This is a genomic window from Vibrio hippocampi, from assembly GCF_921292975.1.
Taxonomy (GTDB): Bacteria; Pseudomonadota; Gammaproteobacteria; order Enterobacterales; family Vibrionaceae; genus Vibrio; species Vibrio hippocampi.
The window spans coordinates 173,015-230,685 of record NZ_CAKLCM010000003.1 but is presented as its reverse complement, the minus strand read 5'-3'; the positions used below and the strand labels follow the sequence as shown (position 1 = coordinate 230,685).

At 41.9% G+C, this 57,671-nt stretch carries 36 protein-coding genes and 3 pseudogenes (2 of these 39 running past the window's edge); 19 read left to right on the top strand and 20 right to left on the bottom strand.

Features of this window, described 5'->3' with window-relative positions; translation table 11 throughout:
* Positions 1-891 carry the 5' portion of a GH1 family beta-glucosidase gene (locus L9Q39_RS14080; RefSeq protein ID WP_237485743.1) on the bottom strand. It extends 465 nt beyond the left edge of the window, so 891 of the gene's 1,356 nt are visible here — the first part of the coding sequence; its start codon is at positions 889-891; its stop codon lies beyond the left edge, outside the window.
* Positions 892-1,485: 594 nt separating this feature from the next.
* On the opposite strand from L9Q39_RS14080, the gene L9Q39_RS14075 reads away from it, so the two are divergent.
* The 3 genes from L9Q39_RS14075 (at position 1,486) to L9Q39_RS14065 (ending at position 6,843) form a co-directional block, all read left to right on the top strand.
* Positions 1,486-3,465 carry a methyl-accepting chemotaxis protein gene (locus L9Q39_RS14075; RefSeq protein WP_237485742.1) on the top strand — a complete coding sequence of 660 codons (1,980 nt, stop codon included), beginning with the start codon at positions 1,486-1,488 and terminating at the stop codon, positions 3,463-3,465.
* 231 nt (positions 3,466-3,696) lie between these two features.
* Entirely contained in the window at positions 3,697-4,188 is a 492-nt protein-coding gene (locus L9Q39_RS14070) for a carbohydrate binding domain-containing protein (protein WP_237485741.1), read from the top strand.
* A 363-nt stretch (positions 4,189-4,551) separates the two neighbouring features.
* On the top strand, positions 4,552-6,843 hold the full coding sequence (locus tag L9Q39_RS14065; protein WP_237487028.1) for a glycoside hydrolase family 9 protein: 2,292 nt from the start codon (positions 4,552-4,554) through the stop codon (positions 6,841-6,843).
* Between the two features lie 82 nt (positions 6,844-6,925).
* On the opposite strand, the pseudogene L9Q39_RS14060 reads toward L9Q39_RS14065, so the two are convergent.
* From L9Q39_RS14060 to L9Q39_RS14035, 6 genes and pseudogenes are all read right to left on the bottom strand, one after another.
* Positions 6,926-8,262, bottom strand: a pseudogene (locus L9Q39_RS14060) (IS4 family transposase).
* Positions 8,263-8,598: 336 nt separating this feature from the next.
* Positions 8,599-9,507 (bottom strand): N-acetylglucosamine kinase, encoded by a 909-nt coding sequence (gene nagK, locus L9Q39_RS14055; RefSeq protein WP_237485740.1) that lies wholly within the window; start codon positions 9,505-9,507, stop codon positions 8,599-8,601.
* A 508-nt stretch (positions 9,508-10,015) separates the two neighbouring features.
* Positions 10,016-12,388, bottom strand: a complete 2,373-nt coding sequence (locus tag L9Q39_RS14050; RefSeq protein ID WP_237485739.1) for a glycoside hydrolase family 3 N-terminal domain-containing protein — start codon at positions 12,386-12,388, stop codon at positions 10,016-10,018.
* A 756-nt stretch (positions 12,389-13,144) separates the two neighbouring features.
* Positions 13,145-15,412 carry an endo-1,4-beta-xylanase gene (locus L9Q39_RS14045; protein WP_237485738.1) on the bottom strand — a complete coding sequence of 756 codons (2,268 nt, stop codon included), beginning with the start codon at positions 15,410-15,412 and terminating at the stop codon, positions 13,145-13,147.
* Positions 15,413-15,678: 266 nt separating this feature from the next.
* Complete coding sequence (locus tag L9Q39_RS14040; RefSeq protein ID WP_237485737.1) at positions 15,679-16,860, bottom strand: carbohydrate porin; 1,182 nt, start codon at positions 16,858-16,860, stop codon at positions 15,679-15,681.
* Positions 16,861-16,932: 72 nt separating this feature from the next.
* A complete protein-coding gene (locus tag L9Q39_RS14035; protein WP_237485736.1) occupies positions 16,933-18,558 on the bottom strand; it encodes an endo-1,4-beta-xylanase in 1,626 nt (541 codons plus the stop codon).
* Positions 18,559-19,311: 753 nt separating this feature from the next.
* Between L9Q39_RS14035 and L9Q39_RS14030 the strand changes: the two genes are divergently transcribed.
* The 7 genes and pseudogenes from L9Q39_RS14030 to tkt all read left to right on the top strand — a co-directional run bounded on the left by L9Q39_RS14030 (position 19,312) and on the right by tkt (position 28,070).
* A complete protein-coding gene (locus L9Q39_RS14030; protein WP_237485735.1) occupies positions 19,312-19,500 on the top strand; it encodes a hypothetical protein in 189 nt (62 codons plus the stop codon).
* 90 nt (positions 19,501-19,590) lie between these two features.
* Positions 19,591-20,616 (top strand): aldose epimerase family protein, encoded by a 1,026-nt coding sequence (locus tag L9Q39_RS14025; RefSeq protein WP_237485734.1) that lies wholly within the window; start codon positions 19,591-19,593, stop codon positions 20,614-20,616.
* Positions 20,617-20,845: 229 nt separating this feature from the next.
* A pseudogene (locus L9Q39_RS14020) lies at positions 20,846-21,966 on the top strand (ISAs1 family transposase).
* A gap of 458 nt (positions 21,967-22,424) precedes the next feature.
* Positions 22,425-23,450, top strand: a complete 1,026-nt coding sequence (locus tag L9Q39_RS14015) for an aldose epimerase family protein (protein ID WP_237485733.1) — start codon at positions 22,425-22,427, stop codon at positions 23,448-23,450.
* A 48-nt stretch (positions 23,451-23,498) separates the two neighbouring features.
* Entirely contained in the window at positions 23,499-24,989 is a 1,491-nt protein-coding gene (locus tag L9Q39_RS14010) for an L-fucose/L-arabinose isomerase family protein (protein ID WP_237485732.1), read from the top strand.
* 61 nt (positions 24,990-25,050) lie between these two features.
* Positions 25,051-26,001: a transaldolase gene (gene tal, locus L9Q39_RS14005; protein ID WP_237485731.1), complete on the top strand. Its 951-nt coding sequence runs from the start codon at positions 25,051-25,053 to the stop codon at positions 25,999-26,001.
* Positions 26,002-26,078: 77 nt separating this feature from the next.
* Positions 26,079-28,070, top strand: a complete 1,992-nt coding sequence (gene tkt / locus L9Q39_RS14000) for a transketolase (protein WP_237485730.1) — start codon at positions 26,079-26,081, stop codon at positions 28,068-28,070.
* 283 nt (positions 28,071-28,353) lie between these two features.
* On the opposite strand, the gene xylB is transcribed toward tkt, so the two are convergent.
* Positions 28,354-29,805 carry a xylulokinase gene (gene xylB / locus L9Q39_RS13995; protein WP_237485729.1) on the bottom strand — a complete coding sequence of 484 codons (1,452 nt, stop codon included), beginning with the start codon at positions 29,803-29,805 and terminating at the stop codon, positions 28,354-28,356.
* Between the two features lie 194 nt (positions 29,806-29,999).
* On the opposite strand from xylB, the gene L9Q39_RS13990 reads away from it, so the two are divergent.
* A complete protein-coding gene (locus L9Q39_RS13990; protein ID WP_237485728.1) occupies positions 30,000-31,187 on the top strand; it encodes a XylR family transcriptional regulator in 1,188 nt (395 codons plus the stop codon).
* An 86-nt stretch (positions 31,188-31,273) separates the two neighbouring features.
* Here the strand turns inward: L9Q39_RS13990 and L9Q39_RS13985 are convergent, their stop codons facing one another.
* Together L9Q39_RS13985 and L9Q39_RS13980 are read right to left on the bottom strand one after the other, a co-directional pair.
* On the bottom strand, positions 31,274-32,254 hold the full coding sequence (locus tag L9Q39_RS13985; protein WP_237485727.1) for a Gfo/Idh/MocA family protein: 981 nt from the start codon (positions 32,252-32,254) through the stop codon (positions 31,274-31,276).
* Between the two features lie 94 nt (positions 32,255-32,348).
* Positions 32,349-33,686 (bottom strand): glycoside-pentoside-hexuronide (GPH):cation symporter, encoded by a 1,338-nt coding sequence (locus L9Q39_RS13980; RefSeq protein WP_237485726.1) that lies wholly within the window; start codon positions 33,684-33,686, stop codon positions 32,349-32,351.
* A gap of 304 nt (positions 33,687-33,990) precedes the next feature.
* Here L9Q39_RS13980 and xylA point away from each other — a divergent pair, with 304 nt between their 5' ends.
* The 3 genes from xylA (at position 33,991) to L9Q39_RS13965 (ending at position 38,274) form a co-directional block, all read left to right on the top strand.
* Positions 33,991-35,310: a xylose isomerase gene (gene xylA / locus L9Q39_RS13975; protein WP_237485725.1), complete on the top strand. Its 1,320-nt coding sequence runs from the start codon at positions 33,991-33,993 to the stop codon at positions 35,308-35,310.
* Between the two features lie 131 nt (positions 35,311-35,441).
* Positions 35,442-37,067 carry a glycoside hydrolase family 43 protein gene (locus L9Q39_RS13970; protein ID WP_237485724.1) on the top strand — a complete coding sequence of 542 codons (1,626 nt, stop codon included), beginning with the start codon at positions 35,442-35,444 and terminating at the stop codon, positions 37,065-37,067.
* A 145-nt stretch (positions 37,068-37,212) separates the two neighbouring features.
* Positions 37,213-38,274, top strand: coding sequence for a glycoside hydrolase family 43 protein (locus L9Q39_RS13965; protein WP_237485723.1), 1,062 nt, complete (start codon positions 37,213-37,215; stop codon positions 38,272-38,274).
* Between the two features lie 489 nt (positions 38,275-38,763).
* Here L9Q39_RS13965 and L9Q39_RS13960 read toward each other — a convergent pair whose 3' ends face one another.
* The 4 genes from L9Q39_RS13960 to kduD are packed head-to-tail and all read right to left on the bottom strand — an operon-like array spanning position 38,764 to position 41,064.
* Positions 38,764-39,399 carry an RpiB/LacA/LacB family sugar-phosphate isomerase gene (locus L9Q39_RS13960; RefSeq protein ID WP_237485722.1) on the bottom strand — a complete coding sequence of 212 codons (636 nt, stop codon included), beginning with the start codon at positions 39,397-39,399 and terminating at the stop codon, positions 38,764-38,766.
* Between the two features lie 41 nt (positions 39,400-39,440).
* Complete coding sequence (locus L9Q39_RS13955) at positions 39,441-39,761, bottom strand: cupin domain-containing protein (RefSeq protein ID WP_237485721.1); 321 nt, start codon at positions 39,759-39,761, stop codon at positions 39,441-39,443.
* A gap of 25 nt (positions 39,762-39,786) precedes the next feature.
* Positions 39,787-40,284, bottom strand: coding sequence for a YgjV family protein (locus L9Q39_RS13950; RefSeq protein ID WP_237485720.1), 498 nt, complete (start codon positions 40,282-40,284; stop codon positions 39,787-39,789).
* Between the two features lie 18 nt (positions 40,285-40,302).
* On the bottom strand, positions 40,303-41,064 hold the full coding sequence (kduD, locus tag L9Q39_RS13945; protein ID WP_237485719.1) for a 2-dehydro-3-deoxy-D-gluconate 5-dehydrogenase KduD: 762 nt from the start codon (positions 41,062-41,064) through the stop codon (positions 40,303-40,305).
* Positions 41,065-41,318: 254 nt separating this feature from the next.
* Between kduD and kdgR the strand changes: the two genes are divergently transcribed.
* From kdgR to L9Q39_RS13930, 3 genes are all read left to right on the top strand, one after another.
* Positions 41,319-42,101, top strand: a complete 783-nt coding sequence (gene kdgR / locus L9Q39_RS13940) for a DNA-binding transcriptional regulator KdgR (protein WP_237485718.1) — start codon at positions 41,319-41,321, stop codon at positions 42,099-42,101.
* Between the two features lie 90 nt (positions 42,102-42,191).
* Positions 42,192-44,060, top strand: coding sequence for a DUF294 nucleotidyltransferase-like domain-containing protein (locus L9Q39_RS13935; RefSeq protein WP_237485717.1), 1,869 nt, complete (start codon positions 42,192-42,194; stop codon positions 44,058-44,060).
* A gap of 1 nt (position 44,061) precedes the next feature.
* Positions 44,062-44,784 carry an exonuclease domain-containing protein gene (locus tag L9Q39_RS13930; RefSeq protein WP_237485716.1) on the top strand — a complete coding sequence of 241 codons (723 nt, stop codon included), beginning with the start codon at positions 44,062-44,064 and terminating at the stop codon, positions 44,782-44,784.
* A gap of 4 nt (positions 44,785-44,788) precedes the next feature.
* Here L9Q39_RS13930 and L9Q39_RS13925 read toward each other — a convergent pair whose 3' ends face one another.
* The 5 genes and pseudogenes from L9Q39_RS13925 to L9Q39_RS13910 form a co-directional block, all read right to left on the bottom strand.
* The gene (locus tag L9Q39_RS13925; protein ID WP_237485715.1) at positions 44,789-46,354 is read right to left on the bottom strand and encodes a methyl-accepting chemotaxis protein; all 1,566 of its coding nucleotides are present in this window, start codon (positions 46,352-46,354) and stop codon (positions 44,789-44,791) included.
* A gap of 56 nt (positions 46,355-46,410) precedes the next feature.
* Positions 46,411-46,536, bottom strand: a pseudogene (locus tag L9Q39_RS20670) (hypothetical protein); the annotation flags it as partial.
* A 38-nt stretch (positions 46,537-46,574) separates the two neighbouring features.
* A complete protein-coding gene (locus L9Q39_RS13920; RefSeq protein WP_237485714.1) occupies positions 46,575-47,756 on the bottom strand; it encodes an alginate lyase family protein in 1,182 nt (393 codons plus the stop codon).
* Positions 47,757-47,961: 205 nt separating this feature from the next.
* Positions 47,962-49,959, bottom strand: coding sequence for a hypothetical protein (locus L9Q39_RS13915; protein ID WP_237485713.1), 1,998 nt, complete (start codon positions 49,957-49,959; stop codon positions 47,962-47,964).
* Between the two features lie 106 nt (positions 49,960-50,065).
* Positions 50,066-51,832: a sodium:solute symporter family protein gene (locus L9Q39_RS13910; RefSeq protein ID WP_237485712.1), complete on the bottom strand. Its 1,767-nt coding sequence runs from the start codon at positions 51,830-51,832 to the stop codon at positions 50,066-50,068.
* 861 nt (positions 51,833-52,693) lie between these two features.
* On the opposite strand from L9Q39_RS13910, the gene uxaC reads away from it, so the two are divergent.
* The gene (gene uxaC, locus L9Q39_RS13905; RefSeq protein WP_237485711.1) at positions 52,694-54,127 is read left to right on the top strand and encodes a glucuronate isomerase; all 1,434 of its coding nucleotides are present in this window, start codon (positions 52,694-52,696) and stop codon (positions 54,125-54,127) included.
* Complete coding sequence (locus tag L9Q39_RS13900; RefSeq protein ID WP_237485710.1) at positions 54,127-56,130, top strand: heparinase II/III domain-containing protein; 2,004 nt, start codon at positions 54,127-54,129, stop codon at positions 56,128-56,130. Before uxaC ends, L9Q39_RS13900 begins: the two co-directional genes overlap by 1 nt.
* A gap of 203 nt (positions 56,131-56,333) precedes the next feature.
* Here L9Q39_RS13900 and L9Q39_RS13895 read toward each other — a convergent pair whose 3' ends face one another.
* Positions 56,334-57,671, bottom strand: partial view of a hypothetical protein gene (locus L9Q39_RS13895; RefSeq protein ID WP_237485709.1) — the 3' portion only. The gene runs 597 nt beyond the window's last position; the window shows 1,338 of its 1,935 coding nt (coding positions 598-1,935); the start codon falls outside the window, past its right edge; its stop codon occupies positions 56,334-56,336.

Below are 57,671 nucleotides of genomic sequence, written 5' to 3'. Positions count from 1 at the left end.
ATAATAGTTAATGCCCAAATAATCTAATGGAGCACTGATTATCTCCATGTCACCCTCGAGTATCAGTGGCATATATTCGACCAATTTTTTACATACCACTTCTGGATATTGCCCAGTAAAAACAGGGTCAATGAACCACAAGTAGCCGTCAGCTGCCTTAAACTCAGCAGCTGCAACATCAGTACTGTTCACGGGATAGGCTGGACAAACGTTCACCACAAGACCGTGAAGAGAGTTCGGCGCATTACGACGTAGCACTGGCATCGCCAAACCGTGAGCTAACATAAGATGATGAGCCGCTTGAAACCCTTGTTTATCACCTTTTACCCCTGGTGCGTGTATACCCCAACGATAACCAAGGAACGCCGAAACAAAAGGTTCATTAAGCGTGGTATAAACGTCAATCTTATGCCCAAAAAACTGACTGACGACGTCTGCATATTGGGCAAATTTGTACGCAGTTTCACGGTTTAACCATCCACCTTTATCTTCTAAATACTGGGGAAGGTCCCAATGATATAAAGTTACGTACACCTTCAACCCTTTTCGATGACACTCATCGATGATGTTGCTATAAAACTCCAATCCTTGAGGGTTCACCACACCATCTTGCGGTAAAATTCGTGACCAACTCACTGACAAGCGATAAGCATCAACGCCCAGGTCTGCAATCATGGCTATATCGTGTTGCCACAAATGATAATGATCACACGCAACATCGCCGTTGTCGAAGTTGTTAACAACTCCCGCTTTGCGACAAAAGGTGTCCCAAATTGAAGGTGTTCGCCCTCCTTCCCTCACTCCACCTTCTATCTGATAAGAAGAAGTGGCAACACCAAATACAAAGTTGGGTTCAATTAATTTAGAATCTGCTGGTATCTGATATTTCATAGGTATGTCCTTCAAAATGCTGTATTGGAAAACAGCGATAATTCACCTCGCTGATCTCGTTTTGGGGACAGAGTAATCTACATCAACTCTAACAACGTGAACTAAGTCACACCTAATAAAACACCATCGATATCGTTAGTTAAAATATGAAAAACTCCACAAGAATGATAAGCCCTATGAAATTGTTTCATGGAATATTATTTCACTATTTTAACCTACGGTTGTGAAGTTTATAAATTGAGGAGGTATTAAGAAATTAGCATAAGCTGCACCTAAACTATTAAGCTCGAACTTTGTTAATGAATTAAGGCAATGGAATGAAAATTAATCGATACACATTATGTTGGTTTGGCTATTCTTTCGAATTATAGTCCGTCAAGGGCAAGGAAAGATCAAAAATTGGCGAAGATAGCCAATCTGATTGTAATGTCTTAATTGAGTTCCATCGGATTACTGAACAAATCCATATCACAATTAGAGTTACTAAAGCCTAAAATACCAGATATCACAACTTACATACGAACTTACACAATTCCTAACCATAAAATAACTGAAATAATACATCTTCATTATTTCTTACCATGAGTTGTTGTTATGAAATTAATTAAGCTGTCTATAACCAAACTAGTTCTCTGTACTTTCTCAATGATATTAGTAACCATTTCAGCTATAAGCTACCTAGTTTGGTTGGAGTTAGACAGTACCAATAAAGCAATGGCACTTGTTACTGACACCACTTTCCCAATGGTAAAAGAAAACAATCAGCTTAACCAACTATTCAGTGAAACGAATAAGGTTGTTAATAGTGGTTTAACTACTCAGTCTACTGAAGCCGTAGAAATAGACGTTGTCGTAATTCAGGATTTGATCGCGCAGTATACGCAAAATGATCAAACTGAACGTTCGAACATAAAACTAAACCAAGCCATGCTACAAGTAAATGAGAATGCAGTTAACATTCTTAATAGTCACATTCAATCTATTAACAAAGAACAAGAGCTAAGTGAACGTATCGCAGCATTCCAAGTGCTATCTTTACGCGTTAGTGTACTGATAGGTAAAGAGTTTACTGATAATATGAGTGGAGATGCCAAGGTCATTTTAGAAACCATCAACGAAGATATGCAATCCATTCAACTAGGTGCTATCGAAGCGCTTAACTCTAAAAACATCAATAAATTAGAAACCATATTAGCGTCAACTAAAGAGACCGCCGAATATGTGTTCTCGGACCTGCAAGAATACTCTGAATTAACTAAAGACAAATACACTAAAGGTGAAACTGAACTGTCTAGTCTTGTGCCTTGGGTCATTGGTGAACTCACTTATGATGATGGTCTACTGGTGAACTACTTACAGCACCTAAAAACAAAGCAACAACAACTGAACGAGAAGTCTAACTTCGACCGATCTATCAGTCTATTGAGTCAACAATTGCAAATGACCACAGATCAGGTACAAAATCAGGCTGACTTGCAATTGCAAGAAGCATCAAATGGTGTCAGGACTGTCATCTCTGGCGGACAAATTTTGTTACCTGCCTTGCTAATTGTCTTTGCTTGTCTAGGTTTCTATTTCCGTAACATCATCAAAAAGCCTCTAACTGAAATCATCAATACGTTACGTGAACTTGCCAAGGGTAATTTAACTCATAGCTGCCAATATAAAAGTAGCAACGAATTTGGTCTTATTGCAGAACAGATCAACAAAACGATCGACACACAGCGAGCAATTATCGCCACCATTTCTAGCAAAAATGCTGAAATTTTGTCCATATCAAAAGACAACCATCTACAGGGCAGCAAACTGTTGAACCAATCTGAATCGCAAACAGCTCAATGCCAAATCATCACACAATCCATGACAGAGATGAACTCAAGTATAAACGACATTGCCACGCGCGCAGAAGAGGCGTCGAGTAACGTTAGGCGTGTGAATGAAAATGTTGAGGAAAGTGTAGGAATTACGCTAGTAGCGTACGAGCAAAACCAGCAACTGTCAGAACAATTCGTCACCGCAAATCTAAGTATGAAACAGGTTTCGGAAAGCAGTGCTTCAATCTTTGACATCCTAGAAGTGATTGATGACATCACTAATCAAATTAACTTACTCGCGTTAAATGCTGCAATTGAAGCAGCTCGAGCTGGCGACAATGGTCGAGGCTTCGCAGTAGTGGCGGACGAGGTGAGAAAACTTGCACACCGCACCAACTCATCAACAGTCAAGATTCAAGAACTGATTCATGCGCTTCAGACCAATATCGAGTCAGCAACACAGCAAATCGATAAGTGTAATGAGACGATGAAAGTGAACAGCGAGAGTTTTATTACCGTGCAAAATAAAATCGATACTGTTAGCCGACACGTAAAGTCGCTTTCACAACTAAACGAAGCGATTAGTGTTGCCACAACCCAGCAAACCGCAGCTAGTGAATACATAGCAAGCAATATGGAACTTATCCTTGAATCCGCTGAACAGAACTATGAAGCAAATTACGAAATAAATAAAATTAGTGATCGCCTAGAGTCCATAACTAAAGAGCAAGTAGATACTATCAAAGGATTCACTATCTAATTTACTATTCAAGGACCGTACTAGTGGTCTTTCTAGAAGGATATTTATAGCCAGGGGAAAACATATTTTACCGCTGACATTTATCATTTAATTACAGATAAATATATATTTCGTAATGTTATTTATATATTTACACCTCCATTAATATACTATGACACCTTACACATTAATAAGGATATGTATCTGTATAGTATTGGGGTAATTTCATTCACACTCGATGGAGAACACATAATGAATACCATATCTAAACTCGGTCTAATCAGCCTTTCTGTACTAGCTCTATCAGCACCTGTATCAGCAAATCAGTTACTGAAAAACAATACATTTTCTGACAATACTAGCAACTGGTGGGGGGCCGGCGGTGACCTAAAATCCGCTAGCAGTGCTGGGTGCTTGACTTATGGCAATGCAGGATCCAACTTGTGGGATGTTATTCTGGGTCAAGGCGGATTTGGGTTGATTAAAGGTGAAACATACTCAATATCATTTGACATCAAGGCAAATACTAATACTAAAGGCGTTGTGTTAGTTCAGCATGATGGCGCACCTTATAATCAATACTTTAACAAGGCTATCAAAATAAACACCCGTTTTGAAAACCACCAATATAGCTTCAAATACAGTAGCAAGAATGACCCGAAAGCAACTTTCCAGTTTCAATTAGGCGCTGACAAACCTGCAACGGTATGCATTGATAATGTGTCACTAACTATTGGTGACTAAATAATGCGTGACGACACAGTTTACTGTGTCGTTTTTGTTTCCCCTCGACGGACAGTTCAGGTTAAGATTTAACCTCACTTTGTTATTTTATACTCACCTCGTTCCATATAATTAGCTACACCAGTTAATCACCTAATCTAACTGTCAATAATTATTTGTCCATTAATACTATTTTTGGGGAATATTACCCCCTATTTACTTAACTCTATTTTTATTTATGGCAATAGTATTTATAACTTTGACATCTATTTAAGCATTGTGACTACAACCATTTTTAAATAAGATTTGCGATTATAGAATTGGAAACGAATTCATTCACACTTCTATGGAGATGATACAGTGAATAAAATTTTTAAGCTGGGCATGGTAAGCCTTTCTGTTTTCCTTTGCAATGCTTCACAGGCCGCAGGCACAGATAGCTTTCCAGCAAGTCAACTTTTAAAAAATAGTAGTTTTTCTGATGCCACTAACAATTGGTGGGGTGCAGGCGGTACATTAATCCCAGTTGATGGCACTGGTTGTTTAACGTTTCACTCTGCGGGTGCAAACAAATGGGACGTAATTCTTGGTCAAGGTGGCTTTGGTTTATTAAAAGGTGAGACCTATACTGTTAAATTTGACATTAAAGCTGATAAAGACACTAAAGGTGTTATGCTCGTTCAACATGATGGTGCACCTTATAACCAATATATTTCAAAAAATATTGATATTGGCACTGACTTTGATAGTCACGAATACGAATTTAAGTACAATGCGAAAAGCGATCCTAAAGTAGGTTTCCAGTTCCAACTGGGTGCACATAAAAATGCAACAGTATGCGTAGATAATGTATCACTCGAAGGCAAGCCTTACGAAGTCATTCGTAACTTTAGCAAGCTTAGAGCTAATCAAGTAGGTTACTTCTCGAATGGAGAAAAATTTGCTGTATTGCAATCTGAAAGCAAGTCACCACTCGAATGGCAACTGCGTAACCAAGATGGTGAGGTTATCACAAAAGGTAGAACCATTGTCTTTGGAGAAAATAGTGCATCAGGCGAACACGTTCATCAAATCGATTTCTCTCACATTACGAGTAACCATAGCAACTTGGTTGTTACTGTAGGTAGTCACGTAAGCCACCCTTTCGATATCAATGAACATATCTACGCTGAAATGTCGGAAGATGCACTTAAATACTTCTATCACAACCGAAGTGGTATTGAGATCAAAGAGGCATTTGTGCAAAGAGCGGATCTGGCGCGCCCTGCGGGTCATCCAGAAGACATTGCATCATGCTTTAAAGGTACAGATGCAAAAGGTAATGTCTGGCCTGGATGTGATTTTTCTCTCGATGCTACGAAAGGTTGGTATGATGCAGGTGACCATGGTAAGTACTTAGTAAATAGTGGCATCAGTACTTGGACTCTGCTCAACTTATATGAACGTGGGCAATATAGTAGCAACCAGAGCATTCCATTCGCCGATCACAAAGGTCGTCACGCGGAATCAGGTAACGGTATTAATGATCTACTTGACGAAGCTCGTTGGAATATTGAGTTCATGATGGCGATGCAGGTGCCTGCTGGTAAGAAGACACCAGCGCCAGTCGGCGATCAACACAATAATATTTCTGATCTAAAACTCACTGAGATCGATGCTGGTGGCATGGCATTCCACAAAATAGCTGACGATAAGTGGACAGGATTCCCAACTGCACCACATAACGACAAACAGCATCGTTCACTGTCTCATCCAAGTACTTCTGCGACACTTAATCTTGCCGCAGTAACCGCACAGTGTGCGCGTATTTGGAGAAACATAGATGGAGATTTCGCTAATCAATGTTTAACGTCATCAAAAAGGGCATGGAACGCGGCTCGAGCGAATCCAAATGTGTACGCTTATGATAACTTCACCGGTTCTGGTCCTTACGGTGACGCCACTCTAGAAGACGAATTCTATTGGGCAGCCGCTGAACTATTCATTACTACGGGTAAAAAAGAGTATGGTGCATTTGTCACTGACTCCCCTGAGTTCCTCGCTATGCCTAAAGGCGATATCAAGTCTACTGGTGACTTTTTTTGGCAATATATGGCTCCAGCTGGCACGTTAAGTCTTGCTTTAGTGCCAAACAACTTGCCGATAGAGCAAGTTGAACAGGCTCGAAAGAGCATTGTTAAATCCGCTACTGCATACTCTGCACAAGTCGATACGCAAGGCTATCGCTTGCCGTATCAAGTGGAAGAGTATACTTGGGGCTCTAACTCAAACATAGTTAATCGTGCGATAATTCTAGTATATGGTTTTGATTACACTGGTCAGAAAGCGTTTTTAGTCTCGGCGACTAACGCTATGGATTATATATTAGGTCGAAATCCTCTCAGCTACTCTTATGTGACAGGTTATGGTGAAGATGCATACCAGAATCCACACCACAGATTCTGGGCCTACCAAGCAGACAATAATTCACCAAAGCCACCAGCGGGTGTTCTATCTGGCGGTCCAAACTCGATCAACTTTAGCGACCCAATAGCAACCAACCTTCGTGGTAAGTGCACAGGTCAAACTTGTTATGTTGATGACATTGGGGCTTGGAGCCTAAATGAAGTCACAATTAACTGGAACTCTCCTTTAGTTTGGATAACCACTGCATTAAACGATAATAAGCTGAAGTGATGCCAAGTTACGCACTGCTAGGTGGTAGCGCAGTTCAGATTGCTGGCAGTCCCAACAACCCCACTTTTTAGTGCAATGTAGTTCACTTAAGCGGAGCTGCTTTGCGATTAACTGGATAGCGAGTCTTTGACATTTGTACCGCCCTAGGCCGATTAGGCTTAGGGCGTTTGTCTATAAAGAGGATGGATAAATCTCCCCTGAGACTCTTTAAACGCTTAGGTGTATTGCCTGGCGATATCGCTTTACTCATCACCTTCAGTTGACTCGCTATAAACTGACAAGCGTATTTAAAGCTAATTTCATTCGGCATTCTTCCATGCTCAACCGCTGCCTGACTCGCTTCACGTCTTACTAAGTTATAACCAAGCAACAGCCCCCAGAGTTCTTGATAAACAAGGTCTACTGTTTTGCTGCGTAATACTTGGGCTTTGTGTTGCATTGAGCTTTTGATATCACGATAACCCAATTCGATTTCCCAACGTTCATGGTAGAGTTCGGCTACTGCCTTCGCGTCGTAGTTTGTTCTAGGAAGGGAGGTAAAAACGGTTTTCTGTTTACCTTGTACTTCGTAGGTCACCGCTCTGACTTGCCATTTCTCAGGTAAGCTAGGGTTCTTTTTGCGAGCTTGCAGAGAGACTTTCATTTCGATGAGCATGTCATTACTTTCTTCTTCATCTAGAAGTGTGTATTTCAGCCCCTTCCTTGCTGGTATTAACCAATGCCTATTAATACCGCTATTTTGAAGAGAGAGAAGTAAGTCTGCACCGTAAAACCCTTTATCCAATAACGTCACAGAGTTATCTGGCAAAGAGTCGATGAAGGGCATAGCAAGCGGGATTTCACCACGCCGATAGGGGCTTATGGCGGCGTCAACGATGACATGAGAGCGGACATTCATTATAGTCACAACTCTTAGTACTGGATGCGGTGTTTGTCTGGTGCTAGAGGTATTACCCGAGCCAAAGTGCTCTCTAAGTTCGGGAGTATCCGCAGTTCGAAAAAGAGCACCGTCTACAGCAAAACTTGTAATCCTTGCCACGTATCATCACGGTATCGTTCAAGACCCCACGTCCGTCCACATTGCTTAAACAGCCACTCTGGTGCAGCTTTGCCCAAACGTTGCCTTGCCTGGGTTAAAGTACTTTTGGCTAACAGCTCTTCATCAGCTAAACCATCCGCACAGACATTCATTCTTCGTGCGACTTCGGCAATAGGTTCATTGCGGAAGAAGGCCATGCCGACAATTAACCAAAAAACCATGTCACTTGGTAATCGGCGTCGTCGGATAGTTGCTTTATCAGAAAGAGCTGCCGCCTTAGCAACCCACTCATCGGGGATATGTTCAGAGAAAGTGGTGAGTTGAGCTACATCAACAGGGCTTTCTTCGAGGAAATTGGCAAAACAGTTTTGAATAGACATAAAAAAATCAGAAACCTAAAAACAGGGTTCCGATTGTCTCTCATCAGAAGGATCGGTTAACCGATCCTTCTCTGATCTACATTGCACTTTTTAGTGGGGTTATTTTTTAGGACTAGGCTAAAGGAGTAATCTCAATCTAGCCTTATTATTGGAAGAACGCTATCCATTGATAGCTAGCTTCTCTATGATGTTTGCGAAACAACAATTTCCGCATTGAATGTGAATTTTTCTAACCTGGGGAAAGGAAATATCGATGCTGAATCGTCACTAGGCTACCTTTGCAAATAGGTAGCTAAATGTGAGTCTTACAATACTTCTCTTTAATATCCATCTTGGTCAAATAATATTTAGGAAAGCCGCACCACGTACCCCACCAGAATCACCATGCTTCGCTTTTATGATTCTTGGACATTTTGCCACTGGCAATAAGTATTTAGGAATACGCTTTGGTAACTCTTCATACAACAAAGAAAAGTTCGATAACCCGCCACCCAGCGCCACTATGTGAGGATCATGAGCGGTAAATAGGTTGGCAAAGCACATAGCCACCATCTCAATAAATATATCAACAAACGACAACGCAAATTGCTCGCCTTTGTAGTAATCATCAACAATATCAATTGCTTCACGTTCTGTCCCAGCAAAGTGTGCATATAGAAGCTCGAAACCGCGTCCAGATAAATAGCTGTCTAAGCAACCCGTCTTACCGCAACCACAATCCAGTAGTGGAGCATGTTCGCGTAATAACAACCACGCATCTACCGGTAACCGAGTGTGACCTAACTCACCTGCGACGTGATTAAAACCTGAAAATACTTTACCGCTAAAAATAAGACCTCCGCCAAAGCCTGTACCGAGAATTAAGCCCATGACTGAAGGCATATCTTTTAGTTCATCGTCCCACGCTTCCGAGAGTGCAAAGCAGTTAGCATCATTCTCGAGTGCCACTCGACGATCAATCCTAGCTTCAAGATCGAGGCGCAACGTTCTTTGGTTAGCACAAGGAACATTCACCGTTAATACCGTCTGGGTGTTTACATCTTCCACCCCCGGAATACCAATACCCACCATACCCTTTGCATCAAACTGTTCATCGTACTTCAGCACCAGTTGTGCCAACTGATCAATCAGTAAGTCATAGTCGTGTCCAGGAGTCGGTACACGCTCAGTAGCGACTCGTTTTAATGATTGATCAAACGCACCAAACTCAATCTTGGTGCCCCCTACATCAAAACCGTAATACATTTAGTTTCTCCTTTGTTCTACAAACAAAATTGCATTTCACCAAATCCTCTGCACACACTAACTCAACGTGAATTGATAAATTGAAAATGAATTTCAAGTGTTATGTGGCTATTTAACGTAAAAAATAGTCAATTGATAAGGCGTGCAAATATTATTGATGTGGTATATGTCACACTTATGATTTACCCTTGTCTACTTAATGCTTTGCACTAAATTCAAACTGAGCAACTTGAACTCAACATTTATCTTTCTTCATAACAGGAATACATAATTGAAACCAGTGAATGAAAGTAGAGTTAAATCGCTTAAAGAGTTCGTCCTAAAACTCAACTCATATAGGCATAAACTATCGTTTCCGCATGTCGCATCGCCAGAAATAAACATATATTTGGAAAGATAAACAACAAAAATCAATCAAACGAATAGAGTATGGGTGACCATAGATAGGGCATTTCTTCTTGAAGATAAAAGCGGCTTTCTAGGAAAAGCCGCGATGGCGTTTTTATCCTTATAATGTGTCGATAACTGTCACTTCAGCAAGACATTCCATCCGCCAATATTTCGGCAATGTATATTTATCACCGATTAGATTAATTGTTTGAGAAAAGATAATGTCCTTTGAGGAGCGTCCAATCATAATTTCAAACTCGCCCGGTTCAACGACACGGCGATTAGATTGATCGGTCAAATTCAGCATATCTGTCGGCAAAGAAAATTCCACTTTGCGTGTTGCACCAGCAGGGATTAGTAATTTCTTAAAGCCTTTTAGCTCGCGTATCGGTTTTACGACTGACGCATGTTTATCTCTAACATAAAGTTGCACAACTTCTTCACCGTCGACTTCACTGCTATTGTGAATAACAGCACTAATTTGCACGCTAGCATGCATCTCCACTTCTTTATTGACCACCTCAACTGCTTGGTAATCGAAATTGGCATAGCTTAGACCGTAGCCAAAACAATATTTGGAACCAAAATGATAAGCAATCGGAGTACCACTAGATTTAAGCTTATGGTTATAGAAATATGGAATCGCACCGACATTTTTCGGAATAGACAGAGTCAAGCGACCAGAGGGTGATTTGTCGCCTGCTAGCACGTCCGCAATGGCTCTTGCACCTTCTTGACCAGGTGCCCAAGCCATAATAACAGCCGCCGCCTTTTCTTCCGCTCCACCAAGATTGTATGGGCGACCTCCACTAACTAAAACCACTACCGGTTTGCCTGTTGCTAACGCCTGATCAATAAGCTCTTGCTGTACACCAGGTAAATCTAGAGAATCAGTATCTGAGCCTTCACCTACTGTACCTGTTTGAAACAAACCTGCTAAGTCGCCCACGCAAACTAAAAGAACATCGGCATCACAAACATCGGTAATCGCCGCGGGTATATTACTAGCATCTTTAGATACTGGCGATTCCATATTCTGCTCTACAGCCATATCAACATCGCCAGGGAATACTGGCGCGTTAGCATGCCGCTCTGTTAAAATATCGCAGCCTTTTTGATATTTCACTGAAGAAAACTTCTGCCGCAACCCATCAAGAATCGTCAATGCAACTTTGGCATCATCTTCAACATTACTCAAAATTAAATGCACAGGGAAACTATAGCCACCTAACAGTGCAAGTTGGTCGTTTGCTGTTGCCCCCAAAACTCCTAGCTTGGTATCTTGAGCGAGAGGTAGAGTGCCATCATTTTCAAGCAAGGTAATTGATTCGAGTGCCGTTTGGTATGCAACTGATATTGTACTCTCTTTTTTGAGTTCAATATTCTCTGCATCGGTATACGGATTTTCGAATAATCCTAAATCAAACTTGACCGTTAAAATACGACGCACAATTTCGTCAATCTTTTCCAACGAGATAAGTTTTTTTTCTACGGCAAGAGCAAGGCGAGATGTGCATGCATCATCAGGCAGCTCAACATCTAAACCCGCATTAAATGCCAATGCAGCGGCGCCAGCACCATCCTCAGCAACGTGGTGATGAGCAGCTAATAGATCAATACCGCCGTAGTCAGCAACAATTAAACCGTCAAAGCCCCACTGGTTTCTAAGGACTTCAGTCAGTAAGAAGTGCGAACCATGACACGCTTCACCATCAATATCATGGTATGCGGGCATAATTGATCTTGCTTTGCCTAATTTGACCGCCATTTCAAAAGGCAATAAGAAGGTGTCGTTGAGTTCTTTAAAACCGAGATTAACCGGCGCATGGTTACGAGCCCCTTCACTATATGAGTGACCGACATAATGCTTTAAGGTCGCCAGCAAGTCACGCTTTTCACCTTGCAGACCCTCAACATACTTAGTCGCCATCACACCAACATGGTATGGATCCTCGCCTAGTGTTTCTTCTGTACGTCCCCAACGCACGTCACGCGAAACATCAAGGACCGGGGCAAGACCTTGCTTGGCACCAACTTGCTTAACCTCATCACGAATGCATTCACCCACGGACTTCATTAGCTCAGGATTCCAAGTATGCCCGTAGTTTAATGACGACGGAAACAGTGTTGCTTCTTTAGCCATGAGACCAACTAAACACTCTTCATGAGATATGGCTGGAATACCAAGACGAGTCTCTTCTACCAAATACTTTTGTAGACTATTGAGCGCCTTAACACCTTCTACAGCAGAGACTGAATGCGTTCCAAGTGGTCGGGTAATTTGTCCTAGTCCGTGACGCAACCGCTCTTTTATAGTCGGCTTTTCTGCATTGCTTGCCATTTCTAATTCGCGTTCAGAGTGGTTACCGTGAGCATCAAGTAGAAGCCATTGAGCCCCCATCTGTGCAACTTTTTCCTCAAACGTCATTAAACTTAGCAGATTTTCTACACGTTCTGAGGTCGAGTAATTAGAGTTTTGATAAATGTTCATGAATTATAGAACCTATTAATATTATTTTCTGGACAAATGCACATAGAAAAAACTTAAAATAAGAAACTTTTTCACGTACCTCTGCTAATAATTTTCATTGCTAAAACAACTTAACATATTGACAAGAAACCTGTCATAAAACAAACCCACTCTAATAAAGCAACTTGAGTTTCATAAATTAAAAAATCAATCGAAAGCAATATTTTGATGTGCAAGCAAAGATAACAAATGCCTCTACGTAAAAGTATACGACATCTAGAATTTACATTGTACTTTTTTGCATTTGGATTTGGCAATGATTGTTAGATCACAAAAACCAAAATTAGATATAGGTTGATATAATTACAAATATGAAGATTCGTGCAAGCAGGTGCTTCCTGCAAGAGTATTCAGCTTCGCAGTTTGTTCTATCTCCCTTAGATTATTGCAATATGGTGCTCATAAAATTTTAGTCACCCAGAAATTAGCAAATTAATAACAACCCATTCCGATAGGCGAGAGGTTAATCTTGCGTTCCAAAAATGCTCAATCTGTTTATGAAAAAAAATATAAACCTTGCATTACACAGTGCAACTAAAAATCAACATATTATTTATGTAATTGTAGTCAAGTCAAAACCGGAGACTCATTCAAATTATAAAAGTATCCAAATAGATATACCTGATCAATAGCCAGTTGTTTTTCAATGCTAGTCTATAGCTATTTTAATACAATTGTTGTATTAAAATAGCTACATATAGGTGCCGCTAGTGAGTGTTATTCAAATGTCAATTTCGTCAATTCTTCTCCCAGGTATGATATATTTGAACCTGGGACTGGATATAACTGAGAACTGCGCTCTTTACGGTTATCATTATCCGACATAGCAATATTCCAGAAGATACTTTTTCCAACTTCTACCGGCTTATCAAGTTCAATTGCAAAGAACATCTGAGTCCCCTCCTTATTCCAGTTCGCTTTTATCTGTCGTGGATAACGATTTTTTTCAAAATCTCGCCCAACGGTCGTTCGCAGTTGCACTAGCTCATTACCAAGTTGCATGAAAATTTCAATATTATCGTTGAGATATGACTCATCCATTGATGTGACAGTAACGTCATCATTGCGATTAACCACACCATACAACCAATTGTCATAGTGACCCAATGACCAAGTTCCCCCAATCGACTGCGGTGAGGTCGACATATCTTTCTGATTCAGTTGGTTGAAAGCTAGTGAGTAGTGGAAGCCTTCCTGCCAAACCGCTGACGACGCGTTCTCTGGCTTACTAGTTAAGCTCTTTGCAATGAAGGTAGGTGGCAATGAAATAGGGATAGCTGTAACCACAGCATTTTGTCCAGTCATGAACAACTCCCCAAACTCTTCACCTTGCCAACCAATATTTGAGCCAGCGAGAGGATATAACTGTGCATGGCGAGTACCGGTATTGGTTTGGCCATCATTATCAGACATCCCGATATTAAACCCTATAGTTTCTCCGACTAAGTCTTCATAATCATCCAATTCGAACACGAATTCGAATATGCTGCCATCCTCATTCCATTCACCATGCACTTTCCCTGGAAAGTCTATCGTAGAAAAATCATGCCCAACAATCGAACGTAATTGCCAAAACTTATCACCAATACGAATGAACACTTCTACGTTATCATTCTCGTGCGCTAGCTTATGATTGGTAATCGTCTTATTATCGTGTCGTAACACTTGACCAATTAATTGATTTTTATGATACCCCACCGCCCACTTGCCGTTTACATCTGCACTCTCAGGTAAGGTTTGGTTGCGTCCACCAAGTTGGTTGAAGGCAAATGGATAGTAAACCACCTCTTTAGCATCAAACTTTGTAGTTGATAACTCTTTGGCATTAAATACTTGTACATGACGCTGAACCTGACTTAGGTCCGTAGCAGGTTTATAATTAAAGCTACCATCAACAGCATCTTCTAACACTTGATGAACAGCGTTGTATGCGGGCTTAGGCTGATAATTTTCGTCGAACATTAAAGGCCTACCATAGCCTTGAAACCAGCTCGGCACCCAAGAATATTTATCGGTCACCCCCCAAGTGGTATAAACATCGACTTGTGGGTAGAACACCGCAAGCTTCATTAACAGCTCATAACGTTTGGCTTGGTCAAGTAGCGCACTGCGGCCGTCAGTATCACGCAATCTCACATCAATCTCGGTAAAATGCATGACCATGCCTAAATCAGATAGCCGCTCTATGTTACGAGCAATCGAGACATCACTGATAGGACCATCAGAATTCAAATGGAGCTGAGTACCAACACCATGAATCGGAACGCCCTTTTCTACAAGTTTTTTGACATGGCGGTAAACAGCATTTGCTTTAGCGTTCATCCCTTCTGTTGAATAGTCATTATAAAATAAGATAGCATCCGGATCTGCCTCATGAGCAAACCTAAACGCCATCTCTATATATTCTTCTCCTAATGAATTATACCAAAGTGTTTCGCGGAAGCCGCCATTGTCATCAAATGCTTCATTAACCACATCCCAGTATTTCACCTTTCCTTTGTAATGTGAGACCACCGTTTTAATATGGTTTTCTAAAATTTCAGTTAACTCTTGTTTTGACCATTCATTCTCAACAAGCCAGTTTGGGTTTTGAATATGCCACACTAGCGCATGACCTTTAACAACCATTTCATTATCAAGAGCAAACTTTACTATTTCGTCCGCTTTATCAAATTGAAACTTGCCACGTTCTGGTTGAACATATGAGAACTTCATTTCGTTTTCAGGTGTGATTTGAGAGAACTCTTTCGCCACTGTCTCTCTAAATTCAGGATCATTTAGGTGTCGTGTTTCAAAAGCTGTACCGACAGCAAGACCTACTTTTTCTGCTAAAAATCTCAAAGGCACTTCTATCACGCTTGGTGATTGAATCATATCCATATCTCCTCTATTTTCAGCTTGCGTTGTTGCGGTTGCATGACCGCATGACACCACGGCTATAATTGCAAGTACGGCGAGTTTATTGGTTTTCATTTTAATTTTCATTTTAATTCTTATTACTCAGGGTCGAAGAAAAGCTAACACCACATCTAAACAACTGACATTAATAATTCGAAACCATCAAATCATGTAAGCTACAAACATCTAAGTAGGATAGGATGAAATTTAACTAGCTGAGAAACACCAACAATTTAAATATATAACTCTTCGCAAGTAATATCATCTAATATAAAGCGCCTAATAATATAAGGCGCTTTATTACCAGTTGAAAATATCAATCTATTCTGGAGTGAGAGGAATATATTATCGTATTACCACCAAGCTTCAAACATTGCACCATAACTTAATGTATCATATTTAGTGCTATCAAAGTCATCCACTTCACCCATCGTTACATAGAAACGCAGCATTGGACGACTCCACGACAGACCACCCAAAGAAATGTTTTGCGAAATTGTTGTTTTCCAACCCTTTTTCTCATTGCCATTTTCGAAGTCTTCCACTGCATAACCCGCTTCAAACCATGTAGAATGAATATCGTTCCATGAGTACATTGGACGTACAATTGCCGCATATTCATTTTTATCTCTTGGTTCAGTACCTTCCATTCCAGCAAATTCTTTATATGATATTAAATATTGTACTGATAAAGGATTACCTTTATTAAAAGTTCCTTCCAAGCTTGCAAAAATAATTTGCAAATCATCTTCTTCCGATGAAAAATCCCAAGGTTGAATCAAAACTGTATTGTCTGAATCCTCTGAATAACGCACGATCGCTTTGTGATTACCTCCAATATCTAGCGTCGCTGCTACTTGCCACGGTTTTCTATCACGTAATGATGGATCTCCTGCTTCGGAGGTAAAGCCATAGTTTGCATAGAAATCCATTGTACCTACGAAGGTTTCGACTCCGTGAAACTTAGTTGTCAAAGCATAGGAACCCTCATCACTACCTAGTGAACCACCATCGCCGTTTTTCACATTTCCAACAAACCCCAGATCAAACAGACCTGCTCCTAAATCAAGATCTTTAAAGCCACCACCTTGACCATCATGGGTGAGGTAGTAGTAGTCATTCAAGCTTTGAGTCGCACGCCCATGAAAATCTCGACCAGCCCAAAAGTACATCTGTGGTTGTGAGGGAATAATGTTTTTTACTCCGGCATACGCCTTTTTCAAGTCAACACCGCCAGGTGAACTCCAATCTTCATGAGCCCAGTTATCAAATAGCACGACGAGATCCCATTGGGCGCCATTGCCGCCTTCAAAGGTAGTAGACAGTTGGAATTCTCCACCGTTAACTTCATTACCAAGTCGACCTAATGAACGCCCCGTAGTCCCCACCTCGACATACTGTTTGTCACCTGCTTGATAGTGTGCTCCATAACGTGCATAACCACTGAAATCTACTTCTGCGGCTACTCCTAAATGCGGAAGGACAACAGACGCTATTGCAACACTTGCTAAAACTAATATTTCATTTTTTTTCATTCTAAAAACCCCTATATTGTGGATAGACGTTGTCGATATATTTCAGCCAAAGTCTATCTATTTTTGTTCTTATTACTTCACAATTACATTATCGATTTTTATTACTGCATTAGCTGGAAGTACCACATCATTTGCGATGAAGTTAAAGCCAAGACGATCTATATTTTCTAAATCCGTTTGTACATTTTCGATCGTGATTGTGCTCCATTCATCCAATGTATAACCAAATTGATATGCAATATCATAAACGCCACCATAAGGGGCTTGACTTTGCTGAACTAATGGTTGAACAGCTAAATCACCAGTACCGATTGATGATGGAACGTAAATATCAAATTGAATCGTTCTTGGTGTGCTGAAATCTACATCCATGAGGACGCCAGTACCGTATTTATCGGTAGTTGATGCCCAAGGAACAACAATATTCATAACTTGTTCACTGGCATTGAGACTTTCATGTGGACCGACAATGGTTTGATAAGTCGTGCCCCATTTAAACTCACCGTCAAACTTATCAGAGAATAAAGTGGGCTCCTCTGGGTCCTCTTCTTCTGACCCAATCGCATTGTACATACCTTCTAGCGCTGGCTTAGCTTGTAAGTCAGTATCGAACAATAGCGGCCAGTCAGGGCTGCCGTAATGCGAGGGGATCCAACTATCGGCATCTGACACACCCCAAACCGATACACCACCACGCTGAGCAACAGGCACTGTTTCTAAGTAAGCAGCGACAATATCTTGATAACGCTGCTTCTGGCTCATTGCCAGGTCATAAGTAAACTGGCTCAAAGTGCCGCTTTCGTTAATACGAACATCAAGCTCAGTAATTTTAACTTTAAGTCCTGTTGCTGCAGCTTTTTTAAAGGAAGAGCTAATATCGGTAATCGCAGGTTGAGTTAGACCCACGTGCATTTGGAAACCGATACCTTCAATAAGGGGATTGCTGCCATCAGTGTTGACCGTATCTACCATGTTAAGCACCGCAGTCAACTTAGCGTCATCTTGTTCTATTGCGTAGTCGTTATAGTACAAGTCAACGGCAGCATCTTTTGCTGGACTCTGATTAGTTAGAGCCTGTTTCGCGGCAATATAAGCTTTCGAAATATAAGACTCACCAATATTCGCATACCAAAAGCTTCCCCACTCACCTTGGTCGCGATAACTGCCATCATCGTTGAATGCCTCGTTGACAACATCCCAACTTACCACGGTATCCCCTGCAGCATAGTGACTGACAACATTAGAAATATGGCTGGACATTACCGCTTCACAATCTTCAGCACTCTTGGCACACTCGGTTATCATCCATTCAGGAACAGATTGATGCCAAACGAGTGCGTGACCATGAATGCTTGCCCCGATCGATGCAGCATAGTCTTCCAAAGCATCAGCATCGGTGTAGAAAAAACTTCCTTTTGTCGGCTGAACATAAATGGGTTTCATAATATTTTCTGCAGTGATCTGAGAAAAGTGCTTGCTAACAACCTGTTGTAAATCCGAGCGATCTAGAACTGAATTCAGACTGTCACCCGCAGGCAGTGCTGCACCAATTGGATACTTTGCTGCTGCTTTTAAGCTTGCAACATCGGGGATGGGAATCGATTTTTCTGGCTCTTTTGGGATATTTGTATCTTCCAACAAACATCCTTGTAGTAACAGCCCACTGGTAGACGCCAGTAGAACATGACTCAGTTTCATATTATTTCCTTTATTTTTAGGGTACAGGGAAACAATAAATAGCTATGAAAATTTAATCATTACGTAATTTTAAACTTGGATTTATATTTTTTTATTATCGTTATAATGTGTGACAGCCATCAAAAATCATCACAACCAGAAACAACTGAGTATTTTTATGCCCGTTAAAAAGCTGATTAGTCTGGCATATAAACACGAATAAACTATTCGCTTACTGTCAACAACCCAGTTAAAAACAATATTATTAATAGCCGGTTCGTGCCGTATTCTAAAACCTTTCCCACTTTTCACTGTCGTTAGTTAACCGGTGATTAAAGCCTTTAACACTGACTTAAAGCGAACTAAACGGGTAAATTATACTCAAATCAGTCGAATTCACTGACTGAATATCATTTCATGCGAGAGCTCCGTAACAACTCCCCAGCACTAACAACAATACCTTTCGAATGAATCGTGACTCTCCACCCTCCTGGATTGATAATGACTCGATCAGCAAGCAACAAAACATAAACGTGCATGTCATACCTATTTCGTAAGGTTGCAACCGTACCTTTGCTATTATCCAGTCTGTAACGTATGTCTTTGCTGTCAAATCGGTCTATTTATTTTCCTTTTTATCTGAAGGTGACGCAGAATGTGTGACATTTCCCACATAAGAAAAATCAATAAATCATATGTTAAAATTTCATAGTTGCGAGAATCACGTGCGATTGGACATAATGGAAATGTAACGATTTTCAGGAATGTTAGACTATGAAAGAAACAACACAACGAACAATAGAAGTTCCGCCAATTGAAAATAGTAATATTCAAGTTCAACCTAAAATACTTTCGAATATCAGCAACAGTGAACGCTATTCATCTTGGAATAAAAAAGTTGGAGATTTAATTTTTAATAGCAATTTGAGCTTAAAAGAAATCGCCGAATATCATTGCGAGTAACAGCTGATTTTTCGTTTTAGCATTTCAAATCACTCATTATTTACTACATCAGGCCTTGTAGGCTACATGATAGATACGGAAGCAATTACCATGACAAAGGTCGAGAACAGTAATGTCCAACCATGGGGCAATTATCAACTTATTTCACTAACTAACAACAAAGGGAGCCAAGTTGATGTTTCGGACCTAGGCGCAACTATCGTCAATTTCTATGTTACTAACAGCTATGAAGAACGCATCAACATAGTACTTGGCTATGATAAACCTTCCAATTATATTCAAGGTAGAGCTTATCTGGGTTGTGTGGTGGGACCATGGGCAAATCGTATCGCCAATGGAAAGTTCAGACTTGATGGACATGTCGTCCAACTTGAGACAAACGAAGGCACCAACCATCTGCACGGAGGAAAAGCAAATATTGGTGCAAAATGTTGGGAGATAACCGAAGTCACGTGCCATTCTGTCAAACTGATATGTTCTACACTTGATGGAGAGGCAGGTTACCCATGTGATATTGACTTTACAGTTGAATACAAATTAGGTGAGGACAATGGACTGGCTATTACATACAGCGCGATTCCATCTGGCATAACACCCATCAATATGACACAGCACGCCTATTTCAATCTCGATGGTAGCGGCACAATCGAAAACCACAGTATAACGTTGAACAGTGATCGCTATTTACATATTGATGAAAAAGCACTACCAACCCGAATTGAGCCCGTTGACGCTACGCCATTTGACTTAAGAACACCAACCATCATTGCAAACAACCTCCATCAAGATCACCCTCAACTTATCTCTGCTAATGGTTTTGATCACTGCTGGGTGTTAGATGGTAATATCAAATCAAGATGCGCATCGTTAACATCAAATCTGTCTGGACTCACTCTCGACGTTTACACCGACCAATCAGGTATTCAATTTTACTCAGGTAACTTTCTCAATGGTGAAAAAGGTCGCATGGGTCAAGTGTACAATAGACGCGCAGCGTTGTGCTTAGAAACCCAATGCTATCCAAACCAAGTCAACATGCCTTCACGTGATGACTGCCTGTACGATGGTAATCGCATATACCAACATAAAGTGATCTATCGAATAAAAAATCAGTAAGGCGTATTTCAGACGCTCCTATTCGCTCTCCTTCCGATATACCCAAGTAACCTCAAAATCCAGAAGCTAGTGTTTGCTTGGGTTTATGTTCGGCTTTTCTTCATTTCCCTTGGGTACTAAGTGAGTCAAGGTGAGATCGTGAATGTTTTTTGAGCTAACGAACGGATCGATTTGACGATCACTTTTAGCTGTGATCATATACGCTCTTTCCTCTAAAAGACCTAACGCCATGCATCTCGATGAATTCAAAGAACACTTTCAAACAGTGACTGATAAACGCAGTCAGCAAAGGTAACCTACTGCTTGTTTGAGGTTCTATTCGGGTCATTATGCGCCGTGATCGCAGGAGCCAAAGGATGGTTCGACATTCGAGAATATATCCTTGGTCATCATGATTGGTTTAAGCGTAATGGCATGTTTATTAATGATATTCCTGCAGATGATACTATTGCTCGTATTGTTTCTAAGATCGAGCCACAACCATTCCATGAATGCTTTATTAACTGGATGTCAGCAGTACATGCGCTTACCGATGGTCAAGTTGTTGCGATCGATGGTAAGACCCTCCGAGGCTCTTATGACCGCGAGGACCGAGCGAGTACGATCCACATGATTAGCGCATACGCCAGTGCGAATAAACTGGTGCTTGGTCAGTTTAAAACGTCGCAAAAGAGCAACGAAATTATCGCGATCCCTGAGCTGATAAAACTTCTTGATATCAAAGGTGCTTTAGTCACCATCGATGCAATGGCGTGCCAAACAAAAATAGCCAAAACCATTGTTGAGCAAGGCGGCGATTATCTATTGGCTGTTAAACAAAACCAAGGCACCTTGCGCAAGGCGATAGAGAGTGCATTTTCCGAGCAGCGCGGGGCGAAACTTCAAAAAACCGAGTTTGAAAAAAGCCACGGACGCATTGAGTCTCGAAAGTGTTATGTCATTGATAGTAAAGAGCTAGATGGAGACTTCTCGAGATGGAAAAATATTGAGAAAGAGATCATGGTTGAGAGCTTTCGTTATGACAAAGATCGTTCAATCGAGCTCGAATACAGGTATTACATTAGCTCCAAAAAACTTAGTGCAGAGCAAGCTGCATCGGCCATACGAGAGCACTGGGGCATTGAGTCAATGCACTGGGTTCTAGACGTTACAATTAAAGAAGACGAGTGCCAAATCTACAAAGATCACGGCGCGAAAAACTTATCTTGTTTACGACATATCGGCCTGAATATGTTACGTAAGGAGCCAACAAAGCTGAGCATCGTAGGTAAGCAAAAGCGCTGTATGATGAATACAACTATGTTGGAGGCCGTACTTAGTGCTGGTTTAAGCGCAGTGAGCAAAAACTAAACACTCATGCGGTTGCCCTGCTAAGTGAGTCCGTGGGTAACAGCTGATAATAAAATGAGCTGCTAGTTTGTGACATTTCGCACATAAAAAAAATAGAAGAATCATCACATCAAATATCATAATTGCTAGTAACAAACTAATTTATACATAATGCATCAATACTGATTTGTTGGAAATGCTATCGACTAAGGAAGAAGAAACCTCATTGAACAATCATCAAGAGCATTGCCAAACAAGACTCGTTTGATAAATTCACATCAAAGCCTAACGCTCCATCTAGCCGTAATATAATGATCGTTACTCAGATTGGAATGTAAAGGTGAGATATCTAATTTAAAATGTAGCGATTAGCTTTAGTGAAATCACCAAATATAGTATGAGGTAAGTTATTTTAATTATTAGTAACTTCTAACGATATTTATTTTACAATTATTATATGATGTTAATGGAAAGCAAGCATGCCAAACAAAGAATATAGAAACATCAAACCTTGGGGTAATTACAAGCTTATCTCACTAAGCAACAATCAAGGTACAACTGTAGAGATCTCCGACTTGGGTGCTACTGTTGTCAACTTTTATGTTAATGATTCTAACGGTATCAAGACCAATATTGTTCTCGGATACGAAAATCCATCTGACTATATTAGAGGAAAATCTTACCTTGGTTGCGTTGTCGGTCCTTGGGCTAACCGAATCGCAAGAGGTAAGTTTTTGTTAGATGGTCATATCATTCAATTGGAAACCAATGAAGGAACCAATCACCTGCATGGTGGCAAAGCGAATATTGGCGCAAAATGTTGGGAAGTCATTCATACCAGTTCAGATTCCGTAAAACTTTCTTGCTCAACATTAGAAGGTGAAGCAGGTTATCCATGTGACATTGATTTTCATGTTGAATATCAATTAAGTAATAGTAATGAGCTTAGCATTACTTATTCCGCTTTACCTTATGGTAGAACCCCGATAAATATGACTCAGCACACCTACTTTAATTTAGATGATAGTGACACTATTGAAGGACATTCAATTAAGATTGATAGCGAACATTATCTTCACGTTGATGCAAATGCGATTCCAAATCAAATAAATTCCGTTCAATCTACACCGTTTGATTTGAGAAGACCAACTCTTATTCGTGAAAAAATTGATAGTGATAATCAGCAGTTATTGGCAGCTGGTGGTTTTGATCATTGCTGGGCACTAGACGGAAATATCATATCACGAGCCGCTTCAGTCGCCTCAAATAAATCTGGACTGAGACTGGATGTCTATACAGATCAGATTGGGATTCAGTTCTATTCCGGTAATTTTCTCAACGGCGAAAAGGGACGCCTAGGCCGTACTTACAAAGAACGAGCAGGTTTATGTCTGGAAACACAATGCTATCCAAACCAAGTAAATATGAAATATAGCGAAGCCTGTATATTCAGCGATAGTAACAAATATCAACATAAAGTTATTTATAAGGTAACTGCTGATTAAATTAGCCAGCTCTTACAGTAATAAACATTAACCCTTTGAGTATTTATAATGAATAATATCCCAACGATCAATTTAGGAATTGTAGCAGTAAGTCGCGACTGCTTCCCTCTAGCCTTATCTGAACAACGCCGCAATTCTGTCGTGCAACAATGCCATGAGATAAATCTAAAAATCAATGAATTACAAACTATCATTGAGAATGAAACTGACATGTTAGAGGCATTAAACGAGGCAAAACAAAAGTCTATTAATGCACTGGTTATCTACTTGGGCAACTTTGGTCCTGAAGGTCCGCTATCGCTGATGGCACAAAAGTTTGATGGTCCTGTCATGTTTGTTGCGGCGGCAGAAGAGTCTAGCTCTTGTTTGGCAGACGCACGCGGCGATGCTTATTGTGGGATGCTTAACGCTTCATACAGTGCCGGACTCCGTCATGTCCGTCCACATATTCCTGAATACCCAGTTGGTACACCGGTACAAATTGCACAGATGATTCACGATTTCGTTCCGGTTGCCCGCACCATCTTGGGTCTTAAGGGACTCAAGATTTTTAGCTTTGGTCCTCGACCACAAGATTTTGTCGCTTGTAATGCCCCAATTAAACCTCTGTTCGATCTTGGGGTTGAGATTATGGAAAATAGTGAATTAGATCTGTTTGATTTATATCAACAAGCCGAAGGGCATCCAGATATTCCATCTATCATCGCCGATATGAAGGATGAACTAGGCGACAGTAATCCCTATCCTGATCTGTTACCAAAACTTGCGCAATATGAAGCTGCATTGTTGGATTTCCACAAAGCAAATCTTGGCGCTTCCACTTTTGGTATTTTTGCCAATAAATGCTGGCCTTCCTTTGAGAAGTTTTTCGGATTCGTCCCTTGTTATGTTAATGCAAGACTGGCCGAAAGAGGCATCCCTGTAGCCTGTGAAGTCGATATCTATGGTGCATTGTCTGAATATATGATCACCTGCGCCACATCTCAGCCAGCAACGCTGTTGGATATCAATAATACGGTTCCAAACGATATGGTTGAAAACCATCAGCATGAAATGGGAAAGTATTCCGCTAAAGATCTATTTATGGGTTTCCACTGCGGAAATACGGCTTCGAGTTGCATGAAAAACTCCCAGATTAAGTTCCAAAAGATCATGCATAGTTTGATGGAGCCAGGTAAAGAACCCAATATCACTCGCGGCACATTAGAGGGACAGATAAAACCAGGTCAAGTGACATTATTTAGACTGCAAACAACTGCGGATACCAAATTGCGCTCCTATATCGCACAGGGGGATATTCTTGATATTGATCCACAGTCGTTTGGCTCAATTGCTGTGTTTGCCATTCCAGAAATGCAGCGATTTTATCGCCATGTCTTGATTCAAAAACGCTACCCTCACCACGCTGGGATTGCGTTCGGTCATGTTGGAAAAACACTTTACCAAGTATTAAACCTGCTCGGTGTTGAAGAGATTGATTATAACCAACCTCTTTCTGAGCGTTATCCAAACGAAATCCCATGCAGCTTTATCAGCTAGCACTATTGTTCGTAAAGACAATATGCCTATTTTTTATCTCAATTTTCTTTAAAGGATAGTTATGAGTAACCAACTAACTCAGCTTAAGTCTCTTACTACTGTTGTCGCTGACACCGGAAACATTGGCTTAATTCGTCAATATCAACCAGAAGATGCCACCACCAATCCATCTCTGATTTTACAAGCTGCGCAGCTCGAGGAATATGCTCCCCTCATTGAAGCGTCGGTACAATACGCCAAACTTCAAAGCAGTGACCAAACGCAGCAAGTACTTGATGCCTGTGACATGCTAGCTGTCAATATTGGCAAAGAGATCCTACAAACAATTCCAGGTCGCATCTCTACTGAAGTCGATGCTCGCCTCTCATACGATACCCAAGGTAGCGTGACCAAAGCGCGCCAATTGGTAAAACTATATAACGATGCAGATATTGGCAATGAGCGCATCCTCATTAAGTTGGCCGCCACTTGGGAAGGTATCAAAGCTGCCGAAATTCTTGAGCAAGAAGGGATTAACTGTAACCTGACTCTATTGTTCTCATTCGCGCAAGCCCGAGCATGTGCAGAAGCTGGGGTGTTTCTGATTTCTCCTTTTGTTGGTCGCATTATGGACTGGCATAAAGCCAAAGAAAATCGAGAGTTTCTAGGCTGTGAAGACCCGGGGGTTATCTCTGTTTCTAAGATTTATCAATATTACAAACAACACGGCTATGACACTATCGTCATGGGTGCGAGTTTCCGTAATACCAGCGAAATCATCGAACTTGCGGGTTGCGATCGCTTAACAATCGCCCCGTCTCTTCTTGCAGAACTTGAAGCAACTCAAAGTCCAGTTATTGCAAAACTGTTCAAACCAGAGAGTACCTCTGATCGACCTGAACCGATGACACACGCACAGTTCCTTTGGGAACATAACCTTGATCCTATGGCGGTTGAAAAGGTGGCTGAGGGTATCCGCAACTTTGCCATCGACCAAGGTAAACTTGAGGCAATGATCGCCGACAAACTGTAAATTTTCATACCACGTGGGGGGGCAGTCTCGGTCCCCCTTATATTCAATTTAATTCCAATATCACAACGGGTAATCATATGGATCGCAAACAACTGGCAAATGCTATTCGTGCATTGAGCATGGATGGAGTACAACAAGCTAACTCAGGTCACCCTGGTGCACCAATGGGCATGGCAGATATTGCCGAAGTTCTCTGGCGTAATCACTTAAATCATAACCCAACCAATCCGGACTGGGCCAACCGTGACCGTTTTGTACTGTCTAACGGACATGGCTCTATGTTGATCTATTCGTTGCTGCATTTATCTGGCTACGATCTGTCAATTGATGATCTGAAAAACTTCCGTCAGTTACACTCTAAAACACCGGGGCATCCAGAATACGGTTATGCACCCGGCATCGAGACGACAACAGGTCCTCTTGGTCAAGGCATCACTAATGCGGTAGGTATGGCGCTTGCGGAAAAAGCCTTAGCCGCACAATTTAACCGACCAAACCACAACATTGTTGACCACTTCACCTATGTATTTATGGGTGATGGCTGTTTAATGGAAGGTATTTCTCACGAAGCGTGTTCTCTTGCTGGCACGTTGGGTTTGGGTAAACTGATTGCATTTTGGGATGACAACGGCATTTCCATTGATGGTGAAGTAGAAGGTTGGTTCTCTGACGATACACCTAAACGCTTTGAATCATACGGTTGGCACGTCATTGCTAATGTCGATGGACATGATGCTAACGCTATTGATAACGCGATAAAACTGGCTAAGTCCGACTCTCGTCCAACATTGATCTGCACTAAAACCATCATTGGCTTTGGTTCACCGAATAAATCGGGTTCGCACGATTGCCATGGTGCGCCACTAGGTGCAGAAGAAATTGCAGCAACACGCAAACAGTTGGGCTGGGAATACGGACCGTTTGAGATCCCTTCTGACATCTATTCGCACTGGGATGCTAAGGAGTCCGGAACCGCTAAAGAACTAAATTGGAATGCTCAGTTCGCAGCTTATGAAGCGTCGCACCCTGAACTAGCCGCTGAGTTTACCCGTCGCATAAACGGTGAGCTTCCCTCTGGATGGGAACAAAAAACCACTCAAATTATCGCCAACCTTCAGTCCAATCCTGCAAATATAGCCTCGCGTAAAGCCTCACAAAACGCTTTGGAAGCATTTGGTGCACTGTTACCTGAATTTATGGGTGGTTCCGCCGATCTTGCTCCTTCTAACCTAACTATGTGGTCTGGTTCTAAATCGTTAACAGCAGAAGATTTTGCGGGCAATTATATCCATTATGGTGTTCGTGAATTTGGTATGACCGCGATTATGAACGGTATCGCTCTGCATGGTGGCTTTGTGCCTTACGGTGCTACATTCTTAATGTTTATGGAATATGCGCGCAATGCACTACGTATGGCTGCTCTGATGAAAGCGCAGAACATTCAAGTGTATACTCATGATTCTATCGGGCTTGGCGAAGATGGACCAACCCACCAGCCTGTCGAGCAAGTTGCTTCGTTGCGTATGACGCCAAACATGAGTACATGGCGACCATGTGATCAGGTTGAATCAGCCGTTGCTTGGAAACTTGCCATCGAACGCAAAGATGGGCCAACCGCACTAATTTTCTCACGTCAGAACTTGGCACAACAACCCCGAAACAGTGAACAACTGGTCAATGTAGCGAAAGGCGGTTATGTGCTGCTTGATTGTGCTGATAAACCCGATCTTATCTTTATTGCAACAGGCTCTGAAGTCGAACTCGCGATTGAAGCCGCTACATTGCTGGCTAAAGAAGGTCAAAAAGTGCGTGTTGTTTCCATGCCATCGACTGATACTTTCGATAGACAGAGTGATGCTTACCGTGAGTCAGTATTGCCTGCCAGTGTTACAGCTCGAGTGGCGATTGAGGCGGGCATTAGTGACTACTGGTACAAATATGTAGGTTTGCAAGGACGTGTTATCGGTATGACAACATTTGGCGAATCAGCACCAGCTGATGAGCTTTTCAAGCTGTTTGGTTTCACGGTCGACAATGCGGTGAGCACAGCGCGCGCACTTCTCAATTAAATGTGACGATTAACCGCGATAAATAGCACTCACCATACGCCACCACTGCATTCAGTGGTGGCGTTTTTACTCTATTAGCTAATATTAAGCTAATCATTAGTCTACTTCCGGCTGATTACCGAGCGAGAATAGGCGCTGTTAATGGAATAGCCGATATCCGTGGTTGACTCGGTATTAAGTAGCGTGATGAAAGGTAATCTATAAGGGATTGAACAAAAGATAAACGCAGGCAGGTGGAACGCCTGCCTTTTCTCCTCAGAGAATAGACAGGCGGCTAGATTAATTAGAACTGGTCTTTTAGCTTGTGATAAATCGCCTGATATTGGGCGCGCTTTTGTGCATAAAGTGCGTGTTTTTCCCTATTTGGTTCATGTCTCTGTACCAACTCCGGCACCGGACATACTTGCTCTACAGTACTCTCCTTATTGACACCTAATATCGCTAAACGCGCAGCCCCAAGCGCTGGACCAACTTCACCACCTTTACGATAAACAAGTTCCATACCGACTATATCAGCGAGCATTTGGCGCCAGTATGAACTTCTTGCTCCGCCACCGATTAATGAAATTTCTTCAGGGATATTTTTGGTCACGTGCAACGCATCAAAACCATCAGCAAAAGCAAAACCTACCCCTTCTAATACTGCTTTCACCAAATCAAGCTTTGTTGTTGTGTGGGTTAAACCGAAGAAAACACCTTTCGCGTTCGGATTATTGTGTGGTGTTCTTTCACCAGACAAATAAGGTAAGAAGATCACGTCACCTTCACTAATGTTACCCGCTTCCACTTCCGTCAGCATCGTACCTACGTCATCAAAGCCCGTGAGAGTCGCCACCCACTGCAAACAAGATGCGGCACTCAAAGTCACTGACATGGTGTGCCAAGTTTTAGGCAATGCGTGGCAGAAGCTGTGCAGTGCAGAATCCGGGTTGGCAACACGTCCATTGCTCACGGCAAAATACACCCCTGACGTCCCTAAAGAGAGCATGGCTTGTCCTGGATTTGTAATACCTACACCCACTGCACCTGCGGCATTGTCACCTCCACCAGCTACGACAGGAACTTGTTTCATTCCCCATGCTTTTGCAACATCAGCGCTCAGCACACCCGTGATTTCACTCCCCTCAAACAATTTAGGCATCTGGCGCTCAGACAAGCCGGTTGCTGTCAATAAATCAACGCTCCAGCGACGCGACGCGACATCCAACCAACAAGTGCCCGCTGAATCGGACATATCGGACGCATAATCACCCGTCATTTTGAATCTTAGGTAATCTTTAGGAAGCAATACTTGGTCAATTTTAGCAAATATCTCAGGCTCATGGTTTTGTACCCACTTCAGTTTTGGTGCCGTAAATCCGGGCATCATAATATTGCCAGTGATCTCACGAGCGTTAGGTACAAGTAACTCTAACTCCTGACACTCTTGAGCGCAGCGACCGTCATTCCAAAGAATGGCAGGTCTTAGCACTTGACCCTGTGAATCAAGAAGTGTCGCTCCATGCATCTGACCAGATAAACCAATACCCTTCACCTGAGCTAAATCGACTGACTTTGCCAATTCTGCTACTGTGTGGCATGTTGCATCCCACCAATCCTCTGGGTTCTGCTCTGACCAAAGTGGTTTTTCCCTAATTACGGACAGTTCGCCACTTTTCGAAGCAATGATTTCGCCATCTTTGGACACTACAATCGATTTTACACCCGAGGTGCCAAGGTCGATTCCGATATACATAGCCATTCCTCACTTTAATTATTTGGTCTACAAATTAGTAACGAGTATTCATTGATGCATATTCCCTCTCAATTACGTTATTTCGTAGCGAAGTTTCGCGATTTAACGACTGCGTCATAGATCACATATCATTGATAGTTCTATTGTTAAGATCCGAAAAAAAATAACTGACTTACCAGAAAGCATTAAAATTTATGGAAAAGCACTATAAAATCACCTTGTTATTTAACGCCAATAAGGTGTACGACCGTCAAGTCATGTCAGGGATCGGAGAGTATCTACAAGCTTCGCAATGCGCTTGGGATATCTTTCTTGAAGAAGATTTCGTGACACATTTAGAGAGCTACCACGAATGGAAGGGGGATGGCGTCATTGCCGACTTTGATAACCCTGAGATACAACAATTACTTGCTGATACTGATATCCCTGTCGTTGCCGTCGGTAGCTCTTATGTCAATGAAGATAAGTATCCCAATGTTCCCTACATTGCAACAGATAATAAAGCGATCGTTGAAATGGCTTTTCAACACCTAAAAGAAAAAGGTTTAGAAAACTTTGCTTTCTACGGTATACCTCACAATGACAGCAATCGCTGGGCATTAGAACGAGAAAAAGCATTTCATGAAATTATTGATAGAGAAGGCTATAACGGCTCAGTCTATAGAGGTAACGAGACTCACCCTCATACGTGGCAATATGATATGAACCGATTGGCGGATTGGTTACAAAGACTCCCCACACCCACAGGTATTATTGCTGTTACCGACTCTAGAGCTCGTCATATCTTACAGGTGTGTGAACACGTTAACTTAATGGTTCCTGATAAAATGACCGTGATCGGTATCGACAATGAGGAGGTTACCCGCTACTTGTCTCGCGTCTCACTTAGTTCTGTCGGTCAAGGCTGCCAACAAATGGGCTACAACGCAGCCAAAAAGCTTCACCGCTTAATCAACTTGCATGAAAAAGGAGATGAACAAGCCATCAATAAAATGAAACAGAGCCGACTCCTTGTGTCACCAGTCAAAGTTTATGAACGACAAAGTACAGATTACCAAGCGCTTAAAGACCCTTACGTGATCCAAGCAATGCACTTTATTCGGCATAATGCATGCAAAGGCATTAAGGTTGACCAAGTGCTGAGCCATATCGGAATTTCACGCTCTAACATGGAGGGAAGATTTAAAGAGGAACGTGGACACTCTATCCACCAAGAGATCCACAACGCAAAGCTGACTCGAGCCTGTACGTTACTCAAGAGTTCGTCGCTTCCGATTGCTGAAATTTCCGAATTGTGCGGCTATCCTTCTCTACAATATATGTACACGGTATTTAAGAAAAACCTTGAGAAAACACCAAAAGAATATCGAGATTCTCATTAATCACTCGATACGTTGAATTAAATAATTACGTTCCAGATGAAATAAAAATTTTACTAACATTCTCTTTCACTAGGAAATTAGGACCTCTATTTTGGGGCCATCGTCAATAACTTCTCAATTACTTTTATACATCTTAGAGTCGCACAATCGGAGTTAGTGCGACTCTTTACACTCGCTTCCAATAAGTTAGTGTTTATTTCTGATATTTCATACTCAAAACCATTGTGTTTGAGAGGAAATTCATATCTAGCCGACCTGTGATTATCTACGCTAACACTCACCGCTGTTGCTTGCCAAAAATTAGACTCTATTAGGATAGAACCTCGACTACCTATAATAGTAAAAGTATTAGGTAAATCGCATTCAAAGCTACAGGTAAAAGTCGATACAACACCACCAAAATCAAGCTCTGCATCACAACTAAAATCGACTCCTGTAGATGCTTTGGTGATCGACGCTTTCATTGTAGTGGGTGCTCGGTCTAGCAGGTAATCCGTAAGCGAAATACAGTAAATACCTATATCGTAAATTGCTCCACCCCCTAATACAGGATCCAATAAACGACTGTTCTCATCCTTAGGAGCTGTAAAACCAAAGGTGCTGTCTAGGCGGGTCACGATACCTATTTCGCCATTCACTACTGCTTTTTTTACCCATTGCCAGGCGGGCAAAAATCGTGTCCATAATCCTTCCACTAACAGCAAATTTTTCTGCTTTGCTAGTTCAAATAGAGTTTTGCTTTGCACATATGTCATAGTTAGCGGTTTTTCACACAGTACTGATTTACCATTTTCTAAAGCTAGTTTAGATAGTTGATAATGTGTGTGATTTGGCGTGGAAATGTAGACTATGTCCACCTCATTGTCCTGAAGTAGCTGTTCATAATTGTCATAACAAACTGGAATGTTGTGCTGCTGTGCAAATTTTTGAGATCGACTTCGACTGCGACTCGCCACGGCATAAACACAACCATCGTTTACCGCGGAAAAAGCAGAAACAAAGTTATTTGCAATTTTACCCGGACCGATGATTCCCCACATTATTGGTTTCCGACGATTACTGACCATCAACTTTTCCTCCTTTCTTATGCGATAAAAAAGCCCTACTTAAAAAGTAGGGCATAAAAGTTTATCGAAACCGATAAACTGGGGGTAATATCAACTATTTCGTTTCAAGTTCAAGCGAAATTTCTTGCAATTTTTTGTTGTCTAACTTGTAAAGTAACATCAAGAAGCCTAAAGAGATGAATGTCACTCCGGGGATTACCGTATATAGCATATTAATCGAATATATCGCGATATCAGACTGGATTTCAGCGCCCCCTACGTATCCAGCCCAAGCTAATATCCATCCTACAGCCGCACCACCAATAGCAATACCCAGTTTAATTGCAAATAAATTAGTGGAAAATACCATGCCACTTAAAGTACGATCACTTCTAGTTTTTTCATAATCTACAATATCCGACATCATGCTCCATAAAATCGGAGTAGTACTCATTTGCACAACACCTAAACAAATAACTAACACAAAGAGTAATGTGATATTTTCGGCAGCTACAAAGAACATCAATCCTGATAAAAAACCAGACACTATAATTAATATCCTATAGATAGTTGCTTTATCGTAATTCCCAAGTAATGGTGCTGAAATCATAGCTCCAATAATATTGGCGATCATACCAACGACCATAAATTGGGTCGCTAAATCGGGGCGCTGCATAACAGAGTTAACATAGTACATTGTTGAAGCACCCTTAAGAACAACTCCTGTTAACAGCACTATATTGACAATGAATAAAACGCGCCACTGATTATTTTTTAGTAATAATTTCAGATCATTAAAAGCTGTTTGTTCCATTTGTTTCTCAGGTAAACAACGCTCTTTAGTATTGGCAAAACTATAAAAAAACAGGGCAATCGCTCCACCTCCCATCACTGCCATTGCACCTAGATAGCCTTTTTGCGTATCACCTTGTCCAATAAGTTCCACTAAGGGTAAAGCTATAAGCGCCACGACTAAACCACCTGCTGTACTAAGCGCAAAACGGTACGACTGTAGCGATGTCCTCTCTTTGGAATTATTAGTTAACGTATTTGCCATTGCACAATATGGAACGTTGATCGCTGTGTACATAAGTGTGAGGAAAATATAGGACACATAAGCATAAATCACTTTACCTGTCGCCCCAAAGTCGGGAGTATAAAATGCTAGCATACATGCAATTCCAAACGGCACTGCTATCCACAATAAATAGGGGCGATAACGTCCATATTTTGAGCGCGTTCTGTCGACAATAGATCCCATTATAGGGTCGGTAACTGCATCAATAATACGTACTAATAAAAACATAGTCCCCATATGAGCCGGTGATAAACCATAGATGTCTGTATAAAAATACGCCAAAAATAACATCACAGTCTGCCAAACAAAATTACATCCCGTATCTCCAAGACCATATGCAGCTTTTTCTTTGACTGACAGTTTCGCACTGTTCATACTTTACTCCTGATAATTTTGTTACTTATATTTTCTCCGTTTATTAATGTCATTTCAACTTATTCAAATTTGTAATGTGCTTATGTAATCTTTTTAATGTGAAGCAGATCAATTACTGAAAATTAACTCTCAATAAAAACAATTAGTTACGTTCTTACATCCTCGTTATTAACCTAGATATCGAGACATAAGTCACATTGAGAAATTAGATAAAACTAGTGCAAAAAAACATAATTGTTTGTCATTGCAATTAAATAAATCATAGTAGGTGACATATTTAACTACTTAAACTTGGATGATTGTTATGACCCAATTTTTTAAAAATATTGATAAGATCAAATTTGAGGGTAAAGATACTTCAAATCCGCTCGCTTTTCGCCACTACGATGCCAACAAAATGATTTTGGGCAAAAGCATGAAAGATCATCTCCGATTCGCGGCATGTTACTGGCACAACTTCCGCTGGGGTGGAGCTGACATCTTCGGTGATGGCACGTTTGATCATGAATGGCTAAAAGTGACCGATCCTTTGGAGCAAGCGCGTGTTAAAGCTGATGCCGCTTTTGAGTTTTTCTCAAAACTGGATGTTCCTTACTACTGTTTCCACGATACCGATGTCGCACCTGAAGGCAACTCTCTTAAAGAGTATGTAAACAACTTCAGCACCATGGTTGACGTATTAGAGCAGAAGCAGAGCGAAACAGGTTTAAAATTGCTTTGGGGTACAGCAAACGCCTTCTCTAACCCTCGATATATGGCTGGCGCTGGTTCGAACCCAGACCCTAAAGTCTTTGCTTACGCGGCAACCCAAATATTCAATGCTATGGGTGCCACGAAACGCCTTGGCGGTGAAAACTACGTACTTTGGGGTGGTCGAGAAGGCTACGAAACTCTGCTCAATACGGACCTGCGCCAAGAGCGTGAGCAACTTGGTCGCTTGATGCAAATGGTTGTAGAACATAAGCATAAGATTGGTTTCAACGGTTCCATCTTAATCGAACCAAAACCACAAGAACCAACTAAGCACCAATACGACTACGATACTGCGACTGTTTACGGGTTCTTGAAGCAATTTGGTCTAGAAAACGAAATCAAGGTGAACATTGAAGCTAACCACGCCACCTTGGCTGGTCACAGCTTCCACCACGAAGTTGCAACAGCGACTTCTCTAGGTTTGTTTGGTTCTATTGATGCTAACCGTGGTGACGCGCAGTTAGGCTGGGATACCGACCAGTTCCCTAATAGCGTAGAAGAGAACACACTTGTGATGTACGAAATTCTTAAAGCGGGTGGTTTTACAACTGGAGGCTTTAACTTTGATGCTCGTGTTCGTCGTCCTTCAACTGATCTAGCAGACTTTTTCCATGGTCACATTGGTGGTATGGATGTGATGGCGCTATCGTTAGAACGCGCTGCTGCGATGATTGAAAACGACGTATTATCAAACAATATTGCACAACGTTATGCAGATTGGAACGGTGATTTAGGGAAGAAGATTATGTCTGGGGACTTATCTTTAGAAGATGTGGCAAAATACGCAATGAACAACAATATTGCACCACAAAAAGTCTCTGGTCAGCAAGAGTACCTAGAGAACATTGTGACAAACTTTATTTATAAATAATACAAACCCATAAGAAACAGGCCCAAGCCAATACAAAATTGACTTGGGCCTTTATGCATGCCTACCTCTACCTTGCCCAACATAAGATAACCGACACAGAGCGGATTTGTTGAAATAGCCTAGGACGATTTATGAAACAAGTGATTAAAAACCCAATTTTGACCGGCTTTAACCCTGACCCTTCTATCATTCGTGTAGGTAATGACTATTTTATCGCCACCTCTACGTTCGAGTGGTTTCCCGGTGTACAGATCCACCACTCGAAAGACCTTGTCAATTGGAGACTCATCGGACATGTGCTCACCAAGAAGTCTCAGTTAGATATGACGGGTATGGACAACTCTGAAGGCGTTTACGCACCAACTCTGAGTTACAGCAATGGCAAGTTCTGGCTCTGTTTTTCAAACGTACACGCATGTCGCGGCGGCAATTGGATGGCGACTCCTTGCTATTTAGTCACTGCTGATAACATCGAAGGTCCATGGAGTGAACCTATCGCCATTGGTAGTTACGGATTTGATCCATCCATGTTTCATGACGATGATGGCAAAAAATATATACTCAATATGATTTGGGATGGACGTGCACAGACTAATTTCTTTGGCGGTATTGTGTTACAAGAGTTTGACCCGACCAGCAATCAACTCATCGGTAAACCGAAAAATATCTTTAAAGGTACAGAGTTAGGGTGTACTGAAGGACCGCAGATCTTAAAAAAGGATGGATACTATTACTTAGTCACCGCAGAAGGAGGCACCGCTCGAGATCACGCCGTCACTGTATGTCGTTCTAAAAAGATTTGGGGTCCTTATGAAGTTCATCCAGATAACCCGATATTGACTAGTCGATTTCAAGAACACGCTCCTCTCGCTCGAGCAGGGCATGGATTTTTTGTTGATACGCAACATGGGGAGTGGTATCTCACTCATTTATGTAGCAGACGTATCCCTAATCCAGAAGGCTATCAATTTATACCTAAATATGACAATGGCTACTCCATTCTAGGTCGCGAAACTGCCATCCAAAAAGTACACTGGCAGAACAACTGGCCCTATGTCACAACAGGGAAAACACCGGTTCTTAAAGTGGAAGCACCCAATCTGCCGCCTTGCCCTTGGCCTAAAACTATCGGTATAGATAACTTTACGGATACTAAACTTAGCCTTGAATATCAAACTCTAAATCAACCGTTTGACAACTCTTGGGGATCGCTATCTGAGAAGCCTGGCAAGCTACGATTGAAAGGTCGTCACTATTTATCATCTCGCTATCAACAGAGCTTAATCGCCCGTCGTTTTAAATCCTTTTATGCGACAGCGGAAACCAAATTAGAATTTTCCCCCGAAACACCACTGGAAATGGCAGGTCTATGCGCATATTACGCCAGAAATGGATACTACTTTCTAAAACTAAGCGCCTCTGATGATGGTAAGACAGAAATTCAAATCGTTGGCAATATCAACGATAACTATATAGAGTTCACCTCCCCAACCACTATCAACCCAAACGAAGGAGTTTGGATGCGCTTGGATCTCAAAAAGCAGTGGTATCATTTTAGCTATTCCTTAGATGGAATTCAGTGGCACACTATTGGCGAGCCATTAAATAGCACTCCTCTCTCCGATGAGGGAGGCCCAGATATATTTCGATTTACCGGTTCATTTGCTGCCCTATTTGTGGCGGATATATCCGGGCAACTTAAACATGCAGATTTTGACTATTTTTCATACCAAGATAACGAGAAAACTCAATCGTAATAGTACCTAGCGCAACACTATCGCGCTACATGTAAGATCGAATTCAAATTAGTGAAAAAACATAATTAGGTTAAAAATAAAATCAATTTAACCAAGATCGGACAACCCTATACTTTGATCAAACAATAATTATTGAGTAAATCCTATGACTGACATCAATACAGAAAAACAAGCCGTGAGTGACGCAGAGGCCGTAACAGCAAAAGATTTGGAGCGCGCAAGTAGCCTAAAACCCATATCTGCACCTCTTGTTACCCATATGTATACTGCAGATCCATCTGCTCATGTATTCAAAGGCAAAATTTACATCTACCCATCTCACGATATTGAGACAGACCAACCACTCAACGACAATGGCGACCATTTTGATATGTGTGATTATCACGTGTTCTCCCTTGATCGTCCGTTTGGTAAAGTCACCGACCACGGCAATTCGCTAGATGTAAAAGATGTTAAATGGGCAGAGCGTCAAATGTGGGCCCCTGATGCTGCTGAAAAAGACGGTAAATACTACCTCTACTTCCCAGCAAAAAACTATGACGGTATCTTCCATATAGGAGTTGCGGTAGGTGATGCTCCGGAAGGCCCATTTGTAGCGCAAGACACTCACATTGATGGCAGCTTCAGTATCGATCCGGCGGTATTCCAAGATGAAGACGACCAATACTATATGTATTTCGGTGGTCTATGGGGAGGTCAATTACAGAACTGGAGAAACAATGAGTACGGTGAAGAGCTCTACCCTGAACTAGATCAACCAGCACTACGACCTCAAGTGGCAAAACTTAGTAATAACATGCTGAATCTTGCAGAGTCAGCTAAAGGTATAAAAATTGTCGATGAAAACGGTGAGGAATTAACTGCAGGTGATGTAAACAGAAGATACTTTGAAGGTCCATGGATGCACAAACATGAAGGCACTTACTACTTCTCTTACTCAACAGGTGAAACTCATCGTATTGTGTATGCAACGAGCGACTCTCCTTATGGTCCATTTACGTATCAAGGCGTTATCCTCGAACCTGTATTAGGTTGGACAACACACCATTCAATCGCAATGTTTGAAGGGAAATGGTATTTATTTTATCACGATAGCTCACTTTCGGGCGGGCAGACGCATTTAAGAAGTATCAAAATGACCGAGCTTAACCACGATAAAAACGGAAAAATCGAAACCGTAAAGCCATATTACGCCCACGTAGAATAAATTCAGTTCATACTTAGTAACCTCTAACCGAGTGTTACTTTTTTGCCCCTAAGAACGTCATAGCCGTGTTTGGGGGCCTTTTTCACACGTTTTTGAATCTCCAACAACAGCACGATAGGTTTGACGATCTCTCTATAGGAACACGACTCTGAGATTTTGTGTAAATCGGACTGTTAAATGCGACCTTAGCCGTCCAAAAAGTCTAGTATCAAACAAAGCTTCAGTACAACAAAACCATGTTCACCTAAGGTAGTCACTTTACTCTATTATTTCGCCGACTGACTATAGGTCTTTACGCTATTTTACACACTTGCCCACATTAAACTGCCCAAACAGGTTCACTTATCGTTTCTTTCAGTCTGACGAGTTTGCCAACGTCGCTGGGGGAAATAAAAAAAGCCAGTCACTATGACTGGCTAGCAAATTCCCGATAAGGAATGGAGGACAAACAATACTATTAATGAGTCCTAGAGGCTACATAACGTAGCCTTAGCTAATCAGCGTACGCACATACTCTTCAATTTCAGGCACCTGGCAATGTGCAAAGAAACACTCTTGGAAATGAGTACTGCCAACAGCTTGCTTCACTAGATCCTGATCGATAGCTTTCAGCGAAGATACGACATCTTTACAAACAGCTACTTTAACATCATTCAAGATTGCTGCGTTTTGTTGCTGAGGCACGACACGTTCGGTTGGATAACCTTCGCCCCTTGCACCAGTGAATGCTTTTTCAAAAATATAACGAACGTTCAGTTCACCAGCCCAACCAAAACCTTTCGCAAACGCAAGAGAAATCGCGTTGCCGTTGTTAATTTGGTTGAAAAGGAATGCATCAGAAGGCTCAAGACAGTAGCCACATACAACACCAGGGTGGAGGTTACTTGCCATTAGCGCACCTTGACCTGTACCACAACCAGTAACAACGAAGTCTACTGCTTTTGAGTTTAGTAAAATACTAGCCATAATGCCAAGGTGGATATAGGTTAGATGATGGTCATTTTCGTCACTCATACCTGTGTTAAACACATCGTGACCTAGACCACCAGCTACATGGTTTAGCTCAGATAACACCATCGCATTCTTAGGTGCTTGGCTGTTTTCCATCATTAGTGCAATTTTCATATCTTTTCTCCGGCAATTTTAATCGCCACTGGTCAAAATTATTAAACGAAATCTTTACGCATTGGTGTGAACGTGTCGATAAGCGTACCTGCTTCAACACACACACACCCATGTTCAATGTTTGGTTCTTTGTACATAGTGTCACCCACCTTTACGATGTGTTTTTCTTTACCAATCGTAAACTCGAATGCTCCTGATAGTACGTAAGTAAGTTGTTCGTGTGGGTGTGAGTGCATTGGTCCTATCGCACCTTTCTCAAAGTGGACTTCAACTGACATCATATTGTCGTTATGAGCCAAAACCTTGCGACTCACACCATCACCCAAGTCTTCTAACTGAATGTTATTGTTAAATACGAACATGTTCTAAACCTTAGTATAATTGTGTCTAGATCACTGATTCTCTATGCATACGGTATATCGTTGTTATGTTTGTCATAATAAGTGTTGCCTCAAGCAGCGTCCCACCAATTGAGCCCACCATAATATTATTAACCAACCAACATGCAGCCCCGATCAAGAAGCCCACCCGCATCGCAATACCCTTGAGGACAAACATGCAGTAAGTTCCAATTACCGTACCGACAATTGGCCACATCTGTGATGTATCCTCGGCAACAAAAACCCCAAGAACGACCGCAAGACTGATAAACACCCAAGCAACCCTCTTAGATTGTGTGTGAATTGATGCAAACGTTCTCAATGCCGACAACGCTGCTGCAACCGCAGAGATAAGTGAACCAAGCAATAAATAGTGGAGAAGATGATTGATATTAAAGATCAGCATTAGGAGTTTGAGCTGTCTATCATTTTTTTGGTAAAAGGTGGAAATGCCTAAACCAAAACTCAAAAATCCTAACGCCTGACCGACAGAAAATAGGTTCATCACCTTCTCACGAACTAGTTAGCGAGACAGCCAACCGCCATCTACTGCAATCGTGTAACCATTAATATAGTCCGATGCCTTAGATGACAAGAAAACACAAGGACCTGCAAGGTCTTCTGGTGTACCCCAACGATCTGCTGGGATACGCTCCAAAATTTCCGCATTGCGTTTTTCATCAGCACGTAGAGCCGTTGTATTATTTGTCGCCATATAACCAGGGGCAATAGCGTTTACATTGATACCTTCTTTTGCCCATTCGTTTGCCATCAAACGAGTCACGCCCATCACGCCACTTTTTGATGCGGTATAAGATGGAACACGGATGCCACCTTGGAAAGACAACATTGACGCAACGTTAATGATTTTTCCGCCTTCGCCCTGAGCAATAAACTGTTTAGCAACAGCTTGAGACATAAAGAACACCGACTTGATGTTAATGTTCATAACGTCATCCCAGTCTTGCTCAGAGAAATCAATCGCGTCGTTACGACGAATGATGCCTGCGTTGTTTACCAAGATATCGATACGACCTAGCTCAGTGACAGCTCTGTCAACGATGCCTGGAATATCATCAAGTTTCATTAGGTTGGCACGAATATCGATAAATTTACGACCAGTTTCTTCCATCATTGCGATGGTATCTGTCGGCTCTACGATGTTCACGCCAACAATATCACAACCCGCTTTAGCAAGTCCTAGAGCCATACCTTGACCAAGACCAGTATCACAACCAGTAACGATTGCTACTTTGCCTTCAAGGCTGAATGAATCAAGAATCATAGTGTGTTCCTTTATTGTGTTTGTAGAATGAACAAAGACATTGCTCACTTTGTTAAAACATAGATTACATAAAAAATGATACGACTTGAAGTTTTTTTTGAAACAATGGTTTAATTAAACCGTCGACATGCAATTGTTGTGATAGGGGTATCACATTTTGGTTTTAAATTAATGAAATAGCTTTTTGATATTGCTGACCGATTCACTCTAGTCAGTTATAATTCATCTCTATTGGAAATAAACCAGAGCGTGAAATGGAAAAATCAACTCAACCCGAAGCAGTATCCTCAGTACTAAAAGTGTTCAACATCCTGTCAGCACTTTCTGATCGAAAAGAGATTGGAGTATCAGAGCTGTCACAGAACTTGATGATGTCTAAGGCAACGACGTACCGTTTCTTACAAACAATGAAAACGCTCGGCTATGTTGAGCAAGAAGGTGAAGCGGATAAGTATGCGCTCACTTTAAAGTTATTTGAACTTGGTTCCAAGGCTCTAGACCATGTCGATCTGATTGACCTAGCACATACCGAAATGACCAAGATTTGTCACATCATCAATGAAACAGCTCACCTTGGTGCCATTGATGAAAAGTCAATAATCTACCTCCACAAAATTGACTCAAGCTATCATCTTCGCATGCATTCACGTGTTGGTCGTCGCAACCCGTTGTACAGCACTGCAATCGGCAAAGTCTTGATGTCACATATGACAGAAGATGAAGTACGTGAGCTTTTGGCTGATGTTGAGTTTAAGAAGCACACCGAACGTACCCATGAGACTGTAGAACAGTTAATCGAGGAATTACAACTTGTGAGAGAACAGCACTATGGCGAAGATAACCAAGAGCAAGAACCAGGTTTGCGTTGTATTGCAGTGCCAATTTTTGATCGCTTTGGCGCAGCTATTGCTGCCATTTCGGTTTCATTTCCAACGATTCGATTCGATGAAGACAAGAAACAGGAGTACATTGCGCTACTGCATACTGCGGGGCGTAATGTGTCCGAACATCTGGGGTACCATAGTTACCCTGTGTAAGCGTCAAAACCATAAATTAGCAGCACTTGTGCTGCTTTTTTTACCACAAGCTCAACAAATGAAACGTTGTTTTAATTATGGAGATTTTAAATGAGTACTTCTGCCTCTAATAATGTCTATGATTTTCTCGTCCATCTTGACCCGTTTGATCTGCTGCCAAACCAGGTAGTAGAGGTGTTAGCAAGTGCCGTCACGGTCAAGTATCTGGCTAAGGGTGAGTGCATCGAATTTCAAGCGATGTGTGAAAAACGCTTTCTGTACGTTGTTCGTAAAGGCGCAATTGAACAGCGAACCCAACTCAATAAGCTTAGAGCTCGGCTGGGTGAAGAAGACCAATTTGGCTTCACCTTTCTAGAACCTTTGAAAGATGCAGAAGATGGTTATCGAGCCGAAGCCATTGAAGACTCACTACTTTACTTAATTCCTCACGCCATTATTCAGGAAACCTGCGAACAACACCCAGAGTTTAAAGACTATTTTGCAGCAACAGCCAAAACGCGCCTTCACTCTGCGATACGCTCGATCGTCAACAAAGAAGACAAAGGGTTGTTTTTTCGTAATGTCGGTGAGGTGGCAAGCGAGAGTATCACTGTTGTTAGCATCGAAGACTCAATTATGAGCGTCGCTCAAGCGATGTGTGGTAAGAAACGAAGCTCTTGTGCAGTAGTTCTTAAGGGCGACGAGATCGTTGGACTGGTCACGGATAGAGATATGACACAGCATGTTGTTGCGAACGGAATCGATACAACTGATCCCATTCATCATGTAATGACGCCTAACCCTATTCTTATCAATAGTGAAGATAAGGTCATTCAGGCGATCTCATTGATGCTGCAATACAATATTCGCTGTTTACCCGTCATCACGAATCAGCAAGTTAAAGGGCTATTAACAACAACGCATTTAGTGCATAACCATAAAACCCAATCTCTATTTCTTATTGAGAAGATTAAGTACGCCAACTCCATCACTGCACTTGCAAACCTTCGGGATGAAAAAGAGACTATATTTCAAGCCTTAGTAGAGAGCGGAGTCAGCGCAGAAATTCATGGTCAAGTTATGTCGATGATCATGGATGCGTTCAATAGACGCATTATCCAACTTACCGAAGAAGTGCTGGGGAAACCGCCATGTGACTATGCATGGATGGTGGCAGGGTCCCACGCTAGAAATGAAGTGCACATGCTATCTGACCAAGACAATGCCTTGGTCCTCGCCGAGAGTGCTACAGAAAATGATAGGCTCTATTTCAACTATTTTGCGATGCGTGTGTGTAACGGTCTAGCTGCAGTCGGCTATCCACTATGTAGCGGCAAATATATGGCTGCTACAGCCAAATGGAACCAGAATGTTGGGCGCTGGAAAGACTACTACACAAAATGGGTAGCTAGTCCTGAGTACAACAAGTTGCTAAGTATTAGCGTATTCATGGAAATTCGCTGTGTTTATGGCAACGCGGAGCTTGTAGACCAACTTCAGAACCACCTGCACAGAACGATTCATGCTAACCCTCGTTTTATTCCGGCGTTAACTAGAGATGCGATAGAAACCTCACCTCCTCTTGGTATTTTTAATAGCTTGGTACTAGAGAAGTCAGGTGATAATACAAAGTCACTCAACATCAAAAAATTTGCACTCAACCTTATCATCGATCTTGCTCGTATCTACAGCTTGTCTGCAGGTGGGTCACTAACAGGGACAGAAGAGCGCTTTCACTATGCCGTAGAAAAAGGAACTCTCTCACAAGAGAGTTGTGACAACATCATTGGCGCCTATCGTTTTCTTACACAGGTGCGCTTCAAACATCAGCTCAATGCTTTGCTTAGACATGCAACTCCAGATAACCATATTCGCCCTGACGAGTTCAGCAGTTTTGAGCGAAAACACCTAAAAGAGGCGTTCAAAATTATTAGTGAGCTACAAGATGTCGCCAAGCTAAAATTCGTTAATGGGTTCTAACATGTTGACTAGAAAATTAAAACGTTGGTTTTCGCATCAAGACAAAATGCAAGCAGTATATTCTGAACTTGCTCATCACCAATGGTCTTCCGGAGCCTTAACGCAGTATTTCACTCAACCACTCCCTAATACTCAAAGCCCACTCACTGAGTTAGAGTTTGTCGCTATTGATTTTGAAACAACTGGTTTAGAGCCTGAATCTAATCGCATTCTATCTATCGGGAGTATCTCCCTAAACTATGAGGAAATTGATCTAACTAGCATGAATGAAGTGTACCTGCGTAATGAAGACTTCGTTCGTCCAGAAAGTGCGGTGGTTAACGAAATAATGCCAAAACAAGTGATACAGCAGGGGGTCGACTCTAGTTCTGCTATCGATCAACTTCTAGATCGTGTTGCAGGAAAAGTGATCATCGCTCATAGTGCGAGTATCGAATATGGCTTCCTTTTAGCTTATTTATCGCGTCAATATAACCTAGACGCGTTACCCTGTTATTTGATAGACACGTTGGCGTTGGAAAAACGCTTTAGTTACCTAGGACAAAACCATGGGCACAATAGTTTCCAGCTCGATGATTTACGCGAACATTACAATCTACCTGAATATAACGCACACTCTGCAGCCAGTGATGCGCTTGGGTGCGCTGAGTTATTCTTGGCGCAAGTAAAGCGGCTAAAACTATGCCACCGTCCACTTAAAGAAGTCCTCTATCGACCATTTTAGATGATCAGAAGTGATGACTAGTTATTTGTAGATCATGTGATAACTGCTTGAGTTCAGTAGACCGCTCTGAAAACTGTTCAATCCGACTCAGGTTAGCATCTTGAACTTGTAATAGCGCTTCTATCAATTGATACACTTGTGCCGCTGTTACTGATTCTGATTCTGTCGACTGTTTAAGATCAGTCATGACCATTTGAACGTCTGTCGCGCCTTGTTTAACGCGTTGGAACAAGGCACCGACGATAGCCGACTTATCTTCACTAAGAGTAATCTTTTTGATTAATAATTTGAGGTCGTTTGATACAGTATCCGACTCGGTCAAAATAAGCTCACTTATTTGAGAGATCTCTACCGTCGCTTCCGACGTTCTCCCCGCAAGGTTTCTCACTTCATCGGCGACGACAGCAAACCCTCGCCCTTGCTCTCCAGCTCTTGCAGCCTCAATGGCAGCATTCAATGCAAGTAAATTGGTCTGCTCGGCAATACCCCGGATCACTTCAACTACACCCGTAATTTGGTTATATTTCGCAGCTAGCGTATCAAAGCTCTCAAGAGAGCAGTTGAGATTTGAACGAATATCATCAACAGCTACCTCCATAGCTCGAATCGCGGCGGTACCATCCTCCGATAGACTCTGTGATTTCAAGCTATTTTCATGCGCTTCATCTATACCCGAGTTAATTTGCTCAATACTCTTCTCTAACGCCCTCATTGCATTGTGAGTGTTGTCGGAAATCGAGCGAATATCTCCTAAGCTCTCAGTGATATCTGACACATTACTATCGAGTGATCCAGTAGACATGTTGACGAGATTCGATACTGACGTAATCTTGTCAACAAACTGTTTAAGTGAGCCCTGCATTTGACGCACAGATTCGAGAATACTTCCTTGAGGCAACTCACTAGACATCGACTCAGAGAGCTCACCATCAGCAATACGCTTCGTCAGTGCTACGACTTCCGTTGGCTCTCCTCCCACTGATCGATAAATACTTCGAGCTATCAAACCACTCACCAAAAGAATGATGAACAAGATGCCACCGCTATAAATCACTAAACGGGCGACTAAATCATGATACCTCTGTTCCACATCATCCATGTATATTCCAAGTCCCATTACCCATTTATTTGCGGGAATCATGGTAATCGCACTGACTTTAGTCACTTTCTCTGATGAATTGGGCTTACTTACTTCACCGACAACGTAATTGAATTCGTTAGTTTTAAGAAGGTCGACATGCCTCTGGTAAGAGCTTTGAAACGTGCCAATCTTTTCGCTTCGAACATGAACACGAGCACGTGCTTGATCGTCGTTTGCCCAAATATATGCATTACCAATACGATAGCTCGAAAGTACATCAATGACTTTTTGTTCTGCTTCCTCTTTTGTTTCACTGTGTGCTATTGCTTCTGTCGCTTGTTTCTTTGCAAACGAAAGCAACGACGCGACCTCATGTTTCTTGGTTTCGACCAATGATGTTTTGATCGAATCCAAGCTTACGAAGACAATCAAAGCAATTCCTAGAATCGCGGTAACGAGCAGCAATGCTCCTTTCTTAATCAGCGTCATAGTCCCTCACAATAAAAAAGGTCACACTAAAAAGATTCAGAGTGACCAAGGCAATATCAACAAGAAAAGCAGTTCACACCACCAATTAAAAAGCTGTACGTGATACCAACACGACTTCTAAGTTGATGGTCACTAGACGAGCTAGCAACTGAAAAGTTAGCGAACTCAACCTGAGGTCTCCAGTGTCATAATTGCAGCTAGTTTAGATACGCTTTAATTTCTATTTAAATAATAGATTCGCTACTTTTTTGCTATTTTCTTTCTCTTTAACTAGATCAGAAAGAGCATCATTAAATACAGCTTCCTCATATGCTTTTTTCGCATAGAGTAAGTTCACATAGGCTTTAGAACCGTCGAACCCTTTAAGCTCTTTATATTCCCATTCATTTGGTTTATTGGCATATTCAGCAATATATTTATAACCCTTCTTCAACGAGTGCTTATCAATTTCATATTGCCAAACATCGACACCTAATTTATCACCAAAATGTCCTAAGTGATTATAAGCTTCTAAATTGAAATTCGAATAATGCCAGGGACGAGTGCGCTCAAGTTCACCATGCTGGCGACCATTCATATCAAATTGACTACCGATGCGTCGCATTTGCGTAATTCTAAGACGCTTCTTAGCGATATCGTTATCACCCACAAAAATTGCAAACGCGGCGACTTGCGCGTCATACCATGTGCCGTGATTGTTATGCCAGTTGTCTTCTTCAAAACCGTGATTACTAGTTAGTAACCACTCATTAAAGTCGCTAAACCAGCTAACGATGGCATCATATTGGCTAGTCTCTAACTTATCCTTAAGGATGTTAATGCTATCAAGAACAGGAATGAGTAAGCGGCTATCAATAATACCTATACCTCGACCATCAACAATGCCTGGTATTGCCTGCGCATGATTCAAGTTAGGGTTCATTCGTGTTGCCGGATCGACAAGCCATGCATTAAGCTGAGCAATGGCCTTCTCTGCATAAACTGGATTATCCGTAAAATAATAAGCAAGACCTAGATCCGTTACATCCTTTGAGAATCGAATAAAGCGTTGCTTATCGGTAGCGGCACTTTTCGTTGCCATATTGTACTCACCATCGCGACGAACATAAGGTAAGCCATCCTTAGTATCTGGATTTGGCCACCAGTAGGGACCAAAACTAAAATAATCGTGCTTATCTCCACTTGCTGGTAGCAATGTTTTATTTGTTACTGGGTCAATTTCCGAGCCTAGGGCTTTATTCGCTTTTGCCAACAATGCATCAAATGAACTCTTCTTTATATCTAAATGTTGCTTATTATATTCTAAAGCAGATTTATCATAGGAAATAAAATCAATCCCATTTGCTAAAACATTACAAGACAACACTATAGAAGCCAATAAAAAACTCTTACGAAAAACCATGAATATCTCCTTACGATTGTTTAAACGAATACCAAATGAAACGTCGGTTCAAAAACCAGATCAAGATCGTATTACACACATAAAAATCAATAAAAACTCTAAATGTGACTTATATCAGCCCCTGTATCAATAAAGTTATTAGCATATAGTAATACATATAATAAAGGACCTTTTAAAGTCCTTTATTATTGTCGTAGAAATATATTTAGTACGCCCTAAACTTCACATACTGGCAATTATTATTAGGGGAGAACTTAATAATAGAACCCATCATTGCAGTACTACTAACATAGTTTGAACTTACATTGACACTACCAGCGCCATCCACACTCACCAACGTACCCCTAAAGTCGCAACTATCGTTGGTATCGCTATCCCAAATCTGAACTGTTTTTCCCTTCAGGTCATTGTCTAGCGTTATACACTCTGCCTGAGACAAATCGATCTCCATCTTACTGCTCCAGACATACTGAGCGGTTGTCCCGCAGTCACTTGACACTGGCGGATCGACTGGTTCAGGATCCTCCGGCTCTCCCTCTTCTGGCGGCCAAGATCCACCTGAAACAGTCACACCTGAGTTAGGTATTTGCTGATAAACCCCTTCCGCCAAATTTTGATTCCATGTCGAAATCGGTTCTCCGTTAATATTTAGGTGCTTATAGGTAGTACCATCCCAATTGAGCGCGTATTCGACACTTGGTTCGTCAAACAGACCCCAGCGAACAATGTTGGCTCCTGAACTTGTCGCCTTTTTTAGAGTGTTATCGACTAAGACATTATTGGGACCAGTGGGACCGGACCATTTACTCGCATGATCACCAGAACCCACCCAAATAGGTTGCCAAGTTGCGCCGGATTCCGGTGCGCCATTTGACCAACTACGATGCTCAAACGGCACTTCAATTCGGTTAGAACGAATTAGGTTGTTTCGCTCCCAACCACCGTGAAGATTCATATCAACGTTAAGCGTATTGTTTTCCACAATATTCCCGGTCGCAGACCATTGAAGAGCTAGATGTCGAATATTGCGGATATCGTTGTGGTGGATCCAACTGTTGTATAGTTTCGAGCCTCGAATATAACCATTGCCACCAGCACCTTTGTTCCATGAGCCATCAACCTGGTTGTTTGAAATAGTGATATTCTTGGCAAACTCAGTGACAATTGGGTGAGATCCAATCATATCTACCTGAACGTTGTCCACCCAACCGTTGTAAACCCACTTCAATATGATTCCGTGTATCGCATCTTGGGCACAAACATTTTCATAACGGTAAAGGACACCATTAGGGTTACTATCTGATACCCGATTGCGGTTATACGCTTCACAGTGGCTACCCTTGGTATCCATTGTTAAGTAAAAATCTTGGAGCCCAAAATTTTCTATCGCTTTCACTGGCATAACTCGGCTATTGTACCCGCTTTCATTATTGAGAGGCACATCAAACTCGAGTGGTTTATCGAGTGTCACAGTATTGTTGCTGGAATTGACAGATGCAACTTTAAAGATCTGAGTACGCATGTGCCCTGTTTTGATATGACTTGCGTTTCTCCTAGATTGCGGAACTTCACCCTTATCTAAAAAGGCTTCGTCACTCGCGGCTCCCACATATATTAGGTCTCCTTGGCTAAATTCTCTTGCCTTGCCTGATTCCAAGGTAAGCGTGGTGTCGCCCATTTTAGCAGCTTGCCCAAATTCAATGCTGTGCTTCCAGTGGAAGTTAGCACTGCCCTCATAATCTTGCTCGTTTGGGTGTTTTTCTCGCGTTTCAACTCGGAATACGCCAAAACCTGGCCAGTATTTCTTATCAAAGTCCGGAGCGTTACTCGCATCCACATCATAGGGTGACCAAGAGGTCACCACAATTTTGGTGCCAGTTTCAGGGTCACTGCCTGCCCCTTTAATAACCACGCCAGACTTATCGATATGGATCTCATCGTTAAGGTTAATCTCACCCTTAGGTAGAATAATCACTGTATTTTGGTTATTTGAAGCACTGACTTGATTGTCAATAATCGCTTGCAGAGCCACCGAATCGTCGCTGCTATCATTAGCAATCACGCCATGGTCCACTGCATAGATGGTGTTTTGAAATTGCGTCGGTAATGCAGCACCTTGTTCATAACCGGGTGCAGCTAACCCGTAAACGCTGTAGAGGGTAATAGGCAATACTGCTGCCAGTTTGTTCATTTTCATTTTCACGTTAGTCTCCCTTCCGTGTTGATGGATAGCATGTGTTGCTCATAAAAAAGGAGCTACTGTGAACTGCGTAGCTCCAAATTAAGGGGGGGATTAAGAATTTAGATTTCTAGCTAGCAGCACTGGTGGTTAATTTATCGGCCTGTTTGGCACTCTTAAGAAGAAGACTGCCCACAGTGACAATAACGGCACCACAGAATACGAAGGCCATACGACCCCAGAATGGGTTTGGAATCAGTACCATTAAGGTAACAAGAGCACCAAATACCAGAATCAATTTACCAAGCATGTTGCGCTGTTGGCGGTCATATTCGTCTTGACCGGGTTCCTCAATAACTGGTGTTGAAACATCGTCCCAAAATTCAGTCAGCTCTTGTTTACGCTCACCGACTGGCGCTTTGTAGAATTTAGTGGTTAAGCAGAAGAAACCGCCCGTGATAAACAAATGCCCCATAATACCGAGTAAAACTTTAAGATCTTTCGCTTCACGACCAGTGAACGGTGTATCTAGGTTTAACCAGTTCGCTACCACGTCCGCTGTAATAACGAAGCTCACCAAGTAAGAGACTATAATACCGACAGCCAATGTCGCCCATGCTGCCCAGTCTGGTGTTTTCTTAATAAAAATACCGAAGAAAAGAGGCACTAGAATTGGCATTTGAAGCAATGTACTCACATACATCATCGCATCAAATAGGCTCAATCCACGTAATGAGTTTATAAACAGTGCAACGAGTATAATTAAGCCACCGAAGCACAACGTGACAACTTGACTCACACGCATCAGTTTTTTATCGTCCGCGTTTTTGTCAATGATTGGGGCATAGAAGTTACGAACGAAAATACCAGAGTTGCGGTTTAGTCCCGAATCCATAGAAGACATTGTGGCAGCAAACACTGCAGACATGAGTAGACCAACCATACCTACCGGCATCGCATTCTCTACGAACACAAGATATACCGCGTCAGCTGCTTTTTTACCTAGTTCCGCAGCATGAACGGTCGCTGCATCCGGATATATTACGGCGGTTACCCAAGGAGGTAAGAACCAAATTGCCGGACCAATCAACATTAGAACGAAAGCCAATAGTGCTGCTTTACGTGCATTGGTTGAATCTTTTGCTGTTAGGAAACGATACGAATCTTGCATGTTGTTGATGTTTTGAAGCTGTTTAACAAACATGAAGATGAACCACGATACAAACAACAGTGAGTAGTTCATATCCGAACCCATGATTGAATCAGCCGGGAACTGTTCGATAAGATTTGAAGGACCACCGATTTTAATCAACGCAGCAACGGCACAAACGACGGTTACCGCCATGATAACGACCATCTGTACAAAGTCTGAAGCTACAACGCCCCACGCCCCGCCAATAACCGATATAAATAGTACTATCAAGCCTGTTACTACGATCGTCGTTTCGATATCAACCTTAAATACCGCACTAACAAAAAGTGCGAGACCGTTTAACCAAATACCGGTGTAAACGATGCTGGTTGGCATAGTTGCCCAAGTAAATACTTGCTCATTGGTCGCACCAAAACGGCGTCGCACGCCTTCGATAGGCGTAACCACACGCATCTGACGAAAGCGATAAGAGAAGAATAACCAAGATAACAAAAAGCCAAACGCGTTGGCCATAAAAACGACCATTATAGGAAAACCGTCAGTAAACGCTTTGCCTGCGGCACCGGTAAACGTCCATGCACTGAACTGTGTCATAAAGGCGGTAGAACCCACCATCCACCAGAGCATTTTTCCGCCTCCACGGAAGTAGTCGCTGGTTGAACTACCCGCGAAGCGTTTAAAGATGACGCCTATTGCTATCATAAAGATAAAGTAAACGCCCACGACGAGCATATCGACATTCATTCTGAACTCCTTTTACATCATTGTAATTTTTAAAACTCCATTTCATTATTTAGTAAACATTGTTTTTATAAAGCATAAATCGCATGATATGTGACTTATGTAACTAAATACTTCTAACAAGGTAGTTTTGTGTTAACGCGATCAACAAATGTGCAGATAGAACGATCAAAATGGCAGGAACGTATAAGACCTAACACCAAAAAACCAGACATAATGCTGGTTAGGTTACTTTAAGTAACCCTAAATAAAGAATTTAAAATCAAATGTTTATATGTAAACTTATATAATTTCCACAATAGTAATATATGTTAACACATTGATTTAAAAGACTGACTTGGATGTTCCGCCTTCTGTGTTCAAATACTCTCAATAGGTTCATCTCCAAAGTGTGAGTTCTAATTTCATCCATTGACCAAATGAAAAATGAAAAACCGTTTCATTCATCACAAAAACGGATGGAGAGGTAGAGTTTCCAGTGCATACATGGCATTATTGAACCACCGTTTCACTTTGACAAGTGTAACAATTTCATTTTTAGAGGTAAGTGTAATGACTATCGACACTTTCGCTGTCGGCGTCTATTTCGTCTTCATGATCGCTGTAAGTCTCATATTCAGACGTCTGGTTAGCAGTTCAACCAGCAACGACTCCCATTGGTTGCATGGCATTGCTTTTCTGTGGTGGTGTCGTTCTCTCAGTGTGGTCTCTTTACTACTCAAGAGCACAAAAAAAACAACCGTTCTAAACCCACAAACATAAAGCTAAATAACTTTAAATGGGCTGGTCACCAGCCCCTCTTTTACAGTGTTAAGCAAGACATTCAAACCCATGTGTCTTACTTAGTATTTTAAGACCAAGCCTATGAACAAAGATTATATTAACGAAAACTATCTTTTGAGCTCTCCTTTCGCGCAGCACTTGTACCATAGCTTTGCGAGCGAGATGCCAATCATCGATTATCACAACCACCTTGATGCCAAAGAAATTTGGGAAGACTACTGTGCTCAAAATATTGCCCAAAGTTGGCTGCACAGCGACCATTACTTATGGCGTGCAATGCGCAGCAATGGAATAGATGAATACTTTATTACTGGTGATGCGACTGACAGGCAGAAGTTTGAAAAGTGGTGTGAAACCGTACCCTTTATTTTAGGAAATCCGCTTTATCAATGGTCACACCTTGAACTGAAACGTTTTTTCGGCTGCTCGCTGCTGCTTAATCCAGAAAATAGCAATGCTATCTGGGCACATTGCCAGTCGGAATTAGCGACCAGAAAACTCAGCACCCGAAATGTGCTTACACAGTGTAAAGTGACCACGCTTTGCACTACAGATTCTCCATTGTCGGAACTTAAATACCACCAACTCATTGCCAAATCAGATTTCGAGGTGGAGGTACTTCCAACATTTAGGGCGGACGACCTATTCGGTTTCACAGATCCAATATGCTATCGTCGCACCCTAAATAAATTAGAGCACCTGACCGCTCGCGACATAAAATCACTCGATGACTTTATGCATGCCATCACATCGAGAATGGATAAATTCCACGAGATGGGATGCCGATTGTCCGATCTTGGGCTAACCGTCGTTGAGTTTGAACCTTGCAGTAATGACATGGCTTCACACGTATTCCATAAAGTCCTTCAACAGCAAGCGCTCGAAGATAGAGAGGCTATTGCGCTAAAGTCCTACCTTTTTAATGAACTAGGCAAGCAATATCATACTCGCAACTGGGCAATGCAAATCCATATCGGCGTGTTAGTCAATGTGAACAAAAGAAGAAAGCAAGCGCTTGGTGGTGGAACAGGATTTAGTGTTATCAATGACCGCTTAATAGCAGAGGATCTAACCCAACTCCTAAGCCAACTCGATACGACGAATCAGCTACCTAAAACAGTCCTCTATAGTGTTGACCCAAGTCACAACGCGATACTTTGCTGTATCGCAGGCGCTTTCCAAGATAGTAATACTGCTGCTGGCAAAATCCAGTTTGGGGCAGCATGGTGGTTTAATGATCATAAAGATGGCATGGAAGCGCAGCTTACCACCCTCAAAAACCTAGGCGCACTAGGTCGATTCATCGGGATGTTGACCGACTCACGAAATATCTTCTCCATGAGTCGTCACGAGTACTTCCGTCGCGTACTTTGCAATCTACTAGCTAACTGGGTAGAGAGTGGTGAATTGCCAAATGACGAGAATCTTCTCAAACAAACTATTGAAAATATTTGTTATTACAATGCACAGCGCTACTTTAACTTTCCTCAACATGATCTCACAAGGGACGCATAATGATTCAATTTAGTGAAAAACAGATGACAACTATCAAACAGCGTGCCTCAGCAGAGACTATCTCACAATTAATCGCAGATAATGACGTTGTTCTTAACAACGACACCCTTGTACCAAGCGATGGTCGCGCAACGTGGAACCTGTATTACTTTTGCCCAGAGCACGGTGTTCGCCTCACTTGGAACCGCAATAAGCCTCAGTCTCACTGCTGTCCTGTTGATGGTAAGGAATTGACTGGAGAACCGTATGATGGGGCGTGGTGGCGATGGTTAAACGGTCTTAATGCCAAAGCATGCTATGATTTAGGTTTGCTGTGGAATATTACCGGTGAGACTCGTTTTCTCAAGAAAGTGAAAGAAATTTTGCTTTTATCTGCCAAATATTATCCAGATTACGAAGTCCATGGGGGCATCCCATACAATGGTCCGGGTAAAGCCAATGCCCAAACCCTGTGTGAAGCAAACTGCCACCTGGATCTCGCCCGTGGCTATGACTTTGTGCGCGAAGAGTTTACCCCACAAGAGCGTGACTATATCGAGCAGCGTTTACTAAGAGAAGGTGCCGAGTTCTTAATGGAATATCGCACCGATCAACTACACAACCATGAGATGAAAATTAACGCCACGATAGGTGTAATCGGATTGATACTTGATGACAGCCGATACATTGAATTTGCGCTGAACACCGATTACGGTATTCACTATCAACTCGATCACGGCTGCTCAGAAGAGGGAATGTGGTTTGAAGGCTCCATTCACTACCATTACTATGCACTTCAAGCTCTTCTAAACTTTGAGAAAATGGCGTATAGCACCCCTTACTCGGTCAGCTCTAACCCTAACTTTTTAAAGATGCTTAAGTTCCCACTTAACTTAGTGCTAAACACTGGCAACTTTCCACGCCTAAATGACTGTATTGCAGGTCAAGAGAAGATCACTCACTCTCACCTATTCGAGTTCGCCTATGCACAATATCCATGTGAAGAGTTTGCCAGCGCTTTAGCGAGCATCTACCAAAACATCTCACGCGATAATATTGATGCACTACTCTATGGTGTCGATACATTGTCACAAGCGCTGCCGTTGCAGTGTCGCTCAATTCATACTCCCAATGCAGGTCTGACCATTCATTATGATCAAGAACGTAATAATGCCATGCTTCTCAAGCACAGCGCATACGGCGGCGAACACGATCACTACGATCGACTCGGCTTGATCTTAGTTCGTGATGGCAAAGAGATCTTGCCTGATCTGGGCACTACCGGTTACGGAGCGGAACTTCATTATGGTTACTACAAAAATACCGCAACTCACAATACACTAGTCGTTAATCAACAGAATCAATCACCAATCAATCCAACATTGCTGCATTTCTCTGATTCACCACTCTGCAAGGTCATCGATACTTTAGCGGACTGGAACCAGCCAACAGCTGAAGTCGATAGCCATACTATTGAGCAGTGGGACACTAAGTCTTATCAAAATGTGATGTTTAGACGCGTTATGTTCTGTGTTGGTGACGCATACATTGAGGCGAACTTCATTGCTAACCCGCACAGACAGCAGTTGGATCTAACCTACCACGTACGTGGTACTCATACCATGCTCAATAATTTTGAATCTTGTGATAATCCGTTACACGGACCACTAGAGCGCATGACGGAAACACAGACGCTACGGTCGACCCTAGAGCATTGTGGACACTACGACATTGAGAACCAAGATCCATTCAAGCAACATATGGTCTTCGATTCGCCATGTGATGTTCTTACTGGTGAAGCGCCGGATAACCCTGCGACTTCAAATCTGGCATACACTCTCGTACGGTCTGACGCAGCGACTTTAAACACTTTAGTGCTACACGATATGTCTAGTCATCGTGATACTACGCTTGATAACGTTTCTTGGAATGACAGCGAAGTCTGCTTCAGTGTCTCACATGAAGGGCAAGCAACCGCCATTACTTATAATTTGCACTCACACTCACTTAGGGTTCGCGCGTAAAGCTGCTTAAGTGTCGGAAAAAATCAAAAACCCCGCTCAGTATATGAGCGGGGTTTTTGACTTAAGATTTGGCGACGTTCATTACAATGCGACATGCAGTAGGTTACTATTCTGCAACACGCTCGCTTTTGAAGAACCTTGCCCCCTCAATCCTTAATAGAGTTTGAGTTCAGTTTCCCATAAAGTCATTAGGCTTGGTTGAGCTACTCCATGCTCACACCTGTAACCAAGACTAAAATATCATCAAGAACCTCAGTCTCACCAACATAGATTCCCCACCTGAAACCAATTTCTTCAGTGCGTTCAAATTGACCACTGCCAACCAAATCGCCATCAATGTACATTTCATAATCCAAGCCATCATCACGAACTTTCAGATCAAATGGTCGACCAATAGCATTGTCACTGATTTTAATTTTGTCACCGATACGTGGATAAAACCATAAACTGCCATCACCATGAACCCTCAACATTACTGACCAATGGTCAACATTATTGCCTTTGGCTTGAAACAAAGAGCAGTAATGTTCATTCACTGGTTCTGCTGAGCAACCTTTTGCTTTTAATATGGTAAAACGTGCAGAAAACTCATGCCAAACACCTGGTTCCGGTAACCAGCGATCTTCAGGACTATAAGCTTCAACTCGAGCTGCTAGCTCTCTACTATTACTAACATTCTCTTCGTCTTTAAATAAACGGAAAATTTGAGTATTACTATCCTCTTGATACCAACGACTCCATAAATGAAACTTATCTTGCATAATGGATGAGTTACCAACAGTATGTATACGGTATTGATTACTCTCGCTATTGATTGGTCGATCGCCATAAGGACCTGTTTCAACTGCCTCTTGGTTTATTACAATAAGAGAACCTTCGACACCTGCTGAAGTAGCCGTTTGTAATGGTAGTAAAGCTTCCGTGGCTAATACCTCTGACCAAGTCATATCTGAACCTTCTTGATCGTAAAACTGACTTATATCAATAGGTTGTTCTTGTTGCTGGGTGATTACAGATGATTGAGTTGTTCCAGAATGATAACCACCAACACTACCGCCTGTTAAATCTTGACCACTGCTATAACTCTCAAAGTCATCAGAAAATACCACGGTTTGAGAATCATTTGAGTAAACTTCCAGATTATCCACTAAAAATTCATAGCGACTTGTATGTGAAACATCACCAACACGTAAAGCAATGCGATCAACGGGACCATCTACTACAGCATAATTAACCGTCTGGTTGGCGATAGTTTCCCCTTTTTGCATGATCGTAAATGTAAATTCGCTATTGCTCCAGATCGTTTCAATTGACATAGGTACGCCAAATGTAAATTTACCAACTTCATCAGAAAACCCAGGGTTCCCTACACGATAACGAATTCTTCCTTCACCTTCTGCAGCAGGATCATTATCCAATACAATATCGCCGTAATTTTTCCCGGGAGTGAAACTACCATTGAAAATACCTACGTAGGCATAATCGCGCTGTTCGTCACCGACCTCATCATCGGTGTTGAGACGGACAATTGCATCGAATGT

Excerpts from the sequence above, each read along its gene's own strand:
- tkt (WP_237485730.1), top strand. The coding sequence starts at position 26,079 with ATGGATCGCAAACAACTGGCAAATGCTATTCGTGCATTGAGCATGGAT.
- xylA (WP_237485725.1), top strand. The coding sequence starts at position 33,991 with ATGACCCAATTTTTTAAAAATATTGATAAGATCAAATTTGAGGGTAAA.
- L9Q39_RS13900 (WP_237485710.1), top strand. The coding sequence starts at position 54,127 with ATGATTCAATTTAGTGAAAAACAGATGACAACTATCAAACAGCGTGCC.
- L9Q39_RS13965 (WP_237485723.1), top strand. The coding sequence starts at position 37,213 with ATGACTGACATCAATACAGAAAAACAAGCCGTGAGTGACGCAGAGGCC.
- L9Q39_RS14045 (WP_237485738.1), bottom strand. The coding sequence starts at position 15,412 with ATGAAAATTAAAATGAAAACCAATAAACTCGCCGTACTTGCAATTATA.
- L9Q39_RS14010 (WP_237485732.1), top strand. The coding sequence starts at position 23,499 with ATGAATAATATCCCAACGATCAATTTAGGAATTGTAGCAGTAAGTCGC.
- L9Q39_RS13980 (WP_237485726.1), bottom strand. The coding sequence starts at position 33,686 with ATGAACAGTGCGAAACTGTCAGTCAAAGAAAAAGCTGCATATGGTCTT.
- L9Q39_RS13990 (WP_237485728.1), top strand. The coding sequence starts at position 30,000 with ATGGAAAAGCACTATAAAATCACCTTGTTATTTAACGCCAATAAGGTG.
- tal (WP_237485731.1), top strand. The coding sequence starts at position 25,051 with ATGAGTAACCAACTAACTCAGCTTAAGTCTCTTACTACTGTTGTCGCT.
- L9Q39_RS13935 (WP_237485717.1), top strand. The coding sequence starts at position 42,192 with ATGAGTACTTCTGCCTCTAATAATGTCTATGATTTTCTCGTCCATCTT.
- L9Q39_RS14050 (WP_237485739.1), bottom strand. The coding sequence starts at position 12,388 with ATGAACATTTATCAAAACTCTAATTACTCGACCTCAGAACGTGTAGAA.
- L9Q39_RS13955 (WP_237485721.1), bottom strand. The coding sequence starts at position 39,761 with ATGTTCGTATTTAACAATAACATTCAGTTAGAAGACTTGGGTGATGGT.
- xylB (WP_237485729.1), bottom strand. The coding sequence starts at position 29,805 with ATGTATATCGGAATCGACCTTGGCACCTCGGGTGTAAAATCGATTGTA.
- kdgR (WP_237485718.1), top strand. The coding sequence starts at position 41,319 with ATGGAAAAATCAACTCAACCCGAAGCAGTATCCTCAGTACTAAAAGTG.
- nagK (WP_237485740.1), bottom strand. The coding sequence starts at position 9,507 with ATGTATTACGGTTTTGATGTAGGGGGCACCAAGATTGAGTTTGGTGCG.
- L9Q39_RS13930 (WP_237485716.1), top strand. The coding sequence starts at position 44,062 with ATGTTGACTAGAAAATTAAAACGTTGGTTTTCGCATCAAGACAAAATG.
- uxaC (WP_237485711.1), top strand. The coding sequence starts at position 52,694 with ATGAACAAAGATTATATTAACGAAAACTATCTTTTGAGCTCTCCTTTC.
- L9Q39_RS14015 (WP_237485733.1), top strand. The coding sequence starts at position 22,425 with ATGCCAAACAAAGAATATAGAAACATCAAACCTTGGGGTAATTACAAG.
- L9Q39_RS13970 (WP_237485724.1), top strand. The coding sequence starts at position 35,442 with ATGAAACAAGTGATTAAAAACCCAATTTTGACCGGCTTTAACCCTGAC.
- L9Q39_RS13960 (WP_237485722.1), bottom strand. The coding sequence starts at position 39,399 with ATGAAAATTGCACTAATGATGGAAAACAGCCAAGCACCTAAGAATGCG.
- L9Q39_RS13985 (WP_237485727.1), bottom strand. The coding sequence starts at position 32,254 with ATGGTCAGTAATCGTCGGAAACCAATAATGTGGGGAATCATCGGTCCG.
- L9Q39_RS13910 (WP_237485712.1), bottom strand. The coding sequence starts at position 51,832 with ATGAATGTCGATATGCTCGTCGTGGGCGTTTACTTTATCTTTATGATA.
- L9Q39_RS14035 (WP_237485736.1), bottom strand. The coding sequence starts at position 18,558 with ATGAAACTGAGTCATGTTCTACTGGCGTCTACCAGTGGGCTGTTACTA.
- L9Q39_RS14030 (WP_237485735.1), top strand. The coding sequence starts at position 19,312 with ATGAAAGAAACAACACAACGAACAATAGAAGTTCCGCCAATTGAAAAT.
- L9Q39_RS13920 (WP_237485714.1), bottom strand. The coding sequence starts at position 47,756 with ATGGTTTTTCGTAAGAGTTTTTTATTGGCTTCTATAGTGTTGTCTTGT.
- L9Q39_RS13925 (WP_237485715.1), bottom strand. The coding sequence starts at position 46,354 with ATGACGCTGATTAAGAAAGGAGCATTGCTGCTCGTTACCGCGATTCTA.
- L9Q39_RS14025 (WP_237485734.1), top strand. The coding sequence starts at position 19,591 with ATGACAAAGGTCGAGAACAGTAATGTCCAACCATGGGGCAATTATCAA.
- kduD (WP_237485719.1), bottom strand. The coding sequence starts at position 41,064 with ATGATTCTTGATTCATTCAGCCTTGAAGGCAAAGTAGCAATCGTTACT.
- L9Q39_RS14075 (WP_237485742.1), top strand. The coding sequence starts at position 1,486 with ATGAAATTAATTAAGCTGTCTATAACCAAACTAGTTCTCTGTACTTTC.
- L9Q39_RS14040 (WP_237485737.1), bottom strand. The coding sequence starts at position 16,860 with ATGAAAAAAAATGAAATATTAGTTTTAGCAAGTGTTGCAATAGCGTCT.
- L9Q39_RS13950 (WP_237485720.1), bottom strand. The coding sequence starts at position 40,284 with ATGAACCTATTTTCTGTCGGTCAGGCGTTAGGATTTTTGAGTTTTGGT.
- L9Q39_RS14070 (WP_237485741.1), top strand. The coding sequence starts at position 3,697 with ATGAATACCATATCTAAACTCGGTCTAATCAGCCTTTCTGTACTAGCT.
- L9Q39_RS14065 (WP_237487028.1), top strand. The coding sequence starts at position 4,552 with ATGGTAAGCCTTTCTGTTTTCCTTTGCAATGCTTCACAGGCCGCAGGC.